The 46352-nt window shown below is 58.4% G+C and carries 45 protein-coding genes and 1 pseudogene; 24 read left to right on the top strand and 22 right to left on the bottom strand.

The annotated features are described in order from the left end of the window. Nucleotides 1-137: 137 nt before the first annotated feature. A complete protein-coding gene (locus tag BMZ35_RS21155) occupies nucleotides 138-536 on the bottom strand; it encodes a transposase (protein WP_341350643.1) in 399 nt (132 codons plus the stop codon). A gap of 46 nt (nucleotides 537-582) precedes the next feature. Here BMZ35_RS21155 and BMZ35_RS19425 point away from each other — a divergent pair, with 46 nt between their 5' ends. Continuing rightward, nucleotides 583-1266: an IS6 family transposase gene (locus BMZ35_RS19425; RefSeq protein WP_093096881.1), complete on the top strand. Its 684-nt coding sequence runs from the start codon at nucleotides 583-585 to the stop codon at nucleotides 1264-1266. A 68-nt stretch (nucleotides 1267-1334) separates the two neighbouring features. Here the strand turns inward: BMZ35_RS19425 and BMZ35_RS19430 are convergent, their stop codons facing one another. Next, complete coding sequence (locus BMZ35_RS19430) at nucleotides 1335-2276, bottom strand: ImmA/IrrE family metallo-endopeptidase (RefSeq protein WP_093096799.1); 942 nt, start codon at nucleotides 2274-2276, stop codon at nucleotides 1335-1337. Between the two features lie 1030 nt (nucleotides 2277-3306). Between BMZ35_RS19430 and BMZ35_RS19440 the strand changes: the two genes are divergently transcribed. Further along, entirely contained in the window at nucleotides 3307-3522 is a 216-nt protein-coding gene (locus BMZ35_RS19440) for a hypothetical protein (RefSeq protein WP_093096804.1), read from the top strand. Nucleotides 3523-3819: 297 nt separating this feature from the next. On the opposite strand, the gene BMZ35_RS19445 is transcribed toward BMZ35_RS19440, so the two are convergent. From BMZ35_RS19445 to BMZ35_RS19495, 10 genes are all read right to left on the bottom strand, one after another. After that, nucleotides 3820-4548, bottom strand: a complete 729-nt coding sequence (locus BMZ35_RS19445; RefSeq protein WP_093096806.1) for a DUF736 family protein — start codon at nucleotides 4546-4548, stop codon at nucleotides 3820-3822. A gap of 72 nt (nucleotides 4549-4620) precedes the next feature. After that, entirely contained in the window at nucleotides 4621-4977 is a 357-nt protein-coding gene (locus BMZ35_RS19450; RefSeq protein ID WP_242654867.1) for a hypothetical protein, read from the bottom strand. 14 nt (nucleotides 4978-4991) lie between these two features. Beyond that, entirely contained in the window at nucleotides 4992-9266 is a 4275-nt protein-coding gene (locus BMZ35_RS19455; RefSeq protein ID WP_093096809.1) for a strawberry notch-like NTP hydrolase domain-containing protein, read from the bottom strand. 399 nt (nucleotides 9267-9665) lie between these two features. Next, nucleotides 9666-10841, bottom strand: coding sequence for an alpha/beta hydrolase (locus BMZ35_RS19460; RefSeq protein ID WP_093096811.1), 1176 nt, complete (start codon nucleotides 10839-10841; stop codon nucleotides 9666-9668). A gap of 551 nt (nucleotides 10842-11392) precedes the next feature. After that, nucleotides 11393-11911: a type II toxin-antitoxin system YhaV family toxin gene (locus tag BMZ35_RS19470; RefSeq protein WP_093096816.1), complete on the bottom strand. Its 519-nt coding sequence runs from the start codon at nucleotides 11909-11911 to the stop codon at nucleotides 11393-11395. Next, nucleotides 11908-12234, bottom strand: a complete 327-nt coding sequence (locus BMZ35_RS19475; protein WP_074637394.1) for a type II toxin-antitoxin system PrlF family antitoxin — start codon at nucleotides 12232-12234, stop codon at nucleotides 11908-11910. The genes BMZ35_RS19470 and BMZ35_RS19475 overlap by 4 nt, the downstream gene beginning before the upstream one ends. A 125-nt stretch (nucleotides 12235-12359) precedes the next feature. Continuing rightward, complete coding sequence (locus BMZ35_RS19480; protein ID WP_093096818.1) at nucleotides 12360-13013, bottom strand: DUF6927 domain-containing protein; 654 nt, start codon at nucleotides 13011-13013, stop codon at nucleotides 12360-12362. After that, a complete protein-coding gene (locus BMZ35_RS19485) occupies nucleotides 13013-13705 on the bottom strand; it encodes a regulator (RefSeq protein ID WP_093096820.1) in 693 nt (230 codons plus the stop codon). The genes BMZ35_RS19480 and BMZ35_RS19485 overlap by 1 nt, the downstream gene beginning before the upstream one ends. A 72-nt stretch (nucleotides 13706-13777) precedes the next feature. Then, a complete protein-coding gene (locus BMZ35_RS19490; RefSeq protein ID WP_093096823.1) occupies nucleotides 13778-15760 on the bottom strand; it encodes a ParB/RepB/Spo0J family partition protein in 1983 nt (660 codons plus the stop codon). Nucleotides 15761-15913: 153 nt separating this feature from the next. Continuing rightward, a complete protein-coding gene (locus BMZ35_RS19495; RefSeq protein ID WP_093096825.1) occupies nucleotides 15914-16303 on the bottom strand; it encodes a DUF3768 domain-containing protein in 390 nt (129 codons plus the stop codon). 250 nt (nucleotides 16304-16553) lie between these two features. Here BMZ35_RS19495 and BMZ35_RS19500 point away from each other — a divergent pair, with 250 nt between their 5' ends. Next, nucleotides 16554-17180, top strand: coding sequence for a LysE family translocator (locus BMZ35_RS19500; protein WP_093096883.1), 627 nt, complete (start codon nucleotides 16554-16556; stop codon nucleotides 17178-17180). A 137-nt stretch (nucleotides 17181-17317) separates the two neighbouring features. Here BMZ35_RS19500 and BMZ35_RS19505 read toward each other — a convergent pair whose 3' ends face one another. Continuing rightward, a complete protein-coding gene (locus BMZ35_RS19505; RefSeq protein WP_093096828.1) occupies nucleotides 17318-18256 on the bottom strand; it encodes an ArdC family protein in 939 nt (312 codons plus the stop codon). A gap of 40 nt (nucleotides 18257-18296) precedes the next feature. Further along, nucleotides 18297-18767, bottom strand: a complete 471-nt coding sequence (locus BMZ35_RS19510; RefSeq protein ID WP_242654868.1) for a hypothetical protein — start codon at nucleotides 18765-18767, stop codon at nucleotides 18297-18299. A 292-nt stretch (nucleotides 18768-19059) separates the two neighbouring features. Between BMZ35_RS19510 and BMZ35_RS19515 the strand changes: the two genes are divergently transcribed. Then, entirely contained in the window at nucleotides 19060-20262 is a 1203-nt protein-coding gene (locus tag BMZ35_RS19515; RefSeq protein ID WP_037911598.1) for a Fic family protein, read from the top strand. A 212-nt stretch (nucleotides 20263-20474) separates the two neighbouring features. Here BMZ35_RS19515 and repC read toward each other — a convergent pair whose 3' ends face one another. The 5 genes from repC to BMZ35_RS19540 form a co-directional block, all read right to left on the bottom strand. Next, on the bottom strand, nucleotides 20475-21530 hold the full coding sequence (repC, locus tag BMZ35_RS19520; RefSeq protein WP_093096833.1) for a plasmid replication protein RepC: 1056 nt from the start codon (nucleotides 21528-21530) through the stop codon (nucleotides 20475-20477). Between the two features lie 238 nt (nucleotides 21531-21768). Then, entirely contained in the window at nucleotides 21769-22737 is a 969-nt protein-coding gene (repB, locus tag BMZ35_RS19525) for a plasmid partitioning protein RepB (protein ID WP_242654869.1), read from the bottom strand. Further along, nucleotides 22737-23936: a plasmid partitioning protein RepA gene (gene repA / locus BMZ35_RS19530; protein ID WP_009807965.1), complete on the bottom strand. Its 1200-nt coding sequence runs from the start codon at nucleotides 23934-23936 to the stop codon at nucleotides 22737-22739. The genes repB and repA overlap by 1 nt, the downstream gene beginning before the upstream one ends. Nucleotides 23937-24277: 341 nt before the next feature. Continuing rightward, nucleotides 24278-25186, bottom strand: a complete 909-nt coding sequence (locus BMZ35_RS19535) for a recombinase family protein (RefSeq protein WP_093096886.1) — start codon at nucleotides 25184-25186, stop codon at nucleotides 24278-24280. Between the two features lie 60 nt (nucleotides 25187-25246). After that, entirely contained in the window at nucleotides 25247-26344 is a 1098-nt protein-coding gene (locus BMZ35_RS19540; protein WP_423227769.1) for a tyrosine-type recombinase/integrase, read from the bottom strand. A 126-nt stretch (nucleotides 26345-26470) separates the two neighbouring features. On the opposite strand from BMZ35_RS19540, the gene BMZ35_RS19545 reads away from it, so the two are divergent. The 6 genes from BMZ35_RS19545 (at nucleotide 26471) to BMZ35_RS19570 (ending at nucleotide 29894) form a co-directional block, all read left to right on the top strand. Next, the gene (locus BMZ35_RS19545) at nucleotides 26471-27331 is read left to right on the top strand and encodes a DUF1403 family protein (RefSeq protein ID WP_093096842.1); all 861 of its coding nucleotides are present in this window, start codon (nucleotides 26471-26473) and stop codon (nucleotides 27329-27331) included. A 2-nt stretch (nucleotides 27332-27333) separates the two neighbouring features. Next, a complete protein-coding gene (gene scpB / locus BMZ35_RS19550; RefSeq protein WP_093096844.1) occupies nucleotides 27334-27936 on the top strand; it encodes an SMC-Scp complex subunit ScpB in 603 nt (200 codons plus the stop codon). Continuing rightward, nucleotides 27933-28202, top strand: a complete 270-nt coding sequence (locus BMZ35_RS19555; protein ID WP_093096847.1) for a WGR domain-containing protein — start codon at nucleotides 27933-27935, stop codon at nucleotides 28200-28202. Before scpB ends, BMZ35_RS19555 begins: the two co-directional genes overlap by 4 nt. A gap of 94 nt (nucleotides 28203-28296) precedes the next feature. Next, nucleotides 28297-28569 carry a CopG family ribbon-helix-helix protein gene (locus tag BMZ35_RS19560; RefSeq protein ID WP_093096849.1) on the top strand — a complete coding sequence of 91 codons (273 nt, stop codon included), beginning with the start codon at nucleotides 28297-28299 and terminating at the stop codon, nucleotides 28567-28569. Beyond that, a complete protein-coding gene (locus tag BMZ35_RS19565; RefSeq protein WP_093096852.1) occupies nucleotides 28569-28853 on the top strand; it encodes a type II toxin-antitoxin system RelE/ParE family toxin in 285 nt (94 codons plus the stop codon). Before BMZ35_RS19560 ends, BMZ35_RS19565 begins: the two co-directional genes overlap by 1 nt. A gap of 510 nt (nucleotides 28854-29363) precedes the next feature. Then, entirely contained in the window at nucleotides 29364-29894 is a 531-nt protein-coding gene (locus tag BMZ35_RS19570; protein WP_093096854.1) for a YecA/YgfB family protein, read from the top strand. Nucleotides 29895-30166: 272 nt separating this feature from the next. Here BMZ35_RS19570 and BMZ35_RS19575 read toward each other — a convergent pair whose 3' ends face one another. Both BMZ35_RS19575 and BMZ35_RS19580 read right to left on the bottom strand, forming a co-directional pair. Next, nucleotides 30167-31678, bottom strand: coding sequence for a recombinase family protein (locus BMZ35_RS19575; protein WP_093096857.1), 1512 nt, complete (start codon nucleotides 31676-31678; stop codon nucleotides 30167-30169). A 210-nt stretch (nucleotides 31679-31888) separates the two neighbouring features. Then, entirely contained in the window at nucleotides 31889-33157 is a 1269-nt protein-coding gene (locus BMZ35_RS19580; RefSeq protein WP_242654870.1) for a type IV secretory system conjugative DNA transfer family protein, read from the bottom strand. 93 nt (nucleotides 33158-33250) lie between these two features. Between BMZ35_RS19580 and BMZ35_RS19585 the strand changes: the two genes are divergently transcribed. Then, nucleotides 33251-33778: a DUF3768 domain-containing protein gene (locus tag BMZ35_RS19585; protein WP_207503033.1), complete on the top strand. Its 528-nt coding sequence runs from the start codon at nucleotides 33251-33253 to the stop codon at nucleotides 33776-33778. A 756-nt stretch (nucleotides 33779-34534) separates the two neighbouring features. Here the strand turns inward: BMZ35_RS19585 and BMZ35_RS19590 are convergent. Next, on the bottom strand, nucleotides 34535-35269 hold the full coding sequence (locus tag BMZ35_RS19590; RefSeq protein WP_093096861.1) for a GntR family transcriptional regulator: 735 nt from the start codon (nucleotides 35267-35269) through the stop codon (nucleotides 34535-34537). A gap of 144 nt (nucleotides 35270-35413) precedes the next feature. Between BMZ35_RS19590 and BMZ35_RS19595 the strand changes: the two genes are divergently transcribed. The 13 genes and pseudogenes from BMZ35_RS19595 to BMZ35_RS19650 all read left to right on the top strand — a co-directional run bounded on the left by BMZ35_RS19595 (nucleotide 35414) and on the right by BMZ35_RS19650 (nucleotide 46206). Next, nucleotides 35414-36130, top strand: coding sequence for an SDR family oxidoreductase (locus tag BMZ35_RS19595; RefSeq protein ID WP_207503036.1), 717 nt, complete (start codon nucleotides 35414-35416; stop codon nucleotides 36128-36130). A 50-nt stretch (nucleotides 36131-36180) separates the two neighbouring features. Then, the gene (locus BMZ35_RS19600; RefSeq protein ID WP_093096863.1) at nucleotides 36181-38058 is read left to right on the top strand and encodes a TRAP transporter permease; all 1878 of its coding nucleotides are present in this window, start codon (nucleotides 36181-36183) and stop codon (nucleotides 38056-38058) included. A gap of 31 nt (nucleotides 38059-38089) precedes the next feature. Continuing rightward, on the top strand, nucleotides 38090-39028 hold the full coding sequence (locus tag BMZ35_RS19605; protein WP_093096866.1) for a TAXI family TRAP transporter solute-binding subunit: 939 nt from the start codon (nucleotides 38090-38092) through the stop codon (nucleotides 39026-39028). A gap of 55 nt (nucleotides 39029-39083) precedes the next feature. After that, nucleotides 39084-39992 carry a beta-keto acid cleavage family enzyme gene (locus BMZ35_RS19610; RefSeq protein WP_093096868.1) on the top strand — a complete coding sequence of 303 codons (909 nt, stop codon included), beginning with the start codon at nucleotides 39084-39086 and terminating at the stop codon, nucleotides 39990-39992. Nucleotides 39993-40016: 24 nt separating this feature from the next. After that, the gene (locus tag BMZ35_RS19615; RefSeq protein WP_093096871.1) at nucleotides 40017-40670 is read left to right on the top strand and encodes a CoA transferase subunit A; all 654 of its coding nucleotides are present in this window, start codon (nucleotides 40017-40019) and stop codon (nucleotides 40668-40670) included. Beyond that, the gene (locus BMZ35_RS21350; RefSeq protein WP_479725471.1) at nucleotides 40670-40948 is read left to right on the top strand and encodes a CoA-transferase; all 279 of its coding nucleotides are present in this window, start codon (nucleotides 40670-40672) and stop codon (nucleotides 40946-40948) included. The genes BMZ35_RS19615 and BMZ35_RS21350 overlap by 1 nt, the downstream gene beginning before the upstream one ends. Further along, nucleotides 40903-41334 (top strand): CoA-transferase, encoded by a 432-nt coding sequence (locus tag BMZ35_RS19620; protein WP_479725472.1) that lies wholly within the window; start codon nucleotides 40903-40905, stop codon nucleotides 41332-41334. The genes BMZ35_RS21350 and BMZ35_RS19620 overlap by 46 nt, the downstream gene beginning before the upstream one ends. Before the next feature lie 11 nt (nucleotides 41335-41345). After that, nucleotides 41346-41879, top strand: a complete 534-nt coding sequence (locus BMZ35_RS19625; protein ID WP_093096873.1) for a gamma carbonic anhydrase family protein — start codon at nucleotides 41346-41348, stop codon at nucleotides 41877-41879. Nucleotides 41880-42425: 546 nt separating this feature from the next. Further along, complete coding sequence (locus BMZ35_RS19630) at nucleotides 42426-43106, top strand: IS6 family transposase (protein ID WP_058284043.1); 681 nt, start codon at nucleotides 42426-42428, stop codon at nucleotides 43104-43106. A gap of 56 nt (nucleotides 43107-43162) precedes the next feature. After that, nucleotides 43163-43339 carry a TRAP transporter large permease subunit gene (locus tag BMZ35_RS20680; RefSeq protein WP_278247173.1) on the top strand — a complete coding sequence of 59 codons (177 nt, stop codon included), beginning with the start codon at nucleotides 43163-43165 and terminating at the stop codon, nucleotides 43337-43339. 69 nt (nucleotides 43340-43408) lie between these two features. After that, nucleotides 43409-43954 (top strand): NADPH-dependent FMN reductase, encoded by a 546-nt coding sequence (locus tag BMZ35_RS19635; protein ID WP_093096876.1) that lies wholly within the window; start codon nucleotides 43409-43411, stop codon nucleotides 43952-43954. A gap of 238 nt (nucleotides 43955-44192) precedes the next feature. Then, a protein-coding gene (locus tag BMZ35_RS19640) for an IS5 family transposase (RefSeq protein WP_093096878.1) occupies nucleotides 44193-44947 on the top strand; the annotation gives its coding sequence in 2 pieces (ribosomal slippage) (nucleotides 44193-44502 and nucleotides 44502-44947; 756 coding nt in all). 548 nt (nucleotides 44948-45495) lie between these two features. After that, nucleotides 45496-46206, top strand: a pseudogene (locus BMZ35_RS19650) (IS6 family transposase). Nucleotides 46207-46352 lie beyond the last annotated feature (146 nt).

The following is a 46352-nucleotide window of genomic DNA, read 5'->3' on the forward strand; positions in this document are numbered from 1 at the left end:
TTGACCATCTTCAGGTCCGGGTGGTCACCGGTTTTGCGCTTCGTCATGGCATCTCCTCCGTTCAAGGCGAAGGGCGTGGGCCATGCAAGTTCGTCATCTTCCTAACCGGGATCACCGCAATAGCAGCGTCACCACTCTCAAGTGCGCATCGGCCCATGTGCCACGTTTTTTAACGGGGTCCAGCCCACCAATAAGCCATCGGCAACTGCCCTTCCGGCGAAGCATAGCACAGGCTGTTTATACCGCGCACAGGCGGGTCGCGGCCCGGAACGGTTTTTTAGAACATCCCTCTCCTCCCGGAGCATACGGTTCTCTTTCCGCAGCTCAGCGACCTCGCGTTCGAGATCGGACTGGACGGTTGGCTTCTCGGGATTGCGCCGATCCTGCTGGATCCAGCGGCTCAGTGTCGAGAAGCCGATCCCAAAATCGGCAGCCACTTGTTTACGCGGCAGCCCGCTTGTCAACGCTACGCGCACTGCTTCGGCGCGGTAGGTTCTGTCGCGAATATTTCGGGCATGCGGGTAGGCTGGCAGGATTCAGCGCTTTAGGAGGTGACGTCGCAGGGATGAATGGATGGTGACGATGGTTAACTTCAAAGGCGCGCATTACCCGAAATCGGTGATCCTGTTCGCGGTGTTCTTCTATCTGCGCTATCCTGTATCCTATCGTGATCTTGAGGAGATTATGCAGGAGCGCGGGGTTGGTGTTGACCATGCGACCCTGAACCGATGGGTGATCAAGTACTCCCCGTTGATTGCGGCAAGAGCTCAGGTGAAAAAGCGCCCGACGGCCATCTCATGGCGGATGGACGAGACGTACATCAAGGTGCGCGGAAAGTGGATGTATCACTACCGCGCGGTGGATCGGAACGGCCAAACACTTGATTTCATGCTTTCCGAGCGTCGTAACAAAGCTGCCGTACGGCGTTTCTTCAGGCGTGCAATTGGCAACAACGGTGTCCCCGATCGAATCGTTATCGACAAAAGTGGGGCTAATCTGGCTGGGTTGGAAGCCGTGAATGTGATCCTCAAATTCACTGGAACGGGGCAGACCATCAAGATCCTACAGGTCAAATATCTGAATAATATTCTTGAGCAGGACCACCGGTTTATTAAGCGCATCACAGGGCGAATGCTCGACTTCAAGGCATTCCATTCGGCGTCCGCAACCCTTGAGGCCATCGAGACCGCGCACATGATCCGCAAGAAACAGTTCGGCGCCAACGGCATCACCGCATTCCAACAATTTGCCCAACTCGCAGCATAATTATGTCCAGCGTCAGCCTGTTTTCAGCCTGTCTGGAAATTTGCGACAGAACCGTTGCTCGTGTCCTTCTAATCGTTCAGGCCTACAGCCCGATTTTTGTAGGTACGCCACAGTCCCAAGCGTTTGATGCGATACTCGACCAGTTCTGGGGAAGTGCCGAACCAAGTGGCAATCTCAGCGGCAGACTTCCCTGCAGTCACCTGGGATCTGACTTCGGTTTCAGGGAGCATGGTCGCGGAGGCGAGATAGAACGCATCGTGTTCCTCAGTGCTATCGTAAGTCCGACCGAACGCGTCGGCGATTTTTGCAATCCGGGTCAGCTTGTGTCCAAGGAGGATGTGCCAACACTCTTCAAGATAAGTAACTTTCTGACGTTCCGGTGTGTGGCTGTCGTTCCGCAGGATTGCCCACCTATCCTCTGTGATGTCGAGAGGAACGCTCATGGCGGACCATTCGCGGCCACCTTGTCCGAGCAAGAACTTCGCGCATTCGGCACCAAGGCCGTGAACATCGGAGACGGTGTAAACATCCACGCCATCAATTCGAATGTTCAGCGCGTCGAGGGGCGCATCTAATGCAACCTGCAAGTCGTCCCGCAGTCCATTCGCCATTTCTTCCATTTCAGATTTGGACAGTGCGACTGACCCGGCCAACTCAGAGTCGGTTTCGGCAAAGTCCTCGCCGATAGGGAACGCGTTGCTGTTGTTTCGTACGAGTTGTTGTGCCGCCTGCAAGAGGCAGTGTACCGTTTTTGACTGGACGTTCTTCGCTGCGCGGAAGTGAACCAACGCCACACTGTCGAAGGATAGACCAGCATCTTGGGCATCCGGACCGAGCCACTCGATAATCCGAATCGTTGAATTGTTGTCGGGTTCACCCTCGCCGCGCTCAATCCGAGCCAGCGAGGAAAAGCTGATGCCGACGCGCTCAGATAGAGCCCTGATGCTAAGCCCTTCAGATTCGCGCTTTTTCTTCAGCGCTTTGATCAAAGCCTGCTTGTCTGTTTTCATAAGTTAATGCCGTGCTAATCGCACGCCTTGACACGGCGCGCAGTCCTCCCATAGTGTGCTTTTAACACAGAGTCGCACAACATCAAGTGTCCGGGCCTCGGTCCGAAGGCTTTTGGAAAGGGGCGGTAGGAATGAGGAAGAGCATCGAGGACGACCTGAAAGCCATCGGCTTAGGCCTCGACGCCGGCATTCTGCCGACGGTGTTCAATCGGGGGGTCATTCGGCCCGACAACTCCTCGGTTGTCTCGAAACCTTCGGGCCAGGAGAAAGCCGATGCACGGCACCAATCGACACGATCCGCAACCAGACCGTGGGAACGGCCCGCCGGAGGGCAAGGGACGACCGGACAATCCCGGTCGCCCGATTCCGGAGCACCGTTCGTCCAGTCAGGACTACGGTCTCGCTATGCGGAAGGCATAGAGGAATGCCGGGACGCGTACCCGGGTCTCCTCGCGTTTCCTCAAGAAAGGCAGATGTGGCTCTTTGCTGAGAGCGATCTGATCGAAGGCCTAGGTAGGAGAGCCGCATTTGCCATTCAACTTCCCTACACCACCAGCAGGCCAGTTCGAGCCTGGGGCTTTTGGACCACGGCTGTCAGCAAGACTTGGATCGGGCCGCGGCATACGAATTTTCCCGATGGCTCGATTTGCGCATTCGAGCCAAGAGACAAGACATGGCTTCCCGGCGGTTCTGTGACCGGACTGGTCGACCTTTATAGCCTCTGGGCCGTGCGGCATCTCTACCTCGAGAAATACGGAAAATGGCCCGGCCGGCAATCTGTGCCGATTGCAGCTGAGAGACTGCTCGAACTCGGCGACGATGAGTTTTGCGGATGTGAACATCCATTCGGGAAATACGCCCAGTGCTGTCGGTCATCTGACCAGAAGAACACCTCCGGTTCTGAGCTACTGGATTTTGCAATGAAGACCCGTAGGCCTCCAGCGGAGGTTCTTCAGTTTGTTTGGAACCCAACCAGCCCTCCGCCTCGGAGGGACCCAATAACACGCCAGACTTGAGAAGGAGAATTCAGATGGCAAGTAAAGGCAACGGCGGGAGCTATCGCAGCGCGAAATCGGGGCGTTACGTGACCAAAGCTTTCGGGAAGTCGCATCCGCGCACCACGGTGAAGGAAGCTCCAGGTAAGAGTGGTTCCACCGGTGGCAGTTATCGGAGCGCTATTTCCGGGCGCTTCGTGACGGCAAAGCATGGCAAGGCCAACCCGGGTACGACCGTTCGAGAAAAGTGACTATCCTGCATTGCCGTATGAAGTCGACTGACCGCGGTAGCTGGTAGCGCTGAAGAAACCGTCCTGAATATAATTGTCGTCGTTTGATCTGACTGGTTCGAATCTAGCAAGCTGGAGAATGCGACAGCCCAACCGTTTTTCGCTTAAGAGCAAATGTAGGCTGGTTTGCAGCTGAACAAGGCACATGGACCGGGCGGATCATCGTCGCGTTTCTCTCACCAACTCCAGCGCAGCAAAAGGGGAACCGTGTCCCCACTGTTCCCCATTCCCTTCCAGTGTTGGAGTTTTTCGCCCGGCTCAGGCCACCAGCGACAGCCCCGCGCCTGCATCCTTCGGCTGCTCGCCACTGTCGATAAACGGGACGATCGAGAAGGTCTGGCCGCCGCGCTGCTCCTCGTTCTGCACAGCGTTGACGCGCAGATCGCCATCGGGCGTGTTGATCAGCAGCGACAGGTAGTCATTGCCGGTCCGGCTGCTTTTGGCCATCCAGGCCGAGCCGACGCGGATCGGCTTGCCACGCGGCGAGCTGACCTCGATCCGGTAGTCGGGATGGGTTTCTTCCGACTTGAACTCATTCTCGATCAGCATGAAGTCGAGGTCGAACATCATGTTGGCGATATAGCCGGCGAAGGCGTTGTCGGCATCCATCGCGGTCAGCTCGCCCGAGATCGAACCGGATTTCATGATGCCGTTCGAGACCAGCGGGATGATCTCGAATTCGCCGCTCTTGGCCGCGCGCGCTTCCTTCGTCTGCACGGCATTGACCCGAAACGGGCCAAGGCCGACATCGATCTGCATCGAGATGTAGGGATTGCCGCTGGTGTTGCCCGTCTCGTTCCAGGCCGTGCCGATGCGCACCTTGCGACCGGACTTGTTGATCGCCGTCACGTCGTAATCCGGGCTGCGCTCGGACATCTTCGGGCGCGTCTCGAGCTGGATAGCGATATCGAAACGTGTGCTGTGGATCATGCCCGAGTACTGGGCGGTTGCGGTCTCGGCGTTGCGGGTCAGGGTTCCTGCGAACATGGGATAAGTCCTTTCGGATTTGCCGGTGACTGACGTCCTTGCCAGAGCATCCGGGATTGCTTTCTCGACCCCTCATGGGATCGCAAACCAGAAAGCCTTCTTTCCTTTCTTCCCCTCCCCTCGGTCAGAACTGCCGCCTAAATGGTTGTGCCCCCTCTCCGCCGGGCGCTGTGCCCCTCCCTGCTCGTCAGGTATCGGGTGGCCTCGCCGGTTGGGACCGTTGCAATCCTCCGATTTCGCGATGAAGAACTGCGCTTCATCTCCGTTCAACCGTTGCCCGCTCCGGTCGGTCAGGCCGATGGTGCTTCCGTTCGGCAGAAACGTGATCAAGTACTGACCGAAGCCATCCCTGTGCACGCGATAGCCAGTGTTGGCCCAATGCACGATTAGGCCGGCATCGACGGCGGCTTTGATTTCTTCGAGTGTCATGATCGCCTCCTTGCCTATTCCGCCGCCACCCGGGCCGGGTTCTGCCCGGTGTCCGTCCCCGTTCCAACAATCCGGGTGAGAATACCCAGCGTGTCGACACCCTCCCCATGCGGCAGGAACACCCGCAGCTGGAAGGCGATGATTTCGGTGAAGCAGCCGAGGGCCTTGAGGCCATCGATCATGCCCTTGTCCGCGCCGCTAAGCTCGAGACGCACCTCGCCTGCGACCCGGCGACGGGTCAGGGTGAGACCCCGGCCCAGATCGACAGGCGCGGTGGTGCCGAGGGCGGCGGTCAACATCTCCTGCGGTGTTTGCGGGTTGGACACGAGGAAGCGGGCACGCAACGCTGCCGCCCCTTCCTCGCTCAACGTGCGCCCGATCATCGCCGTCGCCCCTTCAGGCGTGACCCGATAGATGCGCTCGTTGGTGGTCGGAATGTCCTTCCAGATTGGCAGCAGCAGCCCAGTCAACAGGTAGAGCTTGGTCGTGGTGGTTTTTGGCAGGGATGCAGCCTCGGCATCCCAAAGCCGCGCGAACTCAGGCTTGCCGATCTCTTCCCAGGCCGACGACTCGAAGCGCGTCTCCTCGAGGTAGCTCGGCCCGTTGGGCCGAGCTACCTTGCGCATGAGCATGACGACATCCTCGTCATACATCTGCATGGGCCGCGCCGAGATGAGCGCCGCGCGACCGGAGGCGCGATTGACCATGGGGAGCTTGTCGGGATTGCGCGACAGGGCGTCATCCGCCGACAGCACGTGGACCGGGTCCGTCACCTCAAGTCCGATGATCCGCGTCACGGCGCCAGATTTCGGGCAGGTCCAGAGATCTTCCGTGGAGACCTGTTCTATCTTGTCGCCGCGTAGGGTTTCCACGCCGAGATCGAGCGTGCCCGCCGCGCGCGCCCGCTCAGACTGATCGGCAATCCGGCACATGAACTCCGCAAAGAGCGCGTTCTGCATGTGGATGGGCAGCGCCAGCACCCGGTTCAGAAACCGCTGGATCGGGGGAAGCTCCTCGAGAAGCACACCGTCCTTGTCGATCAGTCGCAGGGCTGTCCAGTCGGTGAAGCTATCGTAGCTCATCGCCTCAACGCGCCCGGCGGCAAGATCGGCGAAATACCCACGCAGCGCGGCCCGCGCGATCGGGCTTTCGAGATTGTCCTCCTCGCGGAACATGCCTTGCGAACCGGTCTCGCGCTGGCCCTTGGTGAGGGCCCCCAACTGGTCGAGGCGTTTGGCGATTGTCGAGGTGAAGCGCTTCTCGCCATGCACATCGGAGGTGCAGACCCGGAAGAAGGGCGCTGACACTTGAGCCGAGCGATGCGTGCGGCCAAGCCCCTGGATGGCTGCATCGGCGCGCCAGCCGGGCTCCAGTAGATAGTGCCGCCGCCGTTTCTGGTTCTTCGCCGTTTGCGCCGCATGGTAGGATCGACCGGTGCCACCTGCATCGGAGAAGATCAGGACATCCTTTTCGCCGTCCATGAAGGCTTGGGTCTCGGACGAATTGCTGCTGGCGGCGCGCTTCTCGATGAAGAGATGACCATCCTCGGCCTTCAAAGGGCGGATGGACCGACCCGTGACCTCTGCGACGGCCTCGTCGCCAAAGGCCCAGAGGATCTGATCGAGCGCCGAGGGGATCGGGGCGAGCGTCATCAACTCCATCATGGCCGCATCGCGCAGGGCGAGCGCCTCGCGCGAGACAACGAGCGCGCCAGTTTCATCGCGCAAAGGTTCTGCCACCATATTGCCGTCGATCTCCACAAGCTTTTGCGCATGGATCGGGAAGGCCTGTTCGAGGTAGCCCAGCACGTAGTCGCGCGGCGTTAGCGCGCCCTCGACCAGCTCGTCCTCCGGGTTCATCGCCTCAAGCCGGCGTTTCAGCAGGCTCTCACCTGTCGAGACAACCTGGATGACGCAAGCCTTGCCCGCTGCCAGATCCTCCTTGATCGCGCGGATGATGGTCGGGGCTTTCATGCCCATCAGGAGATGGTTGAAGAAGCGCTGCTTGGTGCTTTCAAACCGGGACTTGGCCGAGGCGCGTGCGGCCGAGGCGTTGGTCTCGCCCGAGGCATCGTTGACGCCGGTCGCAGTCAGTGCCGCCTCGAGATTGTGATGGATCGTCCGAAACGCACCCGCATAGGCGTCGTAGATCTCGATCTGTGCCGGGGTCAGCGCGTGTTCAAGCACGTCATACTCCACCCCATCAAAGCTGAGGGCGCGCGCCGTGTAGAGCCCGAGCGTCTTGAGATCACGCGCGACCACCTCCATGGCAGCAACGCCGCCGGCTTCCATGGCCGAGACGAAACTCTCGCGGCTCGGGAAGGGATATTCGGGGCCCTGCCCCCAGAGACCGAGCCGCGCGGCATAGGCAAGGTTGTGCACACTCGTGGCGCCCGTGGCCGAGATGTAGAAGACGCGGGCGCGCGGGGCGGCGAGTTGCAGCCGCAGGCCCGCGAGGCCCTGCTGGGAGGGTTTGACCCCCCTGCCCTGCTCGGACCCTGCGGCATTCTGCATCGCATGGGCCTCATCAAAGGCCAGCACACCTTCGAAATCTTCGCCCATCCAGTCGAGGATCTGGCTCAGCCGGGTGGTGCCGCACTTGCCCGCTGACCGCAGCGTGGCGTAGTTGACGAAGAGGATGCCATCGTCCATCGGGATCGGCTGGTCCGGTTTCCATTTGGAGAGCGGATGGATGTCGGCGGGCGAGCCGCCAAGATCGGTCCAGTCTCGGATGGCATCCTCGATGAGCGTGGCGGATTTGGAGACCCAGATCGCCTTCCTGCGCCCAGCCAGCCAGTTGACGAGGATGAGCCCGGCGCATTCGCGGCCCTTGCCGCAACCGGTGCCGTCCCCGAGGAAATACCCGAGACGATAGGCCCGTGCGTCCGCGTTATCATCGGCGCGCGTCAGCTTGGTCTGGTCGTCATCAATCGTGAACCGACCGGGCAGGTCACGCCCATGGGCATCATGCGCCATGATGATGGTTTCGAGCTGCGCCTCGGAAAGATGTCCCTCCTCGATCAGCCTGGCAGGCAGGCGCAATTCAGCACTGGCCGCGCCTGAGGGCACGGGCGGTGCCACGGAAGCCATGGCGATGCTTTCGACCAGGGGCGTGGGGTGTTCCTGCGCACCCGCGATCTCGATCCGCTGCGGGCGATAGCGCGCATAGATGTCCGAGACGGGCGTGTTGTCGCGCGGGGTCTCAAAGCTTGTGAAGCTGAGCGGACGTACGGCATTGGCCCGTGGTTTGGAGGCGGCGACAGGTGCAGCGGCGGTCTTGCGCGGGGCAGAAGATGGAACGGTCGGCCGAACATGAGGGATCGCTGCTGCCAGTTGGGCGGGGTGCATCTCAGGCCGGGTTGCGGCCACGGCGTCGACAAAAGGAAGGGCTTCATCCAGATCGCACACAATGGCGCGGATCATCTCACCGTCCTCCTGCACCTTGTCGAAGACCATCAGCTGGGTTTCCACAGAGGTGCCGAGCTTGCGGTAGACCTGCCCCGGGATCGTCAGCGCCAGTCGCGGCGTGAGGAGACCGCGGGCGCGGGACCAATGCGCGGCATCGCGTTCGGGCGTGAATCCCGGCGGCATGATCGCCACCAGCCGCCCGCCGGGTGCCAGGCGCTTGGCAGCCGCGATGAGATGTTTTGCAGCGATGTGCTTGTCCCTGGAGCGGTCGACCGAGGAGGCGAAGGGCGGATTCATCACCACGACATCGGGCAGTACCGGCGTCTGCAGCAGATCGTCGATATGCTCCCCGTCATGGCCCGTCACCTCGCCGCCGAAGAGGGCCCGCAGGAGGCGCTGGCGAAAGGGGTCGATTTCATTGAGCAGAAGCGTGGCACCGGCCCGGGCGGCGAAAGCGGCCAAGGCACCAGTGCCAGCCGAGGGCTCCAGAACGGTCTCGCCCTTGCGGATCGCCGCGGCCCGCAAGACCAGCGCCGCAAATGGCAGCGGCGTGGAAAACTGCTGCAGCCGGATCTGCTGCTCTGACCGGCGAGTTTCCGTCAGCAGCCGTGAGGCAAGCAGCTTAGCGGTGGCGATGTCACCTACCGCTGCATCCCCGCGCAGTAGCATCTGAATGGCCGCGGCCTGCATTAGGTCGTAGGCCATCCGCCAGTCCCAGGCACCGCCAGCATCGCTGCCATGAAACGTCTCGCGCATGATGCGCGCGAGCGCTGAGCTGCGCAGGGGTTGGTGGTCGACCTCCGCGCCGATCTGCGCGATGGCATTTGCGAGATCAGTGTCGGAGATTGGGAATGCCGGGTTTGCCGGATTGGGCTTGGTCATGGGGATTTTCCTTTGGATCAGGGTCTGAGTTCCAAAGGACAAAAAGCCCGCTTTGACTTTTCAGGGTGACCGGCCCGAAAGCTATTAACAAGGGCGGGCCGTCAACGCGGTCCGCCCTCCTCAGCAACAAAGAGAAAGCCACGCAGCAAAACCGCCGAACTTGTTGATCAATAGAGCCGACATTGAGGCAGCGCGCGGCGATCGACCGCTAGGAGCCCAGAGCGGTCCTTCCGCATCTCTTCTTACGGCATTTCGGCTGTTGGCATGGAAACAAAGCTCGCTAAATCATACCCAACGATCGTGAAACCGCTTCTCAGCGTCTAGCAGTTTTATCTGACGGTGAAGTTCACGCGCCGTTAGAAAAGGGACCTTGCGGAGCATTGCTTGTCAGAAGACGCTTCATTCGGCCAGAAAATCAAGCAGCGTGTCCATATATGTCTCCCACGCCGGCCCTCCAGGTAGTGGAAAATGGTTCGCGGTTTCAAGTACGACCAACTCGGCTCCGCGAATACCAGTTACAAGCTTCTGTGCTTCCGAAAGAGGATGAATTGCATCCTTCCGACCATGAAGGACCAATGTTGGACAGGAAATTAACGGCAACAGCTCCTCAACATTCGCGGCGTTGATCTGGTCACGTTCGGCCAAAGCCTTGGATTGTTCCGATGCCTGAGTGAAGTAGCGGGCGTAATCCATTACATGCTCAGCCGGACCGTCAGGAAAGTAACTTGTCATCAGGCCGGCAGCGAAACCGATAGCATTCGGATCCCAACCTGACGCTATTAGTTGTCGCATCGGGTCAGGTCCCGGCGTGCGGGTCGTTCGTCCCGTCACATATCCGCCTATGATTGCGAGTTTCGTGACGCGATCTGGATATTGGGCTGCAATCTGGATAGCGCGAAAGCAGGCTCCGGAACGCGACATTAGTGCGAATTTCGAGAGCCCGGCGGCGTCTGCGACAGCGATCACGTCCTCGCCTGCCTTGATGAAATCGCGAGCGTTATCAACACTGTCACTTGATGAAAGCCCTTGGCCTGCTGGATCGTAGCGAATGAAGTTGTTTTGCGCGATGAGAGGGTCGAAGAAGCTACGTTCACATGGGATGGCCCAACTCAATTCGAGATGTGAAATCCCGCTTTCGACTTCTATGAGGGCAGAGCCGCTGCCATAACTGGCGTAGGCGATGGAATGTCCGTCGGGATTGCGGGTATATCGAATGCGCTGAACATCGGATTGTCGGGACCTGACAGCATTATCAATTGACGTCTCATTGACCTGAACTGTCGCCACCATCTGCAAACCGCGCCTCGCCACCGTACGGATGACGGCCTGACGCTTGCCGTCGTCCCCAACCGCCTTCCGCGCCGTCGCTATCCTCGCACTGATAGCGCTTTCCGATACGATCCGGCCGCCCCAAACTACCTCAATAATCTCGTCGCGCGTGACCACGCGTTCAGCGTTTTCGGCTAACAGCAGGATTAGATCAAAAACCTGCGGTTCGACGGCAATGGGTTCGCCGGACCGTGTGAGGGTACGTCGCGCATCATTCAGGGCGCAGTCTTCGAAGCGATACTCCATGATCTGCAGATTAAACCATGTCTTCCCGTCATTTCATCAGGAAATCTAAAGGGAAATGCAAGGATACCGCAGGGTTTTCTTCAAGCGGGTCCCCCCGGCGTAGGGCACGTTGGGAACACTTGATGAGGAGATCCAATATGATGCCCGATACAAACATCGACCTTCTGAAGTGCATTCCCGAGACTCATCGGCCTCTCACCGAGCATGAGCGCACGGTCATTGCGATGAAACGAGAGGCCAAACGAGCTGAGCGGACCAAGACTCTCGGTGTCTTGAGGCGCCTCATCGATAGGCTTGGGCACTGGATTGAGGGTCGTCCTGCCAAGGTCTGATGAGTCCCGCATCTTACCAGTTCGTACACGACGCAGCGAACGGCAGGTGTACGGATATGGTGGGACTTCTGAGAATTTCATCGTACCAGCCATCTGGCACACCAATGTCGCCCATTTCACTCGGCTCAAAGGTGACGGGAGATTGTAACGAAGAACCACCCCCTTATGGACAGCCTGAGCGGTAGGTGACCTGCCCCCCCCTCTGGCATTCGACCCCACCTACCGCTCAGGCGCCGCTTCAAGGGATTTCTCGAACCGTTTGTCCGCCGCCGCAGCTTCCTTCAGGAGCGCGTCGAAATCGTCAGGTGGGTTGCCATTGTCCAGCATCCCTTTAAACGTCGCATAGGCATCCGTCTTGCTGCCGTAGGCGCGCAGGGTGGTGTCGTCGTTCACCCATGCCACGACGATGACCTTCGCATCGCTGTTGAAGCGGTAGAACAACCGATACTGCTGGAAGAATTTCGCCCGGAACCAGTGCTTGCGGTGATCGCCGAGTGTGCCGCCTTGCCGGAAGGCGGCGGCACCCGGATCTGCCGGTATGGCCTCGGTGACCAGCTTGAAGATGGCGGCCAGCCGTTTCGTGGAATTTTTCTTGCGCCAGGTCTTGGGATCGCGTGCCTTACGCGCCTCGACCTCCAGGGTCAGCCCTTCGAGCTGGTCCAGAAAGAGCGGATGCGCATAAATCGACCATCCGTTTTCGACAAGGGGCGCTTGGGCGGGCACGCTATCGCCGCTCATTCATCCTCGAGCGATAGCGGCGCATCGAGATCGACGTCAACATCTCCGACCAGTGCTGCAAGACGGTCATGCAAAGCCCCATCGAAGGCCCGAATGCGGTCCGGATGCGCCTTGATATCGGCCTCGACAAAATCGAGAAAGGCTCCGAGCACGGGATCTTCCTCTTCGCTGCGCACGGGCTCGATATAGACCCTGCCACTCGGCTCGGTGCAGTAGCGAATCTGGTCGCCCTTCCCCAGCTTGAGCTGCTTGCGCACACCCGCCGGCACGGTCGTCTGATACCGATCCGTGAGCTTCGAGACATCTTGTGCGAGCGCGGTCATGGCAGTCTCCTGAAAAAAAAGGGTCTTTGCTGCCTGCGATAGGTAATGCATTTGCATTGCCTTGTCAAGATAAGCCGCAGGATCTGCTGTCGCCGGGCAGGTCGATGAAACGTCCGGCGCAGGACCTAATTTCGCTCCGCCAGAAACTCGGCCAGCACTGGGCTGGCCGCCCCCTTCGCGGAACTGAGCAGCTCCGAGCCCGCAAGCGAGGCCTTCGACAGGCGTACGAGCCCGCCGGTTTCCTCGATGCGGTAGCAGCGGCGTTTCTGCCGGCCCCGCCTGTAGTGGGTCGCGGTGACGATCTGGCAGGTGCTGCCATCAGTGAGCGTCACAGGGGTGGCGAGCCTGATCTTGTCGCCTTCCTGGTAGTCTGGAATCGACGCCCAATCCCGGCAGCGCTGGCGCCAGTCCTGGGCGTAGCTGTCCGGGTCTTTCAGGTCGGAGAGGAGCTCGATCAGCCCAAGCGGAGCACGAGATTCGTTCGGGCCAGCACTTTCCTCCATGTCCTTGTAGCCCCAGCTGCCGTCATCGTATCGGGTGAGGAAGACAGCCCCGAAAGTGATGGAGCCATCCGGATCGGTCACATAGGTCGCGTCCTCGACAGGGGTGCCGTCGAGATTGGTAACCCTTGCCGCCGCGTACCAGGTGGAGCCGACCTTGCAGGCTTTGACCAGTTCCGTCTTGCGCCTTTCGCCCCCGAAGGTGCAGAGCCGGGCAATCTCCGCTTTCTCATCCGCGTAGGTCTGGACGCGGCGATCGGTGTAGAAGAGCCAACCCATCACGCCACCCTCCGATCATCGAGTTCCATCAGCGCATCGAGCGGCACGCGGTAGGGCTGCATGGCGTCGAAATCCTCGCAACGTTTATGGGAATAAGCTGAAGCACCAATACCCTGCCGCGCTGCGCGCTCTCGGGACATTGGTGCTGCATTATCATCTTCGTATTCCCAAAACGCCGAATTGCCGCAGTTCTGAACGATCGCGAAGGTGTCGCAGGCATCCTTGAGGATGACCCGGAAGGTGCCGCCGAGGCCCGAGGGCACTTCGTAGGTCCCGCCGATGAGATAGTCCGAGGCCCGGCGCACGAAGACGCGGATGCTGTGGCCATCGGTGGCGAGCCGGATCGCCCCCCGCCCCCGATCGATGAGCACCTGCACATCGTCGAGGATGTCGGTGTAGAACTGGCCGGTCAGGTCGCGAAACGCCATGCGGCGCTGCGCCATCCAGTCGGTATCCCGAAACGGGTTCATGCCGTCGGCGAAGGCGAAGGAGGGATCGGCCTGTTCGGTGGTGACGATACGGGTGGTCGTGCCATCGATGCCGTTCGAGCGCAGATGCACACCATTGCCGACGATGAGGATCAGGGCCGGCCTGTCCACGGGTCCGTTCCAGTTGGGTAGGAAGGTCTTACAGGCGCGCGCATGCGCGATCTGCGCCGCAACTGCGGAGGCAGAGAACTTGAGAATAGCCATGGGGATGTCTTTCTGTTCAGTTTGGAAGGGTCGACCCGCGCGCGGAATGCCTCGCGCGGGTCACTTGATGCGTCAGGCCGCTTGCGCGACCTCGCTGTCAGGCTCCGGAGTTTCCGCGGTGGGCTTCGCCTCATCAAAGGCGACACCGGCGGTCTGCATCATCGGCGGGCACCAGGCAGCTACGGCGGCGCGCTGCGCGTCCGTGAGTGTGGCGAAGGGTTCGGCGAAGAGCTTGTCGCAGAAGGCGACGATCTCCTTCTTGCTCGACGAGGCCAGCGTCACAGCCTCCTGGGCCAGACCCAGATGCTCGCCGAGGATCTTCAGGAGCCAGGCCTTCTTGAAGCGATTGAAGAGCGCCGCGTTCGGCGTCCAATGGGCGCGGATATCGGGCATGATCTCGATCTCGAACGCATGCATCAGGCTGTCGCGCCGAGGATCCCGCGCGAAGCAGGACTGCGTGGTGCTGGCCGTGGCATAGGCCACGAGCTTGGCCTTCTCCCCTGCATCGAGCGCGCGAAACGCCGCGAACTGATCGGCGGGCGGGCGGGTGTCATCGAGCCACGAGAGGTCCAGCACATCATGCGCCGCGGCCACCTGCGCGAGGGAGGTCTCGTCGATCTCGTCCATCTTGGCGTGGTTGCGGTATTCCTTGCGGGCATCGATCTTGATCGCCTGCGTGACACTCATGCCGCTGGCCAGAACGTCGCTCACCAGCTTGAAGAGCGTCAGATCGAGCGTGGCCTCCGGATGCAGCGCCATCGCTGCCCCGAGCGCCATGGCCCGCTCGGTCTTGAGGTCCTCGGCGAGCGAAGCGGGGTAGCTGATCTCGCCCGGGTCAGGGGCCTCTTCCCCCGTCGGGCTAGTCGAGACGCCGCGCTTGCCCTCCTCTTTTACGGTGTCCTCCGGGCGCACGAGGCCCACATGGAGCGTCACCTGACCACTCGACCAGGACGCGATCACGCCTGCGCGGGCGAGGTCCTCGGTGCTGTAGGCCTCCTGCAGGTCGCGGGCTTCCTCTTCCAAGGCGTCCACGCGCTCGTAAAGGGCATTGTAGGCACCGTCCTCGAGCCCCTCATTCTCCATCTCGAGCTGCAATTTCTCAAGCCCGGCGGTGATCTCATCGATGCGCTTCCGGGCAGCCTCATCCGGCTCGATCGGGCCGGGATAGACGCGGCCGTAGTCGGCCATGGTCGCGTAATCATAGCGGACCATCGCATCGGCCCAGGCAAAGCCCAGCTTTATGCGAGCCTCTTCGGCGGCGGCACCGAGCTTCTCGAGCAGGATGGTTTCGACCAGCGCCGCATCCTCAAGCACGGAATGCTCTTCCAGAAGGTCAGCCGCGACGGCACCGCTACGCGCCTCGTAGTCTTCGCGCACGAAAGCCCCGATATCATCGCTGACCTGCACGCCGCGGGATTTGAGGGTCTGACGGACGGTATAGGCCTGCAGATAGCCGCCGTCCTTCGTGAGCGCCTCAAAGACCTCGCGCTGCGCCTCCTGGCTCGGGTGCTCGGCGAAGGCCTTCATCGTGTCGAGCGTGATCACCTTGCCCCGAGCCGCGGCGCGGATGTCGGGGTGGATAAGGCCATAGCGCAACCGGCCTTTCACGGCCGCCACCGTGGTGCCGAAGGTCTTTGCGATCGTCTCGGGCGTCTGGCCGTCGACCTCCATCATCCGGGCGAAAGCCTCGAACTCGTCGATGGCGTTCATCGGCGCCTGGGTAATGTTCTCGGCGAGCGACAGCGCCGTGGTGACGTCGCAGTCGTCTGGGACAAGGCGACAGTCGACCTTGGTTTTCGCCGTGAACCCCTTACTGGCCTTGTCGGCGATCAGCTCCTTCAGCGCGGCATGGCGCCGGCCACCGGCGAGGACAGCGTATTTGCCGTCGAGCTTCTGGACCAGGAGAGGCTGGAGCAGGCCCAGAATAGCGATACTGGCCTTCAGATGGGCGATGTTCTCGGGGTCATAAGTTTCCGGCGAGTTGCTGCGCACATTCGCGGGATGCGGGACCAGATCGCCGATGGCGACGGTGAGAGGGGCAAAGCTCGTGGTCATGGGATATCCTTCCAGGTGGGTGAGATGCGGCCCGCGCACTTGCGCGTGACCAATCCCCGGCTTCAGGGATCACCACGACAAAAGGCCCACTCTCCCTTTGAGGGGTCAGTGGGCCTTCATCGCCTGGGGATTCAGCAGGGGGTGTCCCCTGCCCTACCAGTCGCGCGCCAGCATGATGGTCAGCACGCGCATGGTAGTGGCGGGATTGTCCGGGGTCTCAGCCCCGTAGCGGAAATCCGAATCTGCCTCATAGAGATCAATTTTCCAGAACACGGTCTCGCCTCGGATCTCGACCGCGCCAAAATCGTGCCATCCCTCGGGATCATTCTCAGGCTCGAATGTATCGAACGCACCGGTGGCCTTCACCGCCTCGGCCATGAAGCCGTCACCAGCCTCCATGAGCGAGCGGGTGACATGCATGCGGCCTTGGATGGGTTGCGCGGGCGGCACCCCAAGGCACGCGAGCTTGCGAAGCGCGTCGTTCTGCACCGCGATCACGGTCGGATCCGGACGGTCTTGCTGGGGTTGAACGGTCATGGACATGGAGATCTCCTTTGAGAAGTTGAAACACCCTTCCCAAAGCCCGCTTTTTCTTTTCCGCCGGGCGGAACGGTCCTGACCACCACCCGCCCCGAACAAATCCAAGTGTCCGCTCAGCGGACGAAGCACCGATTCGCTGCGCTACGCACGAAGGTACATTTCCCATGGCCATATCTAGCGGAACTGTTTTGATCGGTTGACTCCTAGGATGGAAGCTTCCTTTGTTGTCATAGAGCAGCAAGGGGACGATGCGATGGAACTTCAGGCATTCTTGATCTTCGCGACGACACAGGCCGTCGTGATCGCGTCGCCCGGTCCGTCCGCGCTCCTTGTGGCGTCGCAAGGCGCGACGAACGGCTGGCGCAGGACGGTTTTCCAGATGTTCGGGATGATGATCGCAACGGCGATCTACTTCGTTATGTCGGCGACGGGGCTGGCCGCTCTCATCCTCGCGTCCAACCTAATCTTCCAAATCATCAAGTGGGTCGGCGTCGCCTACCTTGTCTATCTCGGCTTAACCGCCTTGCTCAGCCGCTCGGGCGGGCTCTCGGTCACGCGGACGGGCAAGGTGAGGTCCCGGAAGGCTCTCTTTTCGCAAGGCTTTGTCGTGGAGTTTGCCAATCCCAAGGTGCTTCTCTTCTTCGCGGCCATCCTGCCGCAGTTCCTCGACACCGCCGCGCCGATTGCGCCGCAGATGATCATCATGGGGCTGACGGGGGCTGCGATGCAGTTTGTGATCTACTCGGCCTATGCAAAGCTGGGGTACACGCTTGCCAATGGCGGCCTGCATGTCTGGATCGTCGGTCTGATCAACAGAACGGCCGGGGCGGCCCTTATCTTCGCGGGCATCAAGATGGCGAGCGTCACCGCAGAACGATAGGGTGCGCCCTTTCGGGAAGGCTGAGTAAAACGGTTCGGCCGTTGTAGTAGCGGCCTTTCCTCCTTTCGGAACACCATGCTGCGACCGCAGCACAATCCGCCAAACCCGCCGTTCTCCGCTTCGCAGAAATCGATCTTTCAGGCAGCCTCAGCGCTGCGCCCCGCCCTGCCCGTCTCCGATCTGGCGATCAGATAGTCGCAGGCGCGCTGCGCATCCGCGGCGTGCTTGAAGATCGCACCCTTGTCCGACCGAAGAACGCGCAACCAGTTGTGGAGATAGGCGGCATTCATCTCGAGCGTATGCGCCGTGAAGCCAAGCGTCTGACCCAGGAACACCGAGGTCAATTCGGCGACGATCTCCTCGCGCGCATAGGACGTGTTGCCAAACTTCGAGAACCCGAAATCACGGTTCAGTCGATGCGGGGCTTTCGTGGCATGGGCCAGCTCATGGGCCCAGACCCCGTAGAAATTGCGCGGGTCCTGGAACCGTGTGATGGATGGCATGTAGACCTTGTCCACGGGCGGCAAATAGTACGCCTCCGTGCCCGTGAAGACGGTTGTGATGTCGATGGCATCGAAAAACGCCTGCATGTGCGGGATGGGCTCGGACGGCGGATGCTCGGGCACGGGCTCCGGGTCGGGGAAGAAGCTGTCGGGCAAGCCCTCGATCTGGCAGGCATTGAACACACGGTAGGATTTCTGGAAGCGGAATATACGGGCTTCCTCGGAGTGATCATCCCCGTCGCTGTGATCATGCTCATCGCCGGCGTCTCTCCGGCTTTGACCGTAGTAAACGACGACAGAGGATTTCTCGCCCTTGCGGACCTTTGCGTCCAACGCATTGGCCTGCGGCAACGTCATCCAGAAGGGCGAGCTGTGGCCCGCCATCACGGTCCGCATCGTCAGCAGGAAGTTGTTCACTCCCTGGTAGGGTTCCCCGCCCACGCGCAGGGGACGAGAGCTGCCACCTGCGGTCCATGGCTTGCGCCACGGCAGGACGCCGCGCTCAATGATACGGATGATTTCGTTTGTGATGACCTCGGAGGCATCGAATTTGGTCGTGCGGGATCGGGCCATGGCTGGCCTCCTTTCGAGTTTTGGTGAGAGGGAATGGTGATCAGATTGACTGACGGGGGCTCGGATCGTTGATGATCCTGGCACCGAGGGCTTCGACCGTGTCGATGTAGGTGGTCAGCGACACGGACCTGCCGGGACCCCAAGGTTCAGAGTCGCCCGATCCGTCCCGCGCCACCCGCGGTAGGTTCGCGAGGGCGATGACATCGGTGACGGGTCGGATATCGATGAACGGGGTCCCTCGTGCGACCGCAAGAGTGGCCAAGGGAAAGCGCTCGATCGGCGCGAAGGTCGAAACGGTGGTCCAACCAAGATGGATGAATGTCCCGCCCTCTCCGCAGATCACATGCGCGTTTGGCAATAACGCCGCCTGCTTCAGATAGCCGAGGTCACGCAGGACAGTCTCGCGCTCGCGCCGCTGTGCCTGCCCCGTCTGGTCGGTTCGGCGTAGTTCCTTGTGTCGCCACCACGAGGCAGCGGTGGCGCGCAACACGCGCAAGACACCTGTTTGCATCGGAATGCCCTTCATCAGGAAAGACAGACCGGAATCCGGCCCGGACCCATCTGAGGGACCCCAAAGGCCCTCATCCGTCAGTCACAAAACCCGAAGGACACTTTCTCTTTTTCCGGCCCCTTTGGGCACACAACAAAACCGAAAAGCCCGGCGCATCTGCCGAAGCCATTGATTTCATGCAGCAATTCTAGATCGGCAACCAAGATCGGCAACGCATATCGGCAAAACCTTGCTTGAAAGTACGAAATGTGTTTATTTTTCAATTACTTTGCAAACATGGAAGATCGGCAAAATGCTGGAAACACCCGCCAGGATCGAACCCTGCTTCTTCGAGGAGCATATTCCTACAGAACTGGCAGACCTTTCGGTCGACATCCAGAGGGAAGCCACCGGGCTGGGACAAGGGTTGCATCCTGACAGCGCAGCCGAACTTGCCGATCTCGTCCGTGTGATGAACTGCTACTACTCCAACCTGATCGAAGGACACAACACGCGCCCCCGCGACATCGAAAGGGCGCTGGCTGGTGCCGAGCTTGAGGAAGAAACCCGTCCTCTCGCCCTTGAGGCCCGAGCGCACGTCATCGTTCAACGGGCCATCGATGAGATGCATCGCATAGGCACCCTGCCCCGCCCCACATCCGTCGAATTCCTGACTTGGGTCCATAAGAGCTTCTACGACGAGATGCCGGATGAGTTTCGGGTCATCGAACATCCCGACGGCACAAAAGAGCCCATCGTTCCGGGACGCATGCGCCAGGATGACGATCGGGAAGTTGCGGTCGGGCGCCACCTACCTCCTTCATCGTCGCGCGTCGCGGCATTCATGGACCATTTCGACAAACGATTTCAGATTGCGGCGCGGTCTTCGAGCGGACGGATCATCGCGATCGCCTCTGCACATCACCGGCTCAACTACATCCACCCTTTCCCGGATGGTAACGGCCGTGTCAGCAGACTGATGTCTCATGCCATGGCCCTCACAGCGGGGATTGGTGGCCAAGGGCTCTGGTCCGTATCACGTGGGCTGGCCCGCGGGCTAACCGATCGGGGCGAGTACAAACGGATGATGGATCTGGCCGACAGTCCACGTCGCGGAGACCGCGACGGACGGGGGAACCTGTCAGAAGCGGCACTGAAGACGTTTAGTGAATGGTTCCTAAAGGTGACGCTCGACCAGATCAGCTTCTCAGCAAGATTGTTCGATCTCGGCGGACTGGACCAACGGTATCGTCGTCTTGTTGCAGATACCATCGATGACAAGCGAGCGCCGGAACTAATCTCGGCGGTTCTTCGGCATGGGGCACTGGAACGAGGCGATGCGCAGATTGTGCTCAAGACGTCCGAGCGTACTGCTCGCAACACGCTGAGTAAACTGACCGCCGCCGGATACCTGACTTCCGTCTCGCCGAAGACGCCAGTTCGGTTGGCGTTTCCGTTGGATTATCGAGAGCGGCTCTTTCCAAACCTCTTTGGAGATGGTGACCTCCCACAATAACTTTAGGGATTTAGGGTTTAATGCCTGGCCGCCGATTTCTTCCATGGCCTGCGAGATTTTCATCAAGGCTTGCTCGTGTGTCACTTGTCCACCGCGGTGGACATCTGCTGGTCTGAGATAAACTGAAGAACCACCACGCGCCGCTAGGTGCGTTTGGACAGTTTTGGTTGCCACAAGCGCCGCTTCTCGTTCGAAGTCCACCGCGGTGGACATTAGACAGTTCGCTCATTGGTTTCGGACAGTCGCTTGATCAAAGCTAATGGATCAAATTGGTTTTGCCTTTGACCCAGGGTGATACTGTGAAAATACGCCCCAAAATCCCGGATGCGTTTTCCAAGTTGTAGCATGATGAAGATCGCGCATGACGCTTTCTGAGCTCCTACAGCATTCTTGGCTTTCTCGAAAGTTTCTGGGTGAATGCCCATCATGGGTGCAAGTGTTCGAGCATGGTTTTCAATGTCCAACCAGTTTCTAAGTCTCTCTGTGGAGAACGATGTCGCCTGATCGCAGACTGAGGTCAGCAAGTCTGGTTTCAGGGCCTCATCGCCTATGTTGCTATCTAAATCTTTTTTTTCTTCTTCAGACTTAGATTGATGCCGGACAGTTTGTCCGTCATTGGCGGGCAATTCCATAGTTTCAGGCGGGTCATCCGGGGTAGACAAACTCTGGCATTCTGCATCTGTATTGGCGAGCAGAGCGTGGTATTCGGGGAGGCTCAGCTTCCTGCGTAGAGCTTTCCGTGCGTGGTTGATGAATGCGTTGCTAGGATCGTGCTCCTCCAAATGGGCGAGCTTTGTAAGGATCTGTTTGCGGACAAATATCCGATCTCGCCGGTTATTCTCCATCTCTTGCGCGATGGCTATAAGCTCGCTCGCACGTTGGAGCAGGGGGGTGAGAGACAATCCATAACTGATGCACTCCCCGCCGGATGAGCGAACGCGGTAGCGCTTTCGGTTCGAGCTGTCATTGCGCTTGATGAATCCGAGTTCAACGAAGCGGTTGATGTGCCTCCGGAGTGTCCGTTCGTCGATTCCGCCAACGCGCTGGCAAAGTGAATTGTTAGACGCAAAAACCGTTTCGCCATGGCCAGGTTTCAGAAAACTGAGCATTGCTTGAAGTGTCTGTATGTGGCCAGGACGTAGACCAAACACGCTGCGTGCATCTCTCAGGGCTCTGAAGATGGTCCAGACGTCGGTTTCAGATGGGGGAAATGAGCCGCGGGTTGCATCAGCACCTGCGGCTTCGATCGAGAGTTTTGTAAATGCCATGGCTTGTTCACGACGACCGTTCGGCCCACAACTTCCCCGTCTCTTTCCTCGAATTTTCGCGGAAAAAGGCAAAAAATATCAGTCCACCGAATCGGTGACTCTTGACCGGTATGCTGGAGGTTGCTACATCAAAGATGCTAATCAGATGATGAGGGCTCTCCAGGGGAAACTTTGGGGGGCTCTTTTCTTTCGGGTCTTCGCTTTTCTCCTCTGCTCGTGTTGCTCTGTGTGGCCTGGGTTAGGACCCAGAGCCTCTCTCATTCCGCCACTGTACGAAGAGTTGCAAAAGCGTAGCTTCCGCGTGTTCTTCGAGCCATTGGCCGAATTCTGGATTGTCCTTCTTGGTGACCTTGAGAGCGATCGCCTTCTCATCGATTGTCAGCGTGCCCAATGAACTGCCGTTCTCATCATTGATGACCGAAGTCAGCCCACGATTGGGCGGCTTCTTGTCGCTACGTGCTTTGCTCGAGCAAGCCGAATAGACCGCTTGGAACTTTTCGGAACTAGGAGTGTCGTCGGGCAGGGCGGCGAGCGCCTCTTTGGCGATGTCCACCAAATCTACCTTCACCGATAAGGCAGCTAGCTCACCCCACTGCCGTCGTCCGATCCCATGTGCTGGCCCGATGAGTTGAACAAGACCGTCTGGCAGTTGTTCTATGACGACCCTGTGGTTGGATACGCCTTGCCGGGTCAGACCTAGAGCATCTTGAATGACACCGGGTTTGTACCCGGATTCTTGCATCTCTTTGATAAAAATAGACTTTTCTATAAAAGACGGATCAAGCCTGAGGTTGTTCTCCTGGCCTTGAGCGATCAGAGAGGCGTCATCGTCCAAGGTTCGAACAATTGCCTTGACCGTTCCACCGACCTTACGGATCGCCGCAAGCCTGCGGCGGCCGTAGATGATGCGGTATCTGTCCGGTTGGGCTGATGGACGGACCATGATGGGCACTTGTTGGCCATGCTTGCGAATGCTCTCGGCCAACTCATCGATACTGGAATCTTCCAGCACCAACCGATCGCGCAGCCCATCCATGTCAATCTGATCGGGTTCGATATCGCGAATCGAGTTTGCTGTGATCTCGCGCAAAGAGTCGCGCAATCCTCCAACAGATCCCGGCAGCTTTGCCGCTTTTGGCGGGGTAGGGGAGGGGGCTCCGCTCTCCGTCTCATTCCTTGGAGGCTGGTTGAAGATGTTTCGGGCCATTAGCGACGCCCCCATGCCATTTGGATCGTCTGCTCTAGCTCATCGCCAACGCCATTCACGCTGGTCAGGGCGCGATCAATTGTCTTTCTGATGAATTGGCTTGGATCGACTTCGTAGACGGTCTGCTGGGTCATCCCCGCGTCGGAGATCGCCGTAGACTTCAGCATCGGCTCTGTCATGACCTGACCTGCCAGAATTGATCTCAGGTAGCCTGCCATTTGGGTCTGCGGACCGTCCGACGGTTCATATCTGGTAATCAGGAACTTGACAAAATCCCATGTGACACGCCGACCGATGGCTTCCTCCACCGCCTTGACCGTTTCTGAAGCAAGCTTCAGGAATTGGCTCATGGATGCGATGTCAAGCATGCCAGGTACCACGGTAACCAAAAGTCCCGTCGAGGCTGCCAGCGCAGTCAGGGTTAGAAACCCAAGCTGAGGCGGGCAGTCGATCAGGACGATGTCGTAGTTTGCCTCAACCTCTTCAAGCGCCAAGGCGAGGCGCTCTGCAAAGATGGGTTGTACGCGACGGGCGAGAGCGTTTGCGGTCTCGGTTTCGTACTCCGAGAGCATCAAACCGGCGGGCACCATGTCGAGCTTATGGAAGTAGGTCTTTTGGATGACGTTCGAGAGAGGAACTTGGTCCTCATATCTCAAAGCATCATAGATTGTGCCGCCATCGGCGAACTCAAGCTCGGGCCGAAAGCCGAAAAACGTGGTCAAACTTGCTTGCGGATCGAGGTCTAGGACCAGCACGCGGTAACCGCGCAAGGCATACCTTTGCGCAAGATGAATCGTTGCAGTAGTCTTTGATGAACCGCCTTTGAAGTTGACGACGGATATCACCTGGAGACGATCGCCATCACGTCGACCTGGGCGGTAGCTTTCTGCGTTCTTTCCAGTGCGTCCAAGAACATCGCGCAACTCATCAATCTCTTGGGCTGTGTAGAACCGGTGTCCGCGGTTGTCTGTATGCACTTCCGGGAAGCTGCCGTCCTTGTGCCGGTTGCGCAGGTTAGATGTGCTTACGCGCAGGAGGCCGGCGACTTCGGTGGAACTGAAGCGGCGTAGGGACTTTCGTTCTTCGGGTTCGAAAGCGATCTTCATCTGGCGATCCAAAGACTCAGCCAGATTGTCGGCAAATGCTCCGATATCGGAAGAGCCTATGCCTTGCGTGTATCCAATGTTACGATCATCCATGTCCTGCCGCCCACTCTCGGCCTCTGTTGAGGCTCTTAGTCATTCTGACGGTGTACAGCGTGTCTGACGCGTTTTGCCGTCAGAATGGGAATGCCACGATCCAGTGAGTCCGGCAAGAAGAATCTAAATGTAGTGTGAAAGTTATCCACAACACCTATAGGTGTTGTCGTATAAAAAACTCAGCAAGTCATTGATATAGATATATTAAATGCAGATCTAACCGAATCGAGCCGCTACTCTGTTGAGTTGGCACATTAGCAGCTAACCCCAAGCAACTATTGGCACTTTATGCCTCCTGTGGAGTTTTCTCCCGGTGAAATTTTTTGGATTCGGGTCAGAAGCTACATCTGATCTTGGCTCGATTCGTACGGCATGAGGCCAAGTCGTTCCGCCCGCTCCAACAGCATTTTCACCGAAGACGGCTGCCATCTTGTTCGGCCACGAGGCGTGCGTTCGCGCATAGATTCCAGCCGTTCACAGATCGCTTGAAGCGTGATGTCGGGATCTGCGCCCTTGATGCCAGCAATAATTGCGGGCAGGCGGTCGTCGGTTTCGCGGCGCCCGGCGCGGGCCAGCACCTCGGCAGGCAGGAAGCCGTCGCGGACATAGGCCCTCACAGCGCGCAAGAGACGGCTTTGGGTCCAGCGACGCGCCTCGGGCAGGGGGCCGTTGATGATGCGCACAACGTCTTCCCAGGCCAAGTCGGGGCGCAACCGGCGCACTTGGGGCACCCAGTCTTGAGCCGTCTCGTTCAGCCGCTCCATGTAGCCGTCTTGCCGCGCGAGCCGCACCTTGCGAAGAGCGGCAGGGTCTTTGGCCCGCAGCCCAGGGTTCCCGCCCACGCGGCCCTTTGTGCGTGCGCTGGCAAGGCCGGCCTTGGTGCGTTCCCGGATCAGGGCACGCTCGAACTCGGCCGCAGCGCCCAAGACCTGCAACGTGAACTTGCCCTGGGGGGATCCAGTGTCGATCGGGTCCTGAATGGAACGAAAGAACGCACCCTTGGCCTCCAGCCGCTCGATCACCTCCAGCAGATGCGATAGGGATCGCGCGAGGCGGTCAATCCGCACGACCACCAGCGTGTCGCCCTTGGATACGCGTTCCAGCACCCGCGCCAGCACCGGCCGCGCACGATTGCCGCCCGAGGCTTGTTCTTCATGGATCTCGGCGCAGCCCGCGGATTTCAGGGCCTGCGACTGGGGCAGGGGGGTCTGATCCTCGGTCGAGACCCGAGCGTAACCTATCAGGGGCACCAAAACAGTCTTTCTGCAGTTTCATACATCGCTATTAAACGACCGATTGAAAGCTGAGGGCTATAGACCTGCGGCCTTGGTCAGGTTCACGCGGAACCGATCGCGGCGGCGCTGGTAGCGGCGAGTCATCTCGGCCGACGCGTGCCCCAGGTGCTTTTGCACGTAGCGTTCGTCGACCTCGGCCGAACTGGCGAGGCCGGCGCGCAGCGAGTGGCCGGAAAACAGCGCCAGCCGGTCTTTCTCCGGCAGCTCGGATCGGATACCCGCGTCCATGACAGTACGCTTGATCAGGCGCGCGACATGTTTGTCGTTCAGTCTGGTTTCGGACGCTCGTTTGCCATCCCGTGAGGTGCCGACGAAGACCGGACCGAAGTCGATCTTGGCGAAATGCAGCCACTGCTCGAGCGCACGCACGGGGCAGGTCTGATCACTGGAGCCGCGGCCGATCTCGACCTCGCGCCAGCCGGTCTTGGCGTTGAGCGTGAGCAGGGCACCTTTCTCCAGGATCTCGATCCAGCCGCCGGAATCCGGCGTATCGTCTTTGTGCACGTCGAGGCTGACGATCTCCGAGCGGCGCAGGCCTCCGGCGTATCCAAGGAGAAGGATTGCCCGATCCCGCAGCCCGCGCAGGTCATAGGGCAGGGTGGCGACCATCGCGAGGATGTCTTCTGCCAGGATCGCTTCCTTCTGCATCGGGGGGCGCGCGTGCTTGCGCCTGATCCCGGCGAGCACCGTCGCGATGTGGCGGTTCTTGCGATCAAGGGCAAAGCCGCGCTGCGCATAGTTCCAGCCAAGGCCGGACAGTCGCCGGTCGATGGTGGACACCGACAGGGCAGGAGAGGGTCCCGACCCGGACGCCAGATCCGCGAGGTAGAGCCCGATCATTTCCGGCGACGGAGGCAGCGGTTCCGTGCCCTTCATCCGGCACCAGCGCGCGAAGTGCGCCCAATCCTTCGCGTAGGCCTTCAGCGTGTTGTCAGACGCCGCCGCGCGCGCATAGTCGCGGGCGGTGTCGACCAGCCGGTCAAGCGTGCCGGAGCCCGCCACAAAGGACGGCAGGCTCAAGGCCTCGCTGTCGGGGCGATCTCTCTCGCTGTTCTCGTTGGACGAAGACCCGATTGGCACCTCTGAGCGCGATTTCTCGTGGTTTTCTGACATGTTGCTGAGCATATTCTTCTATGTCCGATAATGCAAACTTATTGGACATTATTTGATCCGGCAAGGCAGGGCGGTTTCTACAGTATTTTGTGGCTAAAAGCGCCGCCAACGTCTATACTCAGTAGAATGACATATGCCGGGCATGCTCTTGACGACGACCTGACCACCCTACCGCGGCTGCCCGCCTGGGTCACCGTCGCGCAGGCCGAAACTCCTGAAGATGTGGCCTTTTTGTCGGGCGCTGCCCTCACCCACCTGCATCTGCTGCTCCAAAATCCGACGGTCCCCGCTTCCCTCTTGCGGGATCGCTTGGCACTGCTGGCGGCCGACGCCTGCCTGAAGCGCGCGGGTCGTTCTGAACGGGCTGCGGAGTTGCGGGACGAGGTCCACCTGGCCCGGCCCGGAGATACCCTGGGACCTGGCGGCGCGGTGTTCGCAAATTGGCGGGCACAAGTGCGTGCGCCTTTGAAGTCTCCGGGGCGCGGGCAGGGGGCGCCGATTGTCGCCGCGGCAATCGCCCTGCAAGAGGCCCTGAACGCACACCCGGGCGATGAAGGGACTGCCCTGATGGTTGCGGACGCGGCTTTGTCCGCGTCCCTGGGCTGGCGTCATACGTTTCCATTGGTGTCCTTGGGTCTGTCCCGGCGCGATCTCCAAAAGAGGGACGCGGCTCTGCAACAGGCCTGTTCCAGGGCCGTCCTGACAGGCAGCCGGGAGGTGGCGCCGCTGGTGCAGGACCTGGCCCGGCGGGTTTCGCGCTTGCGGGAGGTCGCACCAAAACTGCGCGCGAAAGGGGCAGGGGCCGCGGTGAGGCTGTTCGAGGAACAGGATGCGCTCTCCCCTTCCCTGGCGCTCTCCCCAATCGTGAAGGGCAGCACCTGCCGTATGACCGGCCGGTCGGCGCGACGTCTCTGTGATCGTCTGGTCGAGCTCGGCGCGGTGCGCGAGTTGACCGGGCGTGATACGTTCCGGCTCTACGGGCTGTAGCCATGCCCAAGGATCGTGCCGATACCGATTTCGACCGGGAACTCGACGCGCTGCCGCCAGAGCTGCGCTGGCGCGAATGGATGCGGCGGATCGAGGCAGTGCTATTTGCCAGTGCATCGCCGGTTCCCACCCGTGACCTGGCGCGGGTGGTCGGGCAGGGTGCGTCGGTGGACCTCTTGATCGAAGACCTGCGTGCCGATCTGGAAGGTCGGCCCTATGATGTGGTTGCGGTTGCCGAAGGGTGGTGCCTGCAAACGCGCGCGGCTTATGCGCCGGTCATCCGCATGGCCGCGGACGTGGCCGACCAGGCGCTGGACCTGAAAGAGGCCGATGTCGCCGTTCTCGCGGCGATCGCCTATCACCAGCCGATCACGCGGGACGGGCTGAAGGAGATCTTTGGCAAGGAGATCAGCCGCGACCTGATCGGGCGGCTGCACGCCCAGGACTTGATTGCAACCGGCCCACGCAGTCCACGCCGTGGGGCGCCCTATACATTCGTGACCACCGATAGGTTCCTGTCTGTCTTCGGCCTGTCGTCTCTGCGCGACCTGCCGGACCATGAAGCATTGCAGGATGCTGGTCTGGCCGGGCAGGGGGAGGCATGACGGCCCCGGGGCTCGATATCCGGCTGGAAAAGATCGTGCCCGCGCTGCGGCAAAGGCGGTATTATCATCTCTCGCTTGTGCAGACGTTGTTCGGCGAATGGTGCCTGACCCGTACATGGGGCCGGATCGGCGCTGCGGGAGGACAGTCGAAGACGGAATATTCCGAGTCCCAAGAGGCCGCACTGGCGTCCCTGTCGAAGCTGAAATCCACAAAGTGCCGCCGAGGTTATGCCGTCATCCCAGTGCAGCTGGAGTTGTTTGACTGAGATCGCAATCCCACGATCACAACCAAAGTTTTGCAGGGGCAGGGTGCATGTGTTATCATGTACACATATGAACAACTTTTCACAGAGGCATGGGATGGCAGAGCGCGCAACCGTTACGTTTCATACGACGCCGGAAACCAAGGCCCGACTTGATCGTCTTGCGATGATAACCCGTCGCAGCAAGTCATTTCTGACCAACACCGCGGTCGAACGCTATCTCGCAGAAGAAGAAGCCTTTGTGGCCGCAGTTGAAGAGGGACTTGCACAAGCGGAGGCCGGGCAGGTTGTCGACCACAAGCAGGCTACTGGCTATCTACGCAGCCTCACATCCCCTTCTCCCCTACCTAGGCCGCAAGCAAAATCGTGATGACGCCGGTCTGGACACCGCGGGCACTGGAAGACATCGCGGAAGTCATCTCCTACCTGGCTGCCGAAAACCTGCAGGCAGCAGATGATTTGCTTGCGCGTTCACTTGACCTTGTCGAAGGGACGCTGGTTTCACAGCCAAATGTTGGTCGGCCCGGGCGCGTTGAAGGCACAAGGGAGGCTGTTGTCTCACCATCCTACATTCTTGTTTACCGCGTCACAGCACATCAGATCGAAATCCTGGCGTTTCGACATACGTCGCGCCTTTGGCCGGATCAGTTCTGAGTCGAATTGAAGTGGCATGTCGCGATTGGCGCTGGTATGTCCTCGCGGCTTTCGCGACAACAATTGCGCAAAAAAACCGAGGTGCGACAGCATCGATTTTGCACGTGACCGCCATTCATGGCCTTGGTCGCTACGGCAAAAGCCAAACTGCGGTCAGTCGCGTTTGGTGCTTGATGAACACAAGGTATTTTCCGATATGCGCAGCGCAGCGCATTCTGTCGTGAATCGGATTATTCTTCTGGGACAGGGCTCTTGAAGTCCCTTCCTCCCTGATGGACTGGCCGGCTCTTCAGAGCCAGCCTTTCTGCACAGAGTCAGCGCCCGTTCCTGACCGCTACACAAGAACGCCAAAAGGTTGTCGAAAGCGCGTGCGAACCCAAGGAATAATCTCCCTTTGAGGCGTCTCTTGCGTCAGCCGCCCTTTTCGTCGGCGGCATCTTCAGTATAGACACTTGCGAGCATCCCAAGCGGGTTTGCCACGCTTCAAGAAATGCAACGCAGATCCCCAATATGAACGATCTGGATCGCCTGGACGCCTATCTGTCTTCGGAACTGAGCCCGGAGACGTCGATGGGCCTGTCCGACCTCGATGGATATCTGACTGGAGCCATCTGCATGTCCGGCATGCCATCTCTGCAGGCCTGCCTGGCGGCGACATTGGGCGATCCAGCGCGGGTGCCAGAAGATATCCTGAATATCGTTATCAAACGATACGAGGCGATCCTCGAGCGCCTGTGTTCAGGCCGGATCTTGGAACCGGTCTTTTGGCAGGCGCCAGAGGGTCACGTGATTGCGATGGACTGGTGCGAGGGCTTCATGGGCGCTGTGAAGGCTCACTTGGAGCCTTGGCAAGCGTTCATGCAGACTGACATTGGGGCGCAACTCATGACGCCGATCCTTGTGCATCTGATCGACGACGAGGGAAATTCGCGGTTCGGTATCCACCAAGAAGATCTCGATGCGGTGTTGGACATGGCGGCCGCCAAAATCCCGGAGAGCGTGACAGAAATATTCGCGGCATTGCGCAGTGCAAGAATTTAGCGGACGGCTTGCAGAAGTCATCCCGGGTCCGTTCGCCAAGGTAATTCCCTTTCCTGGCATCGACAGTTGGATATGCCGTCGTCCCGGTTCAGACGAAACACTGGCAAACGTGGCGTATTGGTTCCTGATGGCCCAGTTCCATGCTCGACGCCTTCCGTGCGGGTAGGGGCCTCGCGGCCGCGTCGTCGGCCTATTGACCGTTCAGGTTACTTTGATTGCGGGTCAATCTGGTAGCGTGTGTCCCGCACGCAAGCCTCGAAAACCGGAATGCTTCAGGTCTGGCTGACTTTCTCCTTTAGTGTCGGCAAAAACTTCGTCAGCCGCGAAAACTCCGGATGAGTTCGAGATGTGTGTCGATATGGGGCACCAGAGAAGACAGGTTGGAAAATGTCGCGTGTCTGAAGCCAATTATGCGGCTTCAAATCGACGTTTTTCCCGACCACAATTCGGTTCGAGAAGGCGTTTTCGACGATTTCGCGTTTTTCCGCCGGCGTGGCGCAAATGTGAAGCAGGGTAAGGTTTTTCATCAGTTCGAGGAAATCCATGCGGTCCTGCACAATCTGCCTGGGATCAGGCAGTGCCGCGCGTTCTTCACGGCGGACCCGGATGGACAACTCCAAAGCCTGCTTTTTCTCTTGGAAGGTTCCTCGATCGATGTCGCCGTCGATAAGCAAGTCTGCCAGTCGTTGTAAACGCGTTTCTTCGCGAGCAATTTGCAGAGAAAGTGCTTCGCGCTGCGTGGCCTGTTCCTGCTCACATTGATCTTTAGCCCACGCGTTCCGAAGCGCCGTTGCCTGTTCCGGTGTGAGCTGTAAGCGTGTCAAAGCCGAAAAGATTTCGGCATCCAAGCGATCCTCGCGAATGGTCTTCGTTTCGCAAGGCGGGGTTTGGCAGCGATAGTACACGTGTCCCTTTTGAAGCTCTGGCGACATTGCAGCGCCGCAAAGCCCACAGCGAAACAGCCCTCGATAACGGTGCTTGTGTCGTGTGATTTTCTTTCCACAGCGGCCATTCTTGAGGGCCTGTACCTGCTGGTAAAGGGACGTCGACACGATTGGCTTGTGGACGCCCTCATAGCTCTGACCGGTGCGGCGGATAACAATCAGCCCGGTATAGAACGGGTTGTTCAGGATCGTCGCGATACCGTGCAGGCTAAGCGGTTTGTCGTTGTTGTTGCGCAGGCCACGGCGATTGCTCTCGACCTGTAAGGATCGCAACGAGTACTTACCTGTGGCGTAAAGCTCGAACATTTCGCGGATCAGGGGCGCTTTCTTTGGATCAGGAATTTTGGGTTTCCCTTTTCCCTGGTCGAGGTAACCGATTGGCGCGCGGAATGGATAGAGGCCCTGCTTGAGCCTGCCCGTCAGCCCCTTGATGGTTTCGTCGCGCAGGTTGCGGATGTAATCGGCGGCGATCACCGCTTGGATATCGGCCGTGAGACGGCCGCCTCGAGAGGTGAAGTCGAGGCTTTCCGTGGCAATATGTACGTCAATGCCGAGGTCGGGCAGTTCAGTGACCATGGCCCAATCGCGCATGTTGCGGGCAGAGCGGTCGATCTTGTGCATGATGACGCCCTGTGCCTTACCGCGTTTGAGCTTCCTAAGCATCTGGTTGAAGATGGGCCTTCCGCCTTTGGCGGCGGTCTGTTTTTCCTCGAACCACTCAATCACCGAAAGACTTTGCCGGTCGGCAAAGGCCTGGATCGCTTCTTTCTGAGCAATGAGCGAAACACCCTCACCCTGTCTCTGGGTGCTCACCCGGATGTAGCCGAAGCAGGTTTTCATATGTCATTGGGGGTTATTCTCCGACTCTACCATATTCTCGGATTCTGGCGAGTCCGGCGTCTCAGATAACGGCCAGGTGCCGTCGGCCAGCATGCGCAGGTACATGCGCTTGCAGAGCGCCAGGTGGCGCTGAAGTTGTGGGTCAAGATTGGCAGGTTCGCGGGTCATCAAATAAGGTTACCAACCCAAGCGGGTAGCTCGTAGACCCTGTCAGCCCTCGCCCTGACGCCTGACCGGCGGCAGCGCGGTCATGGTAAAGGGCGGGCTTGGTGCACCGTCGATCAGCATGCGCACAAACGCGCGGTGATTGGGCTGATTGATCAGGTCACGTGTATCGACGCCACCAAGTTGTGCAGACAGCATTGGTGCATCTGCCGCGCCGATGCGGAAAGTGATCATCGTCCCGACTTTGCCCAGCACGGACGCCAGAACATTTGCCGCGGTCTGGCTGGTATGCTGTTGAGCAAGGATGACCCCCAGCCCATATTTGCGGGTCTCCGACAGGAGATCGGCGAGAGAATCCGTGGTGAAGCTGTGGAACTCATCGATATAGAGAAAGAAAGGTCGTCGCATATGACCGGGTGTCATCGTTCGAGTAAAGGCCCCATGGATTAAGCTGGAAACCAAGAGACCACCCAGGACATTCGCGATGTCCGAGCCGAGGCGACCGCGGGCAAGATTGACAATCAGGACCTGGCCCTCATCCATGATTCGGCGCAGGCGCAGCGGTTCCGCCGGGTCGCAGATGGCGCGACGGATAACAGGATGCGACAGGAAGGCACCGAGCTTGTTGGCAATCGGTGCAATGCCGTCGGCGGCAGTTTTGTAGTTCATCGCTGGAAATTCCTTCTGCCAGAACTGCAGCAATTGCGGATCGGTGACCCGCGAGAGCGCTTCCGTCCGAAACTGGCGGTCCAGGAACAGGGTCAGGATATCGCTGAGGTCTGCGCGCGGTTGGTCCAAGAGCACCAGAAGGGCCTGGCGGAGGAGGTGCTCCATCCGCACGCCCCAGGCTTCTGCCCATTGCTTTTGGAACGTGTCGATCAAGCCGGAGGCCACGAGTGGTCGCAGGGCCGGAGATGTGCGTGTCAAAGGATTGTATCCATAGGGACTTGCGTCGTTCGCCACATCCCAATAGAGAGCCGCGTCTCCCAGTTCTGTGGCCAGTTCTTTTGCGAGGTCGCCATGCGGGTCGATCAGACAAAATCCCGTGCCCTGGCTCGCATCTTGTCGAGCCATGTTGGCAAGGAGCGTCGATTTGCCAGTGCCGGTTTGACCGAGGATGTAGCAATGCATCAGCCGGTCCGATATCCGCAGGCCGAAGCGAATATCGCCATAGCGGTAGTGCGCAAGTCCAAGCGTGGTGATGGGGCTGGCGTTTGACATCATCCTACTAGTGTCGCTGGAGAGTAGCATCCGGGATACGCCCTGCGACCCATCCGCACTGACCGCGTCTGACCTGGAGTAGGAAACCGTCATCCAAAACGGCAGACTGGAGCCAGATTGTTCCTGTCTCCTTTCGAGGGGTGCGCCCGAAACCTTCGGGCGGCCACCCTGCGCAAGGAGACAAAGATGGCAAATGAAATTGAGATCTGGGACATGGTCGGGGCCTATCCGACCTGCGGCAACTGCGGCTCGACCCACGTCGTCCGTGATGCCTGGGCAGAGTGGAGCGTGGCTGCGGGTGATTGGATTCTGAAGACCGTGTTCGACGACTTCGCCTGCGACCGATGCGGTGAACCCAACAAGCCGGTTTGGAAGCTCGACAAAGACTTCCGTACCAAGCGGATTGCGCGGCTCAATGACGCCACACGCCATGGCGAGCTCGAGCATGCCACGGTCGTAGTGACATCCGGAGTTCGGGCTTGGGGCGAGGATTTCTTACGCAAGGCCGCCCACGCGGTCATCGCGTTCGATGATTTTACCGAAGACAACGATCCGCATGGGGAGCGTGATTTCGGAGGCGTTGAAGTGGATGGCCAAAAGCTTTTTTGGAAAATCGACACCTTCGACCCGAAACTTGAGCGCCATTCGCTCGACGCGGCCAATCCCAACATCACCCACCGGGTGCTGACCATCATGCTGGCCAGCGAATACTGACCGCAAAGCCCGCCTCGAGAGGCGGGCTTTTCTTGCGTGGGATCAAGATTGATCGGTTGAAGTCCACTTTGTGTCGAACCAGATAGGTCGATGTCTGGAAGCGAATCCGGCCCATTGCTGCCGACCTCTGATGGGCATCGCTGCCGAGTTGCGGCTCGTCAGAGCCGACATTCGCGGCAAGTGCATAGTTACAAGTGTAGTGGAGGTCTGGATCGCGGACTATCCGGACCTGCGCGCGTACAGCGGATGTAGGTGCAGAAACCGCTAGATCTACCTCGCGCCCGCAGCAGCGGCGTTACGGTGACGCGGCGATTTTCCGTCGACGGTTCGCTTAAACGGGTCCAACGCAGACGCCTCCAAACTCACTCTTTGTTGCGCCCCAGTCTTACAAATGCGGAACAGGACAAAAAGATGCTTACATGATCTGAATAAACGATGTCAGGCGCGAAAAACCTTGCCGTAAAAGTTTTGATTGGCGGTGTTCAATAGAGAACTTTGGTGTTTGGATGAAGGCAATTCTGCCGTTGGCCTCCTGACGGCCCACGAGAACTGGGACCGCACAATTTACCTAAGGGCATACGTATTTGCACTGCATTTACGCAAAATCGGCAACGCGCAGGTAAAAACCTATAAGGCTACGAGATTCAGGGAAGGGTATATAGGTACCGATCTTCATAAGGAAACTCAACCTAGCCGAAGCAGTGACCAATACTTCAACTTGCCGTTCCACCAAGATGCGCCTGCCTCACGACACGATTATTTGGATGGAACCCTCAGATCCGGGACCCAATTGTCTACTTCTGCTGCATGCGCTGCCTTCATGTACTGAAAGAGTTCGTCTGAGGCAGCCGCAATGTCGGACTGGATTGCGTCTCTCGCCGCGTCGGCATCTCCTGCTTGCAATGCCGCCAAGCAGGCGCGATGGAACTGCATTGAGCGTTGCCGACTTTGCGATGGTTGCTCGGCCGCGTCTATCAAGACAGGAAGCCTGAGATAAGGCCCAGACCGGAGCCATAGGTTTTCGATTATATGTAGCGCCACATCTGAGTGAGCCGCTTTGTAAATGGACCTGTGAAATGCCCAGTTCAGGGTAAGGTAGGTGTCTGCGTCACCCTTGGCCAAGGCGGCATCCATAGTATCGCATAGGTCCGACACCTCCTTGATTTCATCGGATGTGGCGCGATCGGCTGCAAGTTCTGCCGACAGGCCCTCAATCGCAGCTCTTAGGCGGTGGATGTCTTTTAGTTCCCCGACGGACAGATTGGGAATCATCAAAACTCTGTTGGGGCCTCTTACCAGAACAAATTCGGCCTCGAGACGACTTAACGCATCTCTCACAGGTGTTGCACTTACTTCGAATTTTTCAACAAGCCGGCGGATGCTGAGTGCCTCACCGGGCGAGGCTTGCCCCGTCAGAAGGCTTTGCCGGATGCGCCGATAGATCGCGTCTTGAGTGGTCTCCTTCGAATTTTGTGATTTTGCATCAAACATTTGGCGCTCTTCATCTGAAGGGAATTATCTATTCTGTATACTCTGAAATCAATGCGACAGCAAGTAGTAGTCAAACTTATTGACAGATGTGACCTCATTCATCTACAAGTGTTATCACACTTAGGGTCGAGGTCCGATATCATCATGTCCGAATATGTTCTGATTACAGGAGGTGCCCTGAACATAGGCGCATCGATCACTCAAAGAGCTATCGAAGACGGTCTTACGCCGATTGTTCTGGACATTACCGCGCCCGAGGTGGACGGGGTCGAATTCCACCAGGTGGACCTTCTGGACCGTACAGCGACAGAGGCAGTGCTGGCCAAGGTGACCGAAGGGCGGAAGATCAACCGACTTGTCAACAACGTTGGGATCGTGAAACCTTCCCTGCTGGCCGACCTGGACTTCGGCGATTTTGACACGATAATGCATCTCAACCTGCGTTCGGCCATGCTGTGCGCCAAGGCAGTGCTGCCAGGTATGCGCGCGGATGGGTTCGGTCGGATCGTCAATACTGCAAGCCGGACGGTTCTGGGCAAGGAACGGCGCACCTTTTACGCTTCGAGCAAGGCAGCGCTGGTCGGCCTCGCGCGGACCTGGGCGATCGAGTTGGGACCTTTGGGCATAACGGCAAACGTCGTCGCTCCTGGCACGATCGGCACCTCGGCGTTTTTCCGGAACAACCCCGCGGATGAGCCGGAAACGCAGGCGATCATTGACGCCATTCCGGCCGGACGCATCGGCACCGCCGAGGATGTGTCGAATGCTGTCAGTTTCTTTTTGCAGGAACAGGCCGGGTTCGTGAACGGGCAGGTTCTTTATGTATGCGGCGGACTGACTGCCGGGCGCGCGCCGGTCTGAGCGCACATGGGCCGGGTCGAACCGGTGATGACCCCATAGGGAGAATAAGAATGAAACAAGCTATTTCGAAATACGGAATGATCGCGACGCCCATCATGCTTGCCATGGCGGCATTTCACGTATGGGTGGTGCTTGTCGGGGCGCCGCAGGTCTTTGTATTTCGCGGAACGCATTTGTTGTTTGGGCTGACACTGGTGTTCATCCTGTTTCCGCTGGTGCGCAAGGAATCGTCCCTGTTCCTGCCATCGCGCATCCTTGACGCCGGGCTGGTCGCGCTGACCATTGTAGTCATCGGGTACCTGTTTGTCGCAGAGGATTACATCTTACGCCGCTTTGCTCTTGTCTCCCCACTGAAACCCATTGACCTGTTCTTCGGCACGTCATTCGTATTGCTGGTGCTGGAAGCGGCACGCCGTACCGTGGGCATAGCACTGCCCCTGGTTGCGATAGCGTTCCTCGCCTTCGGCATGATCAATGCAAACCTCAGCTGGTCGTATCTCGTTGATGTGAACTACCTGACGACCGAAGGCATCTTGGGCATTCCGATCAGCGTTTCGGCGACCTATATCACGCTCTTTGTCCTGTTCGGGGCATTTGTCGAGAAATCTGGTGCCGGGCAATTGTTCATCGATTTCGCCATGGCGATTGCAGGGGCGTCAACCGGCGGTCCGGCCAAGGTGGCCTGCCTGACCAGCGCGCTGTTCGGAAGCATTTCCGGCAGTTCCACTGCAAATGTCATGACCACGGGAACTTTCACCATCCCTCTGATGAAGCGGCTGGGATACAGGCCACATTTCGCCGGTGCGGTTGAGGCGGTCGCATCGACCGGCGGCCAAATCATGCCGCCGATCATGGGAGCAGCGGCTTTTGTCATGGCCGAGTTCATGGGGGTCAGCTATCTGACAGTGCTGAAAATCGCGCTTGTTCCTGCCATGCTCTATTTTGTCGCCGTGTTCTTTGCGATCCATTTCGAAGCCAAGCGGATGAACCTGCGCGGCATGGACCGGGCCGACTTGCCGGACCTGCGCGAGGTGATCTTTAAGCGCGGCCATCAAATATTGCCGCTTGTCATTATTGTTGGCACCCTTCTTGTCGGTTACAGCGCACCATACGCAGCTCTGATCGGCATGGCATCAGTCTTTCCGATCGCAGCTTTGCGGCGTGAGACACGCAGCGCGGTTACGCTTGCCAATTTTGTTGATGCCGTTACCTCGGGAATTCGCAATTCTCTGCAAGTGATCATGGCATGCGCATCGGCAGGGATTGTAGTTGGTGTAATCGGTTTCAGCGGTATCGGCATCGAGTTTACAGAGCTTGTTTCGGCCGCTGCACGCGACAACCTGGTGCTTGCGCTTGTGCTGACGGCCATTGCCGGGGTCATTCTTGGCATGGGATTGCCGACGACGCCCGCATATATCGTGCAGGTGGCATTGCTCGTGCCCGGCCTCGTTGCACTGGGGGTCCGGCTGGAAGCCGCGCATCTCTTCGTGCTCTATTTCGCCAGCCTTTCAGTCATCACGCCGCCGGTTGCGATTAGCCTCTTCGCCGCCAACAGCATCTCTGGGGGCAAGCTGCTACCTTCCAGCATCGCTGCACTGAAGTTGGCCGCGACTGGATACGTGGTGCCGTTCATGGCCGTCTTCGGTCTGCCGTTGTTGCTGATCGGAACGGGGATGCAGATCTTAATTACGGTCTCTACAGCCCTGATCGGCGTGATCGGCCTGTCGGCGGGACTACACGGTTTCTTTTTGACGCGCTGCAATCTGCTGGAACGCCTGACGCTAGTCGCGTTCTCTCTTGTGCTGATGATGCCCGGCGTCTGGTTCAACGTTCTTGGGCTGTGCGGCGCATCCATCATTCTGATCGTGCAAGTTCTGCGCCGCAGAGCCGCCCCGACACAATCAACCCCAGCGTCTGACAGTGTCTGACATATTACCAACCAACCGGAGGAGTAAATCAATGAAACTTATCAAATCAATTGCGGTAGCAACTGCATTTACGGCGGCATCGACCGGAGCACAGGCGGAAGACCTTGTGTTCCTGACCGGAAGCCAGGGCGGCACCTGGTTCCCGATGGGCGCCGCGATGTCGTCGCAAATTACCGAGCGCCAGCCCGACCTTTCCATTCAGGTGCGCCCGGGCGCCAGCCTGTCCAACGTCGTCGCCGTGGAAACCGGTCAGGCGCAACTGGCACTCGGCAGCTCGATTTCGACTGTCGATGCGATCAATGGGGTCGGCAGCTTCGATACCGCCGTTACCAATGTCTGCAACATCGCCAAGCTCTATCAGTTTATTGTGCAGGTCGTCGCGGTTGACATGGAAATGGATAGCCCGGCCGATTTCGAAGGCCGCGCCATGTCTGTCAATCCGCGCGGGAACGCCTCGGAAGTGACGGCGCAAATGGTTCTGGGCACATTCGGCGTGACCTATGACGATCTGTCCAAAGTCAACTTCGCCGCTATGTCGGACCAAGCCAACATGATGAAAGACGGTCAGGTTGACGGCTTCATCCAGACAACCACGGTCCCGGCAGGTGTTGTGATGGATATTGCTGCATCGCGTGATGTAAAGCTTCTCCCCATTCCCGAAGAGAATGTCGCGGCACTGACCGCACAGAATGCTGGTTTCCGCCCATACGTCATCCCTGCAGGCAGTTACCCGTTCCAAGATGAAGACGTTCCGACCGCTGCATTTGGCACACATATCATGACTGGCTGTGATCAGGACGAAGAACTGATCTACAACATCACCAAAGATCTGGCCGAGACCATGTCAGAAGTCGCCGTGTCTGTCGCCGCGCTGAAAGAAGTCGATGTGGCACAAATGGCCGAGGACATTGGTGTGCCGCTGCACCCCGGTGCCGAACGCTACTACCGTGAAGTTGGTGTTCTTCAATAAATTACTGTCCCGCGGGCCTTGCCCGCGGGACATTTTGATCTGACCGGAGAAAGTCATGCAATCCAAGGTTATTATCACCGCGGCCGTAACGGGCAATATCGTTAAGCCTGAACAGCATCCTGACCTTCCGATTACGCCCGAACAGATCCTACAAGCTGTTCTGGACAGTGAAAAAGCTGGAGCCGCTATTGCGCATATTCATGTGCGCGATCCCAAAACCGGAAGTCCCAGCATGGATCTTGGGCTTTATCGAGAGGTGGTCGAAGGCATCCGGGCCGAAGACTCGGACATCCTGATCAACCTGACCACTGGGCCAGGAGGACGGTTCGTTCCCACCCCCGGCAATCCAAGGGTTCCTGATGTGGGAACGACGCTCTTGCCGCCCGAAAAACGCGTCGAACATATCGCCGAGTTGAAACCGGATATCTGTACGTTGGACTTGAACACCATGTACTCCGGCAATTCGGTCGTGATCAACACCCCGGACAATGTGCGCGTAATGGCGGGCATCATACGCGAGGCGGGGGTTCTGCCGGAACTGGAATGTTTCGACACCGGTGACCTGCATCTAGCCAGAGATCTGCTAGAGGACGGAACACTGGATTCACCGCCAATGTTCCAACTGGTGATGGGAGCGAAATACGGATTTAACGCCGCACCGGACACGTTGCTTTACGCGCGAAATCTGTTGCCGAAAGCTGCGAACTGGGCTGCTTTCGGGATTGGGCGGATGGAATTCCCCGTTGTCGCTGCTGCCTACATCGCGGGTGGGCATGTTCGCGTGGGTATGGAGGACAACATTTATATTTCACGGGGACGATTGACCAAAGGCAACGGAGAACTGGTTGCCAAGGCAAAGCAGCTTGTCACAATGCTGGGAGGCAGTGTCGCGACGCCAGACGACGCGCGACAAATATTGGGCTTGGCGAACACGGCTTCGCACCCCGCTCCGCAACTGGCCTGACGTCACCGTCATGAAAGCAATCTCATGAAACCGGTTCTCTCCCCAGCAGAGGTGGCCGCTCAGGTGCAAGACGGCGCGCGCATCATGATTGGCGGGTTCATGGGCGTGGGCAGCCCGCATCGTATGATTGACGCGCTCGTCGCGCGAAACCTGTCCGACCTGACGATAATCGCCAATGATACAGCGATGCCAGGGTACGCCATCGGCAAATTGATAGCAGCCGGATGTGTGTCGCACCTGATCGTGTCACATATCGGGACAAACCCGCAAACGCAGACCCGTGTGATCGAAGAGGAAATCTCGATTGAACTCGTCCCGCAGGGCACCCTGATCGAACGCATTCGTGCCGGTGGCGCGGGTCTGGGCGGGGTTTTGACGGCAACTGGACTGGGGACGGAAGTCTCCAAAGACAAACAGGTCGTCACCGTAGAAAACCGCGCCTATCTTTTGGAAACGCCGCTCAAGGCCGATGTCGCGCTGATTGCCGCGCAGCAAGCTGACTATCTGGGAAATCTCATCTACACGCTGACCGCCCAAAACTTCAATCCGACCATGGCAATGGCCGCGGACACGGTCATCGCCGAAACAAATTCCATTGTGCCGGTTGGCGTTATTTCGCCGGACGCGGTTCGAACGCCTGGTTGCTTGGTCGACTATCTGCTGGAAAGGCCGATCTGATGGCACATGATAATCCGAAAGAAGTCATTGCCCGTCGCGTCGCTCAGGAAATCAAACCGGGCATGATCGTCAACCTAGGCATTGGCCTGCCCAGCCTTGTGGCCGGGTATGTGGCGCAAGAGAAGAACATTGTTTTTCACGCTGAGAACGGCCTGATCGGACTGGGAACGCGGCCACCAGAGGGGATGGAAGCCAAGGAGTTACGGATGCGGGAGGCGGGTTCGTCAGCGCCGTGCCCGGCGCAGCTGCGATCAGCTCAGAGACAAGTTTCGCGTTGATCCGTGGCGGTCATCTTGATTTGACTATCTTGGGTGGGCTGCAGGTCGATGAACGCGGTTACTTGGCGAATTGGTCCATTCCCGGCAAACTGATACCCGGCATGGGCGGCGCGATGGACTTGGTAACAGGCGCACGCATGGTTATCGTGGCTATGACCCACTCGGCCAATGGAACCTCGAAATTGGTTCGGCGATGCTGTTTTCCGTTAACAGCAGAGCGGCGCGTCGATCTGATCGTGACCGAATTGGGCGTGTTTCGACCCGTCGATGGCGGCCTGCATCTTCTGGAAAGGGGGTGCGGTGTATCTGTGCAGAAAGTGCAAGATGAGACGGAGGCCACTATCATTCGCGATCGGGATGTGCCGGAGATTGACATCACAGCGTAAGGAGGATTTCGTTGAAAGGCAAATGCTATAGTCTCAAAGGAAAGTCGCCCGATTGGCAAAACCAGGACGGGGTCTGGATTGCACCTGGCGCCCACGTCATTGGCGACGTTACTCTGGGGAACAAATCTTCAGTTTGGTTCAATGCTGTAATCCGCGGTGACAACGAACCCATCGTCATTGGCCCAAGGTGCAATATTCAAGACTTGGTGACGATGCACACTGATCCGGGATTTCCGTTAATCCTGGAGGCGAATTGCACGATTGGGCATCGGGCTATTCTGCACGGATGTCGGATCGGAGAAAACAGCCTAGTAGGAATGGGCGCAATACTTTTGAATGGTGCGCAGATCGGGAGCAATTGCCTAGTCGGCGCAGGGGCCCTTGTCACGGAAGGCAGTTCCTTTCCCGATGGTTCATTGATTGTCGGTGCGCCGGCCAAACTGAAGCGGGCTTTGTCGCCAACAGAAGTGAACGGTCTTAGGGCGTCCGCCGACCGATATGTTAGAAAGGCTTCGTCCTATTCAGATAAAATGCGCGATCTGTAGCGTCGAATTTTTCCCTAGGCAGCAATTTTCTACTATGTCGGTTCTAAATGACACATTTATCGGCCCGAATGAGCAAAGGTTGGTGCATGGCGCAAGAGTCGCATGAGATAAGTCACCCACGACATGATCATTGGATGTCGGCTTTCACCGGCTCAGGCTGTCGGGTGACCTCTTGCAGCGAATGACGGCAATCCGCCCATCGCCCGAAAACATAATGCGCAAAGGGCAAGGTTTGCCTCCGAATTCAAACTAGCTCCGATCCGACATGAGTTATCCCCAGGTCCCGCGGCTTTCAGCCAGCTGACCGTGATAGAATAAAGTCGGACGTTCCCTCAAAATCGGAGATATTCTCATGTCCCTCATGCTTCATGCAGGAGCGGAGGCCGTCGACTATGACGTCCTGCGCCAATTACCGACCCCCGAGTCTACCCCGACACATGTTCCGATCGCGCATTGCGCAGGGTTCTGTTGCAAACTTTTTGCCATTGACGCTCAAGAACGCAGAGAGTGAATAGCAGCCCGTGTAATTCAGCCGAAAGTCGGTTCATGATTTCTTTTAAGGGTGCGCAATATCCGAAGGATGTGATCCTATTCGCGGTCTTCTTCTACGTTCGATACGGTGTTTCATACCGTGACCTGGAGGAAATCATGGGTGAGCGCGGTGTTTCGGTGGACCACACTACACTGAACCGCTGGGTGAAAAGATACTCCAGTGCGATTGCTGAGGCCGCGCGTCGCCGCAAAAAATCTTGCGACCGTTCTTGGAGAATGGACGAGACCTACATCAAGGTGAAAGGGGTGTGGGTATATCTCTACCGAGCTGTCGACAAGCACGGTAAGACGCTTGATTTCATGCTTTCGCAGCGTCGAAACAAACCTGCCGCCACCAAATTCTTTGCCCGGACACTGGAGGTCAACGGACTCCCGAGAAAGATTGTCATCGACAAAAGCGGAGCTAACACGGCTGGCATCAAGGCCATAAACAAGATGTTGAAAGGCTTTGGTTGCCCGATCCCAATTGAAATGGTCAGGCGGAAATACTTGAACAACATTGTGGAGCAGGATCATCGTTTCATAAAAAGACGAACCCGCCCGATGCTGGGGTTCAAAGCCTTCGCATCAGCAGCAGCAACATTGGACGGAATCGAAGTGGCGCACATGATCCGAAAAGGCCAAATCACGCCCGGACTCTGTCCGTTTCGCCAGTTCGCGGAACTTGCCTCTTAAACCTGCTGCTACAGCGCGTTCACTTCAGCCAACCAAAACTTCGCAACAGAACCCTGATCACGCCCCCTGTAGGAATGAATCTGTTCGTGGTCAAAGCCGCAGCACCATCCACCTCAATGAGCAGTATATACCGCGCGATCCTTCCCTTTCTCGCCGCAGATGTGATCCGGCTGACATTGATTGCGACGCTGCCGGCCCTGTCTCTTTATCTGGTGAAGTTGGCTTATGGCTGACCCTTACTTCGCCCACTCCTAGCAATTTCCATGCCCAGCAAGGCTTCTAACTTTACGAACGGACAAATCATGAAACTTTTTGGCGTCGCGGCGTCCACCCGCGAAAACTCCCTAAACCGGCATTTATTCGATCGCGTTGCCGCGCAGATAGAGGAGCATGGCCACCAAATCACGGTGGCGGACTACACAATTGTCGAGAACTTACCGCTCTACACGGCTGCGCGTGAAATCGACCCTGGTATTCCTGACGAAGTACAAACGATGGCACGGGCGATCTTGGACGCAGACGCGCTGGTAATCTCTTCACCCGAGTACAACTTCTCAATTCCAGGGCCCTTGAAAAACGCTCTAGACTGGATCAGCCGCATCAAACCTTCGGTTTTAACTGGAAAGCCAGTTCTCTTGTTGGCAGCGTCCGCCAGCCCTGTTGGTGGCTGGCGCGGTCTGGCCGCTCTACGTGTACCACTGACCTGCCTCGGTGCACAGGCACTGCCGTGGGAAATCACGCTGGGTGGGGTCACATCGCGGGACGCCATTGACGCAAGCTTGGCGCTTGAGGTCACTCGCCAGCGTGTGGATATGGCCATTTCCGCACTATTGCGCGACCACGTTTGAAGATGCTGCCTGTCCGTCGTCAAGGTTTTTCGGAGAGCTGAGAGTGTATCGTAACGGAGGCTCCGGTTTGGGGGTGTCAAACAGAGCCCAACCCGCCTCAGCTTCTCACGAACGGCAGGAACTTAGGTGGCGCAAAGCTGACGCTGACCTGCCACGGGATTTTTCCTCCATTTAGAACTAGGGCCTGTTAACACTATTACGTAGTGCTGTTTGATTCTAAGTATCTGTTATGAAATAGATAACAGAAAATCAATACGCGCTGATCCAGCCCTACTTGCCAGTCCAGCCCGGGAATGTGCGGGTTTCGAACCTAACGGTGATCAACGCCATCCTCTTTGTCGCCGAGAACGGCTGCAAATGGCGGGCCTTGCCACCACGTTTCGGCAAGTGGCACACGGTTTACACCCGGATGCGCCGTTGGGCCGACGCGGGCGTTTTGGACCGGCTGTTTGATGCTCTTCAGAAGCACCACATGATCCGCGTGTCCGTTGATTGTCTGGGCCTCGACAGTACGAGCGTCAAAGTGCATCCCGATGGTACCGGCGCGCCCAAAAAAACGGACCGCAAGCCATCGGTAAGTCGCGTGGTGGCTGGAACACCAAAGTCCACCTGATCGCCGCAAATGACCGTTTTGCACTGACATTCAGCCTATCTGGTGGGAATGCGCACGACGCGCCCGAACGCCGCGCCCTGCTGGAAGGCTGGCGGTCACCGCCCCAAGGCGCTGCAATGATTATGGGCCGGGCCTATGAGGGCGACGAAACGCGCCAGTTGGTACTTGACCTAGGCATGGTCCCGGTTGTTCCGCCAAAGGCGAACCGGCTGATCAAATGGGATTACGATCGGGCCATCTACAAGCGGCGCAACGAGGTTGAACGCCTGTTTCGAAAGCTGAAAGGATACCGGCGCATCTTCTCAAGGTTCGAAAAGCTGGACGTCATGTACCGCGCTTTCCTGAATTTCGCCCTAATCGTCGATATGATTAAGTGTTAACAGGCCCTAATAAAAACGAGCTTTCGAGCCAACATGTCTTGCGCAGGTACGGAATATCATTTCCCGATGTGCTTGCTCGCTGGTTCTGATGATGTGACTAAACAAACCTGCGAGCGGCAGGTGGCAGAACTCACCGCATTCGCAGAACGCGGCGCCTATGACGTGGTTCATGTCTTCAAAGAAACAGCCTCGTGGCCCTCAGCCAGTCGCGCAGCCCGAAATCAGAATCCTAAATCTTACGTACGCCTGTCAGATTAATGCCATCGTAGTCAGAAAGTTTTCCCGGTTGGGGGCACTCCACCCAAGAACTGCTCGCTACCCTCGATCAGCTGGCTGGTTGGAAGGTCTCGATCATGGCGATGAATGGCATGACTTTCGAACTCGACAAGCCACATGCCCTCTTGATGGCCACTATGCCGGCACGGATCGTCCATGACCTTGGCATCTCAAGCAACACAACCACAGATTTCGTCAAGCGGCACAGTAATCATGCTTAGCTTGGGCATTGCCAAGTTGTTCGCGGTCTCGTTTTCGCCTAGGTGACGGGGATGAAAATACCATTCGATTTGCCGCGTCTGAAAGGCTTCCGTTTTCCGCACGAGATCATCGCATACGCGGTTTGGGCCTACCATCGCTTCGCTCTGAGCACGGCGGATGTTGAAGACCTGCTGACCGAACGCGGAATGATCGTCAGGCGGGAAACCGTCAGGCAATGGGTGAACCGGTTTGGCGCCCACTTTGCAGATTGTGTCAGACGTGACCGTCCGGCAGGGGCGGACAAATGGCACTTGGACGAAGTTGTCGTGCCGATCGGAGGCGCAAAATACTAGCTCTGGCGGGCGGTAGACTCGAACGGCGACGTTCTGGATATTCTCGTCCAACTGCAGTGAAACGCCAAAGCGGCAAAACGTTTTGTGAAGCGATCGATGGCGCGTTTCGGTGATCCAAGCGTTGTGATTACGGACAAATTACGCAGCTATATCAAGCCGATCCGTCATCTCGCCCCAAATGCGGACCACCGGGCGCACAAGGGATTGAACAACCTCATTGAAGGCGCACATCAGCCGACCCGGAAACGCGAGAAGCTGATGGGGCGTTTCAAATCCCCGCGCCAGGCGCAAAGGTTCCTCGACGCCCACGACCAGATCAATGTCGTTTTCCGTCCCCGCCGCTGCCGAATGTCAGCCAACGCCTACCGCCAGACCAGATCCGACGCGTTCAATCTGTGGTACGGATATGCACGCAAAATGAACGCCTGACGACACAGCCTACGGCTAATCGTGTCCAGCATCAGACAACTTGGCAATGCTGGTCCTGACCCTTCTGTATCTCCACTTTGTTATGCTGCCCCCGTCAGCGACCTTGGCCGAGGCTGCTGACGGGGCGGTGTATGGCGTCTGAGCCT

It is taken from the genome of Shimia aestuarii, assembly GCF_900114635.1.
Lineage (GTDB): Bacteria > Pseudomonadota > Alphaproteobacteria > Rhodobacterales > Rhodobacteraceae > Shimia > Shimia aestuarii.

Bases quoted from the DNA above. Each gene is read 5' to 3' on its own strand.
- BMZ35_RS19425 (WP_093096881.1), top strand. From the start codon at position 583: ATGGTTAACTTCAAAGGCGCGCATTACCCGAAATCGGTGATCCTGTTC.
- BMZ35_RS19430 (WP_093096799.1), bottom strand. From the start codon at position 2,276: ATGAAAACAGACAAGCAGGCTTTGATCAAAGCGCTGAAGAAAAAGCGC.
- BMZ35_RS19440 (WP_093096804.1), top strand. From the start codon at position 3,307: ATGGCAAGTAAAGGCAACGGCGGGAGCTATCGCAGCGCGAAATCGGGG.
- BMZ35_RS19445 (WP_093096806.1), bottom strand. From the start codon at position 4,548: ATGTTCGCAGGAACCCTGACCCGCAACGCCGAGACCGCAACCGCCCAG.
- BMZ35_RS19450 (WP_242654867.1), bottom strand. From the start codon at position 4,977: ATGACACTCGAAGAAATCAAAGCCGCCGTCGATGCCGGCCTAATCGTG.
- BMZ35_RS19455 (WP_093096809.1), bottom strand. From the start codon at position 9,266: ATGACCAAGCCCAATCCGGCAAACCCGGCATTCCCAATCTCCGACACT.
- BMZ35_RS19460 (WP_093096811.1), bottom strand. From the start codon at position 10,841: ATGGAGTATCGCTTCGAAGACTGCGCCCTGAATGATGCGCGACGTACC.
- BMZ35_RS19470 (WP_093096816.1), bottom strand. From the start codon at position 11,911: ATGAGCGGCGATAGCGTGCCCGCCCAAGCGCCCCTTGTCGAAAACGGA.
- BMZ35_RS19475 (WP_074637394.1), bottom strand. From the start codon at position 12,234: ATGACCGCGCTCGCACAAGATGTCTCGAAGCTCACGGATCGGTATCAG.
- BMZ35_RS19480 (WP_093096818.1), bottom strand. From the start codon at position 13,013: ATGGGTTGGCTCTTCTACACCGATCGCCGCGTCCAGACCTACGCGGAT.
- BMZ35_RS19485 (WP_093096820.1), bottom strand. From the start codon at position 13,705: ATGGCTATTCTCAAGTTCTCTGCCTCCGCAGTTGCGGCGCAGATCGCG.
- BMZ35_RS19490 (WP_093096823.1), bottom strand. From the start codon at position 15,760: ATGACCACGAGCTTTGCCCCTCTCACCGTCGCCATCGGCGATCTGGTC.
- BMZ35_RS19495 (WP_093096825.1), bottom strand. From the start codon at position 16,303: ATGTCCATGACCGTTCAACCCCAGCAAGACCGTCCGGATCCGACCGTG.
- BMZ35_RS19500 (WP_093096883.1), top strand. From the start codon at position 16,554: ATGGAACTTCAGGCATTCTTGATCTTCGCGACGACACAGGCCGTCGTG.
- BMZ35_RS19505 (WP_093096828.1), bottom strand. From the start codon at position 18,256: ATGGCCCGATCCCGCACGACCAAATTCGATGCCTCCGAGGTCATCACA.
- BMZ35_RS19510 (WP_242654868.1), bottom strand. From the start codon at position 18,767: ATGCAAACAGGTGTCTTGCGCGTGTTGCGCGCCACCGCTGCCTCGTGG.
- BMZ35_RS19515 (WP_037911598.1), top strand. From the start codon at position 19,060: ATGCTGGAAACACCCGCCAGGATCGAACCCTGCTTCTTCGAGGAGCAT.
- repC (WP_093096833.1), bottom strand. From the start codon at position 21,530: ATGGCATTTACAAAACTCTCGATCGAAGCCGCAGGTGCTGATGCAACC.
- repB (WP_242654869.1), bottom strand. From the start codon at position 22,737: ATGGCCCGAAACATCTTCAACCAGCCTCCAAGGAATGAGACGGAGAGC.
- repA (WP_009807965.1), bottom strand. From the start codon at position 23,936: ATGGATGATCGTAACATTGGATACACGCAAGGCATAGGCTCTTCCGAT.
- BMZ35_RS19540 (WP_423227769.1), bottom strand. From the start codon at position 26,344: ATGTCAGAAAACCACGAGAAATCGCGCTCAGAGGTGCCAATCGGGTCT.
- BMZ35_RS19545 (WP_093096842.1), top strand. From the start codon at position 26,471: ATGACATATGCCGGGCATGCTCTTGACGACGACCTGACCACCCTACCG.
- scpB (WP_093096844.1), top strand. From the start codon at position 27,334: ATGCCCAAGGATCGTGCCGATACCGATTTCGACCGGGAACTCGACGCG.
- BMZ35_RS19555 (WP_093096847.1), top strand. From the start codon at position 27,933: ATGACGGCCCCGGGGCTCGATATCCGGCTGGAAAAGATCGTGCCCGCG.
- BMZ35_RS19560 (WP_093096849.1), top strand. From the start codon at position 28,297: ATGGCAGAGCGCGCAACCGTTACGTTTCATACGACGCCGGAAACCAAG.
- BMZ35_RS19565 (WP_093096852.1), top strand. From the start codon at position 28,569: ATGACGCCGGTCTGGACACCGCGGGCACTGGAAGACATCGCGGAAGTC.
- BMZ35_RS19570 (WP_093096854.1), top strand. From the start codon at position 29,364: ATGAACGATCTGGATCGCCTGGACGCCTATCTGTCTTCGGAACTGAGC.
- BMZ35_RS19575 (WP_093096857.1), bottom strand. From the start codon at position 31,678: ATGAAAACCTGCTTCGGCTACATCCGGGTGAGCACCCAGAGACAGGGT.
- BMZ35_RS19580 (WP_242654870.1), bottom strand. From the start codon at position 33,157: ATGACGGTTTCCTACTCCAGGTCAGACGCGGTCAGTGCGGATGGGTCG.
- BMZ35_RS19585 (WP_207503033.1), top strand. From the start codon at position 33,251: ATGGCAAATGAAATTGAGATCTGGGACATGGTCGGGGCCTATCCGACC.
- BMZ35_RS19590 (WP_093096861.1), bottom strand. From the start codon at position 35,269: ATGTTTGATGCAAAATCACAAAATTCGAAGGAGACCACTCAAGACGCG.
- BMZ35_RS19595 (WP_207503036.1), top strand. From the start codon at position 35,414: ATGTCCGAATATGTTCTGATTACAGGAGGTGCCCTGAACATAGGCGCA.
- BMZ35_RS19600 (WP_093096863.1), top strand. From the start codon at position 36,181: ATGAAACAAGCTATTTCGAAATACGGAATGATCGCGACGCCCATCATG.
- BMZ35_RS19605 (WP_093096866.1), top strand. From the start codon at position 38,090: ATGAAACTTATCAAATCAATTGCGGTAGCAACTGCATTTACGGCGGCA.
- BMZ35_RS19610 (WP_093096868.1), top strand. From the start codon at position 39,084: ATGCAATCCAAGGTTATTATCACCGCGGCCGTAACGGGCAATATCGTT.
- BMZ35_RS19615 (WP_093096871.1), top strand. From the start codon at position 40,017: ATGAAACCGGTTCTCTCCCCAGCAGAGGTGGCCGCTCAGGTGCAAGAC.
- BMZ35_RS21350 (WP_479725471.1), top strand. From the start codon at position 40,670: ATGGCACATGATAATCCGAAAGAAGTCATTGCCCGTCGCGTCGCTCAG.
- BMZ35_RS19630 (WP_058284043.1), top strand. From the start codon at position 42,426: ATGATTTCTTTTAAGGGTGCGCAATATCCGAAGGATGTGATCCTATTC.
- BMZ35_RS19635 (WP_093096876.1), top strand. From the start codon at position 43,409: ATGAAACTTTTTGGCGTCGCGGCGTCCACCCGCGAAAACTCCCTAAAC.